Origin of the sequence: Kitasatospora sp. SolWspMP-SS2h (assembly GCF_003259315.1) — a bacterium.
GTDB lineage: Bacteria > Actinomycetota > Actinomycetes > Streptomycetales > Streptomycetaceae > Kitasatospora > Kitasatospora fiedleri.
Genome location: NZ_QLLT01000020.1, coordinates 1 through 56,950 on the forward strand (window position 1 = coordinate 1; position 56,950 = coordinate 56,950).

Annotated in this window: 47 protein-coding genes, 2 tRNA genes and 1 riboswitch (1 of these 50 cut by a window edge); of the genes, 14 read left to right on the forward strand and 35 right to left on the reverse strand. The window is 74.5% G+C overall.

The window, feature by feature from the left end; all coding sequences use genetic code 11:
• Positions 1–71 precede the first annotated feature (71 nt).
• Positions 72–1,472, reverse strand: a complete 1,401-nt coding sequence (locus tag K353_RS23845) for a cystathionine beta-synthase (RefSeq protein ID WP_111555604.1) — start codon at positions 1,470–1,472, stop codon at positions 72–74.
• A gap of 221 nt (positions 1,473–1,693) precedes the next feature.
• Here K353_RS23845 and K353_RS23850 point away from each other — a divergent pair, with 221 nt between their 5' ends.
• The 3 genes from K353_RS23850 (at position 1,694) to K353_RS23860 (ending at position 5,289) form a co-directional block, all read left to right on the forward strand.
• Entirely contained in the window at positions 1,694–2,794 is a 1,101-nt protein-coding gene (locus K353_RS23850) for an SGNH/GDSL hydrolase family protein (protein ID WP_111555605.1), read from the forward strand.
• Positions 2,795–2,851: 57 nt separating this feature from the next.
• Positions 2,852–4,072 carry an acetyl-CoA C-acetyltransferase gene (locus tag K353_RS23855; RefSeq protein WP_111555606.1) on the forward strand — a complete coding sequence of 407 codons (1,221 nt, stop codon included), beginning with the start codon at positions 2,852–2,854 and terminating at the stop codon, positions 4,070–4,072.
• A 278-nt stretch (positions 4,073–4,350) separates the two neighbouring features.
• Positions 4,351–5,289 (forward strand): hypothetical protein, encoded by a 939-nt coding sequence (locus K353_RS23860; protein ID WP_111555607.1) that lies wholly within the window; start codon positions 4,351–4,353, stop codon positions 5,287–5,289.
• A 107-nt stretch (positions 5,290–5,396) separates the two neighbouring features.
• Here the strand turns inward: K353_RS23860 and K353_RS37280 are convergent, their stop codons facing one another.
• Entirely contained in the window at positions 5,397–5,825 is a 429-nt protein-coding gene (locus K353_RS37280; RefSeq protein ID WP_370447644.1) for a hypothetical protein, read from the reverse strand.
• A gap of 108 nt (positions 5,826–5,933) precedes the next feature.
• Entirely contained in the window at positions 5,934–6,815 is an 882-nt protein-coding gene (locus tag K353_RS23870) for a Bax inhibitor-1/YccA family protein (RefSeq protein ID WP_111555608.1), read from the reverse strand.
• Positions 6,816–6,984: 169 nt separating this feature from the next.
• Here K353_RS23870 and K353_RS23875 point away from each other — a divergent pair, with 169 nt between their 5' ends.
• Positions 6,985–7,512 (forward strand): peptidylprolyl isomerase, encoded by a 528-nt coding sequence (locus tag K353_RS23875; RefSeq protein WP_111555609.1) that lies wholly within the window; start codon positions 6,985–6,987, stop codon positions 7,510–7,512.
• Between the two features lie 61 nt (positions 7,513–7,573).
• On the opposite strand, the gene K353_RS23880 is transcribed toward K353_RS23875, so the two are convergent.
• Both K353_RS23880 and K353_RS23885 read right to left on the reverse strand, forming a co-directional pair.
• On the reverse strand, positions 7,574–10,138 hold the full coding sequence (locus tag K353_RS23880) for an ABC transporter permease (RefSeq protein ID WP_111555610.1): 2,565 nt from the start codon (positions 10,136–10,138) through the stop codon (positions 7,574–7,576).
• A gap of 73 nt (positions 10,139–10,211) precedes the next feature.
• Positions 10,212–10,985 carry an ABC transporter ATP-binding protein gene (locus K353_RS23885; protein WP_111555611.1) on the reverse strand — a complete coding sequence of 258 codons (774 nt, stop codon included), beginning with the start codon at positions 10,983–10,985 and terminating at the stop codon, positions 10,212–10,214.
• Positions 10,986–11,334: 349 nt separating this feature from the next.
• Between K353_RS23885 and K353_RS23890 the strand changes: the two genes are divergently transcribed.
• Positions 11,335–11,416 (forward strand) — tRNA-Leu (locus tag K353_RS23890).
• Between the two features lie 251 nt (positions 11,417–11,667).
• On the opposite strand, the gene K353_RS23895 is transcribed toward K353_RS23890, so the two are convergent.
• The 7 genes from K353_RS23895 to K353_RS23925 all read right to left on the reverse strand — a co-directional run bounded on the left by K353_RS23895 (position 11,668) and on the right by K353_RS23925 (position 19,703).
• Entirely contained in the window at positions 11,668–13,035 is a 1,368-nt protein-coding gene (locus K353_RS23895; RefSeq protein WP_100836592.1) for an NAD(P)/FAD-dependent oxidoreductase, read from the reverse strand.
• 470 nt (positions 13,036–13,505) lie between these two features.
• Complete coding sequence (locus K353_RS23900) at positions 13,506–14,441, reverse strand: Ppx/GppA phosphatase family protein (protein ID WP_111555612.1); 936 nt, start codon at positions 14,439–14,441, stop codon at positions 13,506–13,508.
• The gene (locus K353_RS23905) at positions 14,438–15,103 is read right to left on the reverse strand and encodes a DUF501 domain-containing protein (RefSeq protein WP_111555613.1); all 666 of its coding nucleotides are present in this window, start codon (positions 15,101–15,103) and stop codon (positions 14,438–14,440) included. The genes K353_RS23900 and K353_RS23905 overlap by 4 nt, the downstream gene beginning before the upstream one ends.
• Positions 15,104–15,180: 77 nt before the next feature.
• Complete coding sequence (locus K353_RS23910) at positions 15,181–15,627, reverse strand: septum formation initiator family protein (protein ID WP_233533790.1); 447 nt, start codon at positions 15,625–15,627, stop codon at positions 15,181–15,183.
• 97 nt (positions 15,628–15,724) lie between these two features.
• On the reverse strand, positions 15,725–17,005 hold the full coding sequence (gene eno, locus K353_RS23915) for a phosphopyruvate hydratase (RefSeq protein WP_111555615.1): 1,281 nt from the start codon (positions 17,003–17,005) through the stop codon (positions 15,725–15,727).
• 326 nt (positions 17,006–17,331) lie between these two features.
• Positions 17,332–18,024, reverse strand: a complete 693-nt coding sequence (locus tag K353_RS36945; protein WP_111555616.1) for a transglycosylase family protein — start codon at positions 18,022–18,024, stop codon at positions 17,332–17,334.
• 3 nt (positions 18,025–18,027) lie between these two features.
• Positions 18,028–18,226: riboswitch (cyclic di-AMP (ydaO/yuaA leader) on the reverse strand.
• Positions 18,227–18,458: 232 nt separating this feature from the next.
• A complete protein-coding gene (locus tag K353_RS23925; RefSeq protein ID WP_111555617.1) occupies positions 18,459–19,703 on the reverse strand; it encodes a cytochrome P450 in 1,245 nt (414 codons plus the stop codon).
• Positions 19,704–19,857: 154 nt separating this feature from the next.
• On the opposite strand from K353_RS23925, the gene K353_RS23930 reads away from it, so the two are divergent.
• A complete protein-coding gene (locus K353_RS23930; RefSeq protein ID WP_111555618.1) occupies positions 19,858–20,277 on the forward strand; it encodes an SDR family NAD(P)-dependent oxidoreductase in 420 nt (139 codons plus the stop codon).
• A 13-nt stretch (positions 20,278–20,290) separates the two neighbouring features.
• On the opposite strand, the gene K353_RS23935 is transcribed toward K353_RS23930, so the two are convergent.
• From K353_RS23935 to mfd, 4 genes are all read right to left on the reverse strand, one after another.
• Positions 20,291–21,286 carry a MazG family protein gene (locus K353_RS23935; protein WP_111555619.1) on the reverse strand — a complete coding sequence of 332 codons (996 nt, stop codon included), beginning with the start codon at positions 21,284–21,286 and terminating at the stop codon, positions 20,291–20,293.
• Between the two features lie 57 nt (positions 21,287–21,343).
• Positions 21,344–21,700 (reverse strand): hypothetical protein, encoded by a 357-nt coding sequence (locus tag K353_RS23940; protein WP_111555620.1) that lies wholly within the window; start codon positions 21,698–21,700, stop codon positions 21,344–21,346.
• Between the two features lie 191 nt (positions 21,701–21,891).
• Entirely contained in the window at positions 21,892–22,515 is a 624-nt protein-coding gene (locus K353_RS23945) for a SurA N-terminal domain-containing protein (protein ID WP_111555621.1), read from the reverse strand.
• Between the two features lie 203 nt (positions 22,516–22,718).
• Positions 22,719–26,327 (reverse strand): transcription-repair coupling factor, encoded by a 3,609-nt coding sequence (mfd, locus tag K353_RS23950; protein WP_111555622.1) that lies wholly within the window; start codon positions 26,325–26,327, stop codon positions 22,719–22,721.
• A 541-nt stretch (positions 26,328–26,868) separates the two neighbouring features.
• Between mfd and K353_RS23955 the strand changes: the two genes are divergently transcribed.
• Positions 26,869–28,176: a nucleotide sugar dehydrogenase gene (locus K353_RS23955; RefSeq protein WP_111555623.1), complete on the forward strand. Its 1,308-nt coding sequence runs from the start codon at positions 26,869–26,871 to the stop codon at positions 28,174–28,176.
• Between the two features lie 12 nt (positions 28,177–28,188).
• Here K353_RS23955 and K353_RS23960 read toward each other — a convergent pair whose 3' ends face one another.
• The 7 genes from K353_RS23960 to K353_RS23995 all read right to left on the reverse strand — a co-directional run bounded on the left by K353_RS23960 (position 28,189) and on the right by K353_RS23995 (position 37,909).
• Positions 28,189–29,496 carry a hypothetical protein gene (locus K353_RS23960; protein ID WP_111555624.1) on the reverse strand — a complete coding sequence of 436 codons (1,308 nt, stop codon included), beginning with the start codon at positions 29,494–29,496 and terminating at the stop codon, positions 28,189–28,191.
• A gap of 160 nt (positions 29,497–29,656) precedes the next feature.
• Positions 29,657–32,086, reverse strand: coding sequence for an SUKH-4 family immunity protein (locus K353_RS36030; protein ID WP_233533791.1), 2,430 nt, complete (start codon positions 32,084–32,086; stop codon positions 29,657–29,659).
• Positions 32,087–32,114: 28 nt separating this feature from the next.
• Positions 32,115–33,116 carry an SMI1/KNR4 family protein gene (locus K353_RS23975; RefSeq protein ID WP_111555626.1) on the reverse strand — a complete coding sequence of 334 codons (1,002 nt, stop codon included), beginning with the start codon at positions 33,114–33,116 and terminating at the stop codon, positions 32,115–32,117.
• Between the two features lie 121 nt (positions 33,117–33,237).
• Positions 33,238–34,344: a DegT/DnrJ/EryC1/StrS aminotransferase family protein gene (locus tag K353_RS23980; protein WP_111555627.1), complete on the reverse strand. Its 1,107-nt coding sequence runs from the start codon at positions 34,342–34,344 to the stop codon at positions 33,238–33,240.
• A 114-nt stretch (positions 34,345–34,458) separates the two neighbouring features.
• Positions 34,459–35,592, reverse strand: coding sequence for a DegT/DnrJ/EryC1/StrS aminotransferase family protein (locus K353_RS23985; RefSeq protein WP_111555628.1), 1,134 nt, complete (start codon positions 35,590–35,592; stop codon positions 34,459–34,461).
• Between the two features lie 137 nt (positions 35,593–35,729).
• On the reverse strand, positions 35,730–36,710 hold the full coding sequence (locus tag K353_RS23990; RefSeq protein WP_111555629.1) for an NAD-dependent epimerase/dehydratase family protein: 981 nt from the start codon (positions 36,708–36,710) through the stop codon (positions 35,730–35,732).
• Positions 36,707–37,909: a Gfo/Idh/MocA family protein gene (locus tag K353_RS23995; protein ID WP_233533792.1), complete on the reverse strand. Its 1,203-nt coding sequence runs from the start codon at positions 37,907–37,909 to the stop codon at positions 36,707–36,709. The genes K353_RS23990 and K353_RS23995 overlap by 4 nt, the downstream gene beginning before the upstream one ends.
• Before the next feature lie 308 nt (positions 37,910–38,217).
• On the opposite strand from K353_RS23995, the gene K353_RS24000 reads away from it, so the two are divergent.
• Complete coding sequence (locus K353_RS24000) at positions 38,218–38,673, forward strand: YwqJ-related putative deaminase (protein ID WP_111555630.1); 456 nt, start codon at positions 38,218–38,220, stop codon at positions 38,671–38,673.
• 104 nt (positions 38,674–38,777) lie between these two features.
• Positions 38,778–39,236, forward strand: a complete 459-nt coding sequence (locus K353_RS24005; protein ID WP_233533793.1) for an SUKH-3 domain-containing protein — start codon at positions 38,778–38,780, stop codon at positions 39,234–39,236.
• 103 nt (positions 39,237–39,339) lie between these two features.
• Here the strand turns inward: K353_RS24005 and K353_RS24010 are convergent, their stop codons facing one another.
• The gene (locus K353_RS24010; protein WP_111555631.1) at positions 39,340–40,608 is read right to left on the reverse strand and encodes a sensor histidine kinase; all 1,269 of its coding nucleotides are present in this window, start codon (positions 40,606–40,608) and stop codon (positions 39,340–39,342) included.
• Between the two features lie 214 nt (positions 40,609–40,822).
• Here K353_RS24010 and ppc point away from each other — a divergent pair, with 214 nt between their 5' ends.
• On the forward strand, positions 40,823–43,618 hold the full coding sequence (ppc, locus tag K353_RS24015; protein WP_199528227.1) for a phosphoenolpyruvate carboxylase: 2,796 nt from the start codon (positions 40,823–40,825) through the stop codon (positions 43,616–43,618).
• Positions 43,619–43,699: 81 nt separating this feature from the next.
• On the opposite strand, the gene K353_RS34500 is transcribed toward ppc, so the two are convergent.
• The 6 genes from K353_RS34500 to K353_RS24045 all read right to left on the reverse strand — a co-directional run bounded on the left by K353_RS34500 (position 43,700) and on the right by K353_RS24045 (position 48,430).
• Complete coding sequence (locus tag K353_RS34500) at positions 43,700–43,957, reverse strand: hypothetical protein (RefSeq protein WP_233533794.1); 258 nt, start codon at positions 43,955–43,957, stop codon at positions 43,700–43,702.
• 166 nt (positions 43,958–44,123) lie between these two features.
• Complete coding sequence (pth, locus tag K353_RS24025; RefSeq protein ID WP_111555633.1) at positions 44,124–44,699, reverse strand: aminoacyl-tRNA hydrolase; 576 nt, start codon at positions 44,697–44,699, stop codon at positions 44,124–44,126.
• 109 nt (positions 44,700–44,808) lie between these two features.
• Positions 44,809–45,417 carry a 50S ribosomal protein L25/general stress protein Ctc gene (locus K353_RS24030; RefSeq protein ID WP_111555634.1) on the reverse strand — a complete coding sequence of 203 codons (609 nt, stop codon included), beginning with the start codon at positions 45,415–45,417 and terminating at the stop codon, positions 44,809–44,811.
• A 247-nt stretch (positions 45,418–45,664) separates the two neighbouring features.
• A complete protein-coding gene (locus tag K353_RS24035; RefSeq protein WP_111555635.1) occupies positions 45,665–46,645 on the reverse strand; it encodes a ribose-phosphate diphosphokinase in 981 nt (326 codons plus the stop codon).
• Between the two features lie 154 nt (positions 46,646–46,799).
• Positions 46,800–48,245, reverse strand: coding sequence for a bifunctional UDP-N-acetylglucosamine diphosphorylase/glucosamine-1-phosphate N-acetyltransferase GlmU (gene glmU / locus K353_RS24040; protein ID WP_111555636.1), 1,446 nt, complete (start codon positions 48,243–48,245; stop codon positions 46,800–46,802).
• Positions 48,246–48,359: 114 nt separating this feature from the next.
• Positions 48,360–48,430, reverse strand: a tRNA-Gln gene (locus tag K353_RS24045).
• A 305-nt stretch (positions 48,431–48,735) separates the two neighbouring features.
• Here K353_RS24045 and K353_RS24055 point away from each other — a divergent pair.
• Genes K353_RS24055 through K353_RS24065 form a run of 3 tightly spaced genes read left to right on the forward strand, consistent with a single transcriptional unit; the run spans position 48,736 to position 51,386 of the window.
• Positions 48,736–49,767, forward strand: coding sequence for a fatty acid desaturase (locus tag K353_RS24055; protein WP_233533795.1), 1,032 nt, complete (start codon positions 48,736–48,738; stop codon positions 49,765–49,767).
• Positions 49,768–49,793: 26 nt separating this feature from the next.
• Positions 49,794–50,477, forward strand: a complete 684-nt coding sequence (locus tag K353_RS24060; RefSeq protein WP_111555637.1) for a TetR/AcrR family transcriptional regulator — start codon at positions 49,794–49,796, stop codon at positions 50,475–50,477.
• A 57-nt stretch (positions 50,478–50,534) separates the two neighbouring features.
• The gene (locus K353_RS24065) at positions 50,535–51,386 is read left to right on the forward strand and encodes a DMT family transporter (RefSeq protein WP_111555638.1); all 852 of its coding nucleotides are present in this window, start codon (positions 50,535–50,537) and stop codon (positions 51,384–51,386) included.
• A 23-nt stretch (positions 51,387–51,409) separates the two neighbouring features.
• Here the strand turns inward: K353_RS24065 and K353_RS24070 are convergent, their stop codons facing one another.
• Positions 51,410–52,207 (reverse strand): methyltransferase domain-containing protein, encoded by a 798-nt coding sequence (locus tag K353_RS24070; RefSeq protein ID WP_111555639.1) that lies wholly within the window; start codon positions 52,205–52,207, stop codon positions 51,410–51,412.
• A gap of 118 nt (positions 52,208–52,325) precedes the next feature.
• On the opposite strand from K353_RS24070, the gene K353_RS24075 reads away from it, so the two are divergent.
• Positions 52,326–52,820, forward strand: coding sequence for a MarR family winged helix-turn-helix transcriptional regulator (locus K353_RS24075; protein ID WP_100836624.1), 495 nt, complete (start codon positions 52,326–52,328; stop codon positions 52,818–52,820).
• Positions 52,821–52,852: 32 nt separating this feature from the next.
• Here the strand turns inward: K353_RS24075 and K353_RS24080 are convergent, their stop codons facing one another.
• From K353_RS24080 to K353_RS24095, 4 genes are all read right to left on the reverse strand, one after another.
• A complete protein-coding gene (locus K353_RS24080; protein WP_111555640.1) occupies positions 52,853–54,385 on the reverse strand; it encodes a nucleoside-diphosphate sugar epimerase/dehydratase in 1,533 nt (510 codons plus the stop codon).
• 58 nt (positions 54,386–54,443) lie between these two features.
• A complete protein-coding gene (locus tag K353_RS24085) occupies positions 54,444–55,388 on the reverse strand; it encodes a response regulator transcription factor (RefSeq protein WP_111555641.1) in 945 nt (314 codons plus the stop codon).
• Positions 55,389–55,531: 143 nt separating this feature from the next.
• Positions 55,532–56,512, reverse strand: coding sequence for a UDP-glucose 4-epimerase GalE (gene galE / locus K353_RS24090; RefSeq protein ID WP_111555642.1), 981 nt, complete (start codon positions 56,510–56,512; stop codon positions 55,532–55,534).
• A 111-nt stretch (positions 56,513–56,623) separates the two neighbouring features.
• Positions 56,624–56,950 carry the final stretch of a LuxR C-terminal-related transcriptional regulator gene (locus K353_RS24095; RefSeq protein ID WP_111555643.1) on the reverse strand. It continues 333 nt past the right edge of the window, so only the last 327 of its 660 coding nucleotides appear in the window; its start codon lies beyond the right edge, outside the window — the gene reads right to left on this strand; its stop codon occupies positions 56,624–56,626.

The window sequence follows — 56,950 nt, forward strand, 5'->3', positions numbered from 1 at the left end:
GGCCCGGGCGGTCAGTGGCCGGCCCGGGCGGTCAGTGGCCGGCCCGGGCGGTCAGTGGCCGGCCCGGGCGGTCAGTGGCCGGCCCGGGCGGTCAGGAAGGACAGCAGGTCCTGGCGGGTCACGATGCCCTGCGGCTTGCCCTCGACCAGCACCACCACCGCGTCGGCCTTCTCCAGCACCGCCATCAGGTTGGTCACCGACTCGCCGGAGCCGACCACCGGCAGCGGCTTCGACATCACCCCGTCGAGCGTGTCGGTCAGCTGGATCCGCCCGCTGAACAGGCCGTCCAGCAGCTCCCGCTCGACCACCGAGCCGATCACCTCGCCGGCCATGATGTCCGGATGCCCGGCGCCCGGGGAGACCACCGGCATCTGCGAGACGCCGAAGTCCCGCAGCACCCGGACCGCCTCGGCGACCGTCTCGTTGGGGTGCATGTGCACGAACTGCGGGATGCCCTCGTGCTCGACGGCGTCCTTGCGGCCCAGCACCTCGCCGATGTGCGCCTCGTCGGTGGCGGTCGGCAGGAAGCCGTAGTCCGCCATCCAGTCGTCGTTGAAGATCTTCGACAGGTAGCCGCGGCCGCCGTCCGGCAGCAGCACCACCACCACGTCCTCCGGCCCCAGCTCCCGGGCCACCTCCAGCGCCGCCACCACGGCCATCCCGCAGGAGCCGCCGACCAGCAGGCCCTCCTCCTTGGCGAGGCGGCGGGTCATCTGGAACGAGTCCTTGTCGGAGACCGCGACGATCCGGTCCGCGACCTGCCGGTCGTAGGCGGTCGGCCAGAAGTCCTCGCCGACGCCCTCCACCAGGTACGGCCGCCCGGTGCCGCCCGAGTAGACCGAGCCCTCCGGGTCCGCGCCGACCACCTGCACCTTCCCGCCGGAGACCTCCTTGAGGTAGTTGCCGGTGCCGGAGATCGTCCCGCCGGTGCCGACGCCCGCCACGAAGTGGGTGATCCGCCCCTCGGTCTGCTCCCACAGCTCCGGGCCGGTGGAGTGGTAGTGCGAGGCCGGGTTCTCCGGGTTGGAGTACTGGTCCGGCTTCCACGCGTTCGGGGTCTCCCGGACCAGCCGGTCCGAGACGTTGTAGTACGAGTCCGGGTGCTCCGGGGCGACCGCGGTGGGACAGACCACCACCTCGGCGCCGTACGCCCGCAGGGTGTTGATCTTGTCCGTCGACACCTTGTCCGGGCAGACGAAGATGCAGCGGTAGCCCTTCTGCTGGGCCACGATCGCCAGCCCCACCCCGGTGTTGCCGCTGGTGGGCTCGACGATGGTGCCGCCGGGCTTGAGCGCGCCGGAGGCCTCCGCCGCCTCGATCATCCGCACGGCGATCCGGTCCTTCACCGAACCGCCCGGATTGAAGTACTCGACCTTCGCCAGCACGGTGGCGCTGATCCCCTCGGCGACCTTGTTGAGCTTCACCAACGGGGTGTCGCCGACCAGCTCGATGATCGAATTGTGGTACCGCACGGGGGTCCTCCCGGTCCGTGGCATCACTGTTCTGCCGAAACCCCCAGCCTAGGCCCCCCTCCACGCCCCGACCGCCCCGCGCGGCCCCCGCCGCCGGGGCCGCCCGCGGTGCGGCGCGGTCCGGCGGGCGGGTGGTTCTGCGGGGGCGGGCCGGTACGGCGGCGCGGTCGGGGGGTATCCAGGGTGGTAGCGGTTGTGCGGAGCGGAGAGGGGGTGGGCCCATGGCCGGCTCGCAGGCGTCGAGGGCCCGGGTGGCGCGGCGGATCGCCACGGCGGCGGCGTACGGGGGCGGGGGGCTGGGGCTGCTGGGGGTGGGGCTGGCCGGGGTGCTGCTGACCGAGAGCCGGATGGCGGTCCGGGCGATCGGGGTGCTGGACGGGGAGCCGCCGTTCGCGGACGGGATGTACGGCGAGGGTTTCACCGATCCGCAGGACGTCCGCCCGCCGCTGGTGCTGGCGTTCCTGGGCGACTCGACGGCGGCGGGGCTGGGGGTGCAGCGTTCGCAGGAGACGCCGGGGGCGCTGCTGGCCTCGGGGCTGGCCTCGGTCGCGGAGCGCCGGGTGCGGCTGGTGAACGTGGCGAAGTCGGGGGCGCGCTCGTCGGACCTGGCCCGGCAGCTGGAGGCGGCGCTGGCGCAGCGGCCGGACGTCGCGGTGGTGATGATCGGCGCGAACGACGTGACCCGGCACGCCCCGGCGGCCCGCAGCGTGCGCGAGCTGGGCGAGGCGGTGGGCGTGCTGGTCTCGGCGGGGTGCCGGGTGGTGGTGGGCACCTGTCCGGACCTGGGCACCATCAAGCCGGTCCGGCCGCCGCTGCGCTGGGTGGCGCGGCGGGTGAGCCGGCAGCTCGCGGCGGCGCAGACCATCGCGGTGGTGGGGGCGGGCGGGCGGACGGTCTCGCTGGGTTCGCTGCTGGGTCCGGAGTTCGCGTCCCGGCCGGAGCTGTTCGCCGCGGACCGCTACCACCCGTCCGCGCAGGGTTACGCGACGGCGGCGATGGCGCTGCTGCCCTCGCTCTGCGCGGCGCTGGGGCTGTGGCCGCAGGAGTCGCCGGAGGCGGGCGGCGTGGTGGAGCCGCAGGCGGTGCTGCCGGTGGCGGTGGCGGCCGCGGCGGCGGCGGGGCGTTCGGGCACCGAGGTGACGGCGGCGGGTCCGGTGAACGGCACCTGGCGGTGGGCGACCTTGAAGCAGCGGTTCCGGTTGGCCCTGCCCGGCGGGGAGGAGGCCGCGCCCGCGCGGGTGGCGGGCGGCCGTCCGTCGCGGGCGATCGCGTCGGCGAACTCACATCCGGAGGCGGATGACGCCGGAGCTACCAAGCGGTAACTTTCCCGGGGAGATCCACCGGATCGCGTCCCGAGGTCACTCAGCGAGGAGCCCGCCATGCCCGAAGCCGTCATCGTCAGCGCCGCCCGTTCGCCGATCGGCCGGGCGTTCAAGGGTGCGCTGAAGGACGTCCGCCCGGACGACCTGACCGCGCAGGTCATCGGCGCCGCGCTCGCGAAGGTCCCGCAGCTGGACCCGCGGCAGATCGACGACCTGATGCTGGGCTGCGGCCTGCCGGGCGGCGAGCAGGGCCACAACCTGGCCCGGATCGTGGCCGTCCAGATGGGCATGGACTACCTGCCGGGCGCGACGGTCACCCGCTACTGCTCGTCCTCGCTCCAGACCACCCGGATGGCGCTGCACGCGATCAGGGCGGGCGAGGGCGACGTCTTCGTCTCGGCGGGCGTGGAGACCGTCTCGCGCTCGGTCAACGGCACCTCGGACGGCATGCCGGGCACCATGAACCCGCTGTTCGACGAGGCGCAGGCGCGCACGAAGCACCGCGCCGAGACCGGCGGCGGCGAGTGGCACGACCCGCGCGAGGACGGCCTGCTGCCGGACGCGTACATCGCGATGGGCCAGACCGCGGAGAACCTGGCCGCGCTGAAGGGGATCACCCGGGCCGAGCAGGACGAGTTCGGCGTGCGGTCGCAGAACCTGGCCGAGGCGGCGATCGAGGCCGGCTTCTGGCAGCGCGAGATCACCCCGGTGACGCTGCCGGACGGCACCGTGGTGAGCGCGGACGACGGCCCGCGCGCGGGCGTGACGCTGGAGGGCGTGTCCGGCCTGAAGCCGGTGTTCCGCCCCGACGGCACCGTGACGGCCGGTAACTGCTGCCCGCTGAACGACGGCGCGGCGGCGCTGGTGGTCATGTCGGACACCAAGGCCCGCGAGCTGGGCATCACGCCGCTGGCCCGGGTGGTGTCCACCGGCGTCTCCGGCCTCTCCCCCGAGATCATGGGCTACGGCCCGGTGGAGGCCTCCAAGCAGGCGCTGCGGCGGGCCGGGCTGTCGATCGGCGACATCGACCTGGTGGAGATCAACGAGGCGTTCGCCGCCCAGGTCATCCCGTCCTACCGGGACCTGGGCGTGGACCTGGACCGGCTGAACGTGAACGGCGGCGCGATCGCGGTCGGCCACCCCTTCGGCATGACCGGCGCCCGGATCACCACCACGCTGATCAACTCCCTCCAGTGGCACGACAAGCAGTTCGGCCTGGAGACCATGTGCGTGGGCGGCGGGCAGGGCATGGCGATGGTCATCGAGCGCCTGAGCTGAGCGCCGTGACGCGCGTCTCACCCGTCTGGAGTGACGCAGCGTGATTGAGGGCCGGATCACACCCGAGGTGCGATCCGGCCCGTTCTCCATCCTTCCGGGACCGGATTGTCGACGCACCGGATTGGATCAACTCCGCAGCGTAGAAAGGTATTACCTAACAATTTGAGGACAAGTAGGAAAGTCCCCGACAAATCCGACATCAGCCACTGCAGTAACGGCCGCCGATACGGCAGTGTGGAGGCGTAACCCCGTTCCGCTCCTCGTTGGGAGTACGTTCCGTGAGCGCCGTCTTCCTCTCCCTGCTGCTGGCACTGATCGCCCTGACCACCGCCGTCCTGCTCCACCTCCGCGCACTGGCAAGGAAGTTGGCAGACCGGCAGCCGAACCCGCAGTGGGACGAGGCACTGATACGCCGCGCCGTCGCCGAAGCCCTGGCCGCCGACCGGGAGCGGGAGATCACCGAGGCCCGGGCGTTCTGGGCCGAGCAGGAGGCCCGCGCCGCCGAGGACTCCCCGCTGTTCGACACCCCGTTCACCACCATCGGCGAGGACTGGCCGATCTTCTTCCCGCGCCCGACCGGGCCGCAGGAGGCCGCCGACAACGGCGTGATGGACCCGGAGTTCGGCGACGCGCTGCGGCACGCGCTGGAGGACCTGATCAAGGACGCCCCGGCGGACGGCGGCCCGGCCGGCGGCACCCGCGCCCCGCACCCGGCGCACCCCGCGCCCCCGGCGCACCCCGCGCAGGGCGGCGGCTTCCCGGCCCCCGGTGACAACGGCGACGTGCAGGCCCGCCGGGAGGCCGACCTGCTGGCCACCGGCCTGGAGGCCGGACTGCTGGACGCCGAGGGAGAGCCCGCGGCCGCGCCCGACCCGCGCCGGCACCCCTCGCACCCGGACTTCATCCCCAGCCCGACCCCGTCCCGCGAGTGGACCGACGACCGGCTGGCCGCGCTCGCCGAGGAGCGGATCGCGCTGACCGACGTCCGCCCCGGCCCGCTCGGCACCCTGGACGTGTACGCCTTCGCCGACGGCACCACGCTCTGCGTCGCCCCCGGCGACCGGGAGGCCGCCTACCGGCTGATCGACGCCGTCCGGGCCGGGGAGGACGTCCGGCTGCTCGGCGGGTCCCGGTTCTCCGGCTCGTACTCGCTGACCTTCTCCACCGACGACGAGACGGTCTACGTGCTCGCCGACCGGGTGGTCGCCTCGATCTGACCGCCCGCCCGCGCCCGCGACGGGGCGCCGACCGCCCGGCAAGGGGTTGCCCGGGCCGGCTCGGCGCCCCGTCGGCGTTCCGGCGCTCGGACGGCCCTGACGGGGCGTCAGGCGGTGAGCCGGTCGGTCCGCTCGACCTCGGCGAGCGCGGCGGCCAGCGCGGCCGGCGCGTCCGGGTGGCCGGCGCCCGCGGCGAGCGCCAGGTCGTGCCCGGTGACCGCGAGTTGGTCGCCCACCGCGAACGCCCCGCAGTCGGGCACCGCCAGCGCGGGCAGGCCCTCCAGCGCCCGGGCCCGGTCGGCCAGCCGGCCGGCCAGGTCGAGCGCGGCGGCGGCCCGGGACGGGTGCCCGGGGACGACGGCCAGCAGGCGGCTCTGCGGCATCGCCCGGAAGCGGTCGGCGAGCCGGTCGACGGCGGCGGTCAGCTGCGCGGCGCCGGCGGCGGGATCCTCGGTGGGAAGGCCCTCGGCGGGGTGGCCCTCGGCGGGCGGGTGCTCGGCGGGGAACTGCTGGGCGGCGGGGAGGTGCTCGGACATGCCCCCGAGCGTAGGCCCTCGCCCGGGCGTGCGGCGGGCCCCGGAGGATCGTTCCTCCGGGGCCCGCCGCGGTCCGCGCCGGACGGCGCGGCCGGTCGTGCGGCGCGGTCAGTCGTCGCCGCGCAGGATGGCGATCAGGCGCAGCATCTCCAGGTAGATCCACACCAGCGACAGCGTCAGGCCGAAGGCGGCCCGCCAGGCCTCCTTCTCGGGGGCGCCCTGCCGGATGCCCTCCTCGATCTCGGCGTAGTCGAGGGTGAGGAAGAACGCGCCGAGCGCGATGCCGATCAGGCCGACCACGATGCCCAGCGGGCCCGAGCGCAGGCCGAAGTCGGCGCCGAAGAGCATCGCGACCAGGTTGACCAGCATCAGGAGCAGGAAGCCCATGGCGATCGTGAGACCGATCCGGGTGTACCGGGGGGTGACCCGGATCCGGCCGCTCCGGTAGGCGATCAGCGTGGCCGCGAACACCGCGGCGGTGCCCAGCACGGCCTGGATGGCGATGCCCTGGAAGAGCGTCTCGAAGGCCTTGCTGAGCGCGCCCAGGAAGAAGCCCTCCAGCGCCGCGTAGGCCAGGATCAGGCCGGGGTTGACGCTGCGCTTGAAGCTCACCACCAGGCCGATGACCATGGCGACCAGGGCGGCGCCGATCGCCGGGGCGAAGTTGTCCACCGGCACGGTGAACCAGGCCACCGCGCCGAACGCGACCAGGGTGAGCAGCGTCATGGCCGTCCGGGCCACCACGTCGTCCATCGTCATCCGGCCGGTCCGGGCCGGACCGGCGGACGGCGCGCCGTACATCGCGGCGAGCTGTTCGTCCGTCAGCGGCGGCTGCCCGGCGGCCTGCGGGCCGCCGTACGGGCCGCCCGCGTACGGGGACCCGTAGGCCGACTGCCCGGGCTGGGCGGCCGGCTGCGTGCCGAACCCCGCGTACTGGTTGTCGCGGGTGAAGGACCCCTCCCGCGAGAAGACCGGGTTCCTGCTTCTCATCACATTCCCTCCGGGGCGGCACGGCACCACCCACACAGAGCACAAGAGTAATGGTTTGGCAAAGTATTCCGCGTCGGTCGTGAGGATGATCCGTGTCGGCTGCGCGGGGGGCCACCGAGGGGGCAGGGTGGGTGGCGCAACTGACGCATACCCAGAAAGGCGGCCCCCGATGGCCGAGGAGCTGTACGCCACGCTGAAGACCAACAAGGGCGACATCGTGGTCCGGCTGCTGCCGAACCACGCGCCCAAGACGGTCAAGAACTTCGTGGAGCTGGCGACGGGTGAGCGCCAGTGGATCGACCCGAACACCGGGCAGCCGAGCAACGCCCCGCTGTACGACGGCACGGTCTTCCACCGGGTCATCGAGGGCTTCATGATCCAGGGCGGCGACCCGCTGGGCAACGGCACCGGCGGCCCGGGCTACGAGTTCGCCGACGAGTTCCACCCGGACCTGGCCTTCACCAAGCCGTACCTGCTGGCGATGGCCAACGCGGGTCCGGGGACCAACGGTTCGCAGTTCTTCGTCACGGTCGGCGCGACCACCTGGCTGACCGGCAAGCACACCATCTTCGGCGAGGTCGCGGACGAGGCCAGCCGGAAGGTCGTCGACGCGATCGCCACCACCGCGACCAACCCGCGCAACGACCGCCCGGTGCAGGACGTGGTGATCGAGAAGGTCGCGATCGAGACCCGCTGACCGGTCCGGCGGCCGGAAGCCGCCCGCCCCGCGACCGGGACGGGCGGCTTCCGGCGTCGGGTCAGTCGGTCTTGATGCTGGTCAGGATGTCCATCCGGGCGGCCCGGCGGGCCGGCCAGAGGGCGGCGACCATGCCGACCAGGGCGGCGAGGGCGAGGAAGAGCAGCACGCTGCCGTACGGGATCACGGTGGTCAGTCCCTTCAGTTCGGAGGCCAGGGTCCGGGTCGCGGCCCAGGCGAGGAAGCAGCCGAGCAGGACGCCCACGAAGGCGCCGAAGACCGAGATCACCACGGACTCCAGGCGGATCATCCGCTTGATGCCGCGCCGCTCCAGGCCGATCGCCCGCAGCATGCCGATCTCGCGCTTGCGCTCGAACACCGACATGGCGAGCGTGTTGACCACGCCGAGGACGGCGACGACCACCGCCATGCCGAGCAGGCCGTACATCAGGTTGAGCATGGTCGAGATGATCCGGCTGAACTCGTCGACCATGTCCTTCATGGTCCGGACCTCCATCACCGGGTTGCGGCCGGTGGCGTCCTTGATCGACTGCTTCAGCGCGTCGGTCGGGCCGTCGACGCCCTTCACCAGGATCTGCTGGACCAGCGGGTCGGGGTCGTAGCGCTCGACCAGCTGGTTGGGGGCCAGCACCGGGGAGACCCCGTCGTTGCGCTCGAAGATGCCGCCGACGGTGAGCGTCACGGCCTGGCCCTCCGGGGCGGTGGCCGACAGGGTGGAGCCGACCGCGAGGTGGTGGGTGGCGGCGAACTCGTCGTTGACCAGCACCTGGCCCTGCTTGAGCGCCCCGGTGGAGCCGGAGGCCATGGTCAGGCTGACCAACTGGTCGAAGGCGTCGGCGTCGTAGCCCTCGATCGCCTTGGCCTGGTCGGAGCCGTCCAGCCGCCACCAGACGTTGTCGACCCGGCTGACCGCCCGGACGCCCTTCGCCCCGGCCACCAGCCCAGTCAGCTCGGGGGACAGCTGGCGGCCGTTGGCCATGGCGACCACGTAGTCGGCCCTCATCGACCCGGCGACCATCGAGGTGACGGCGCTGGTGACCGAGTTGCCGATCACGGTCAGCGCGGTGACCAGGGTCAGGCCGATGGTCAGCGCGGCCGCGGTGCTGGCGGTGCGCCGCGGGTTGCGCACCGCGTTCAGCCGGGCCAGCTTGCCGGGGGTGCCGAACAGCCGGGCCAGCACCGGGCCGACCAGCGCGATCACCGGCCGCGACAGCAGCGGCAGCAGCACGAACACGCCGATCAGGGTGACCGGGGCGCCGAGCTCCAGCAGGTGCTGGGCGCCCGAGCCGCTGCCGTTCGCACCGGCCAGGATCAGGCCCAGCCCGGCGCCGGCCAGCAGCACCCCGATCGTGTTGCGGATCAGCAGGCCGCGCTGGGTGCCGGGCTGCTCGCCGCTGCTCATCGCCGCCACCGGGGGGATGCGGGAGGCCCGGACGGCCGGCAGCAGCGCCGACAGCACGGTGACCACCACGCCGACCACCAGGGTGGCGACCACCGTCGCCGGGGCGACCACCAGCGAGCCGGTGGGCATGCCCTCGTCGAAGGCGTGCAGCAGGGACTGCAGGCCCGCGCCGATGCCGATGCCCGCGAGCAGGCCGCCGGCCGAGGCGGCCAGGCCGATCGCCAGCGCCTCCACCAGCACCGACCTGGTGACCTGGCCGCGGCTGGCGCCGACCGCCCGCAGCAGCGCCAGCTCCCGGAGACGCTGGGCGATCAGCATGGTGAAGGTGTTGACGATGATGAAGACGCCGACGAACAGCGAGATGCCCGCGAACACCAGCAGCATGGTCTTGGTGTTGCTGACCGAGTCGGCGACCATCCGGGTCTGCTCGTCCTTGAGCTCCTGGCCGGTCCGCAGCTCGACGCCGTCGGTGCCGGTCTCCGCCCGGGCCCGCTCCAGCAGCGCCTGCTCGGAGGTGCCGGCCCCGGCGGTGAGCACCACCGAGCTGAACCGGCCCGGCTCCAGCAGCTCCCGCTGGGCGGTGGCGGTGTCCATCAGCACCAGGGTGCCGCCGGAGGTGACCTGCGGGTCGTCGGTGGTGAAGACGCCGGTCAGCACGGCGTCCCGGGCGGCGCCGTTGCCGGCCACCCGGACGGTGTCGCCGAGGTGGTAGCCGGCCTTGTCGGCGGCCTGCCGGTTCAGCGCGATCTCGCCCTCGGCGCGCGGGCCGCGGCCCTCGGCCATCGGGTAGCGGGTGTCCGCGCCGGAGGCGTCCGGGACGAAGTTGGCGCCGCGGGCGCCCCAGACCTGGCCGACCAGGTCGCCCTTCTTGTCGGCGACGCCGGTGAAGCCGGAGACCACGCCGCGGGCCCGCTCGGCGCCGGGCAGCGCGGCCAGCTGCCGGACGGTGTCCTGGGTCAGCGAGTTCCGCTCCGGCCGCGGGGCGTCGCCGTCGGCGGGGCCGCCGTCGTCCGCGCCGGTGGCGGAGACCAGCACCGAGACGTCCGAGAAGCTGGTGGAGTAGCTGTTGCGCATGGCCTGGCCCATGGTGTCGGAGAAGACCAGGGTGCCGGCCACGAAGGCGGTGCCCAGCAGCACGGCCAGTACCGTCATCAGGAGTCGGCCCTTGTGGGCCAGCACGTTGCGCAGTGCGGTGCGATACATGGGGGTCAGTCCTGGGGAGAGGGGTGCGGTCGGTTCGACGGGGGCTGACGCGGCGGACGCGGCTGACGCGGGGTCAGCTGGTGCGGCCCTTGGCGTCGAAGCGGCGCATCCGGTCCAGGACGGTGTCGGCCGTCGGCCCGAACAGCTCGTCGACGATCCGGCCGTCGGCCAGGAACACCACCCGGTCCGCGTACGAGGCGGCCACCGGGTCGTGCGTCACCATCACCACGGTCTGGCCGAGTTCGCGCACCGAGTTGCGCAGGAAGGAGAGGATCTCCGCGCCGGAGCGGGAGTCCAGGTTGCCGGTGGGCTCGTCGGCGAAGACGATCTCCGGCTTGGAGGCCAGCGCCCGGGCGCACGCCACCCGCTGCTGCTGGCCGCCGGAGAGCTGGGCCGGGCGGTGCGAGAGCCGGCCGGACAGGCCGACCGTCTCCACCACCCGGTCCAGCCAGGCCCGGTCGACCTTGCGGCCCGCGATGTCCATCGGCAGCGTGATGTTCTCCAGCGCGGTCAGCGTGGGCAGCAGGTTGAACGCCTGGAAGACGAAGCCGATCTTGTCCCGGCGGAGCTTGGTCAGCTGCTTGTCCCGCAGCCCGACCAGCTCGGTCTCGCCGATCGTGGCCGACCCCGAGGTGACCTCGTCCAGCCCCGCCATGCAGTGCATCAGCGTCGACTTGCCGGAGCCGGACGGCCCCATGATCGCGGTGAACTCGCCCCGCCCGAAGGAGACCGAGACGTCGTCCAGTGCCACGACGCGGGTCTCGCCCTCGCCGTAGACCTTGTTCAGACCGGTGGCGCGGGCCGCCGCCAGGCCGGTGTGGGCTGCGTACGCGGTCGAGGTGCTCACGGTGGGGACTCCTGTCCGGAGGGTCGGGGTTCGTCACGGCGCGACCGGACGGGAAGGCTCTCCGACCGCTACCCCATCCTCACCGCCGCCCGGGCCCGCCCACGTCGCTCCGTCGAACGGTTGCCCCACCGCCGCCAGGCGTACGGCCCCTCCCGCCGTCTCCTCCTGCGGGATGACCCCTCCCCCGGACTCCGCCCGGGGCCCGGGTGGCCGAGAACAGCCGAAGCGTGGCCGAAACGGCGGACGCTTCGTCAGATGGCATGGAAGCATGACAACTTCCGTCCCGGGAAATATGCGAAACACTCGCCCGGCCGACTAGGCTCAGTGACTGAGTTCGCCGCGCTCCCAGGCCCAGATGGTGGAACGCAGACACGGGCAGCTTAAAACTGCTTGGCCGTGAGGCCGTGCCGGTTCGAGTCCGGCTCTGGGCACTCTCCTGCCCACCCTCGGTGACCTGGGGTGATGGCCCGGTCACGGGCCCCCGGGCCGGGGTGGCGGCCCGGCCACGGGCCCCGGAACGCCCGAAGGCCCCCACCCGGTGGAGGGTGGGGGCCTTCGCGTCACCGATGTGCTTACTCCGCCCGGTGGCGGGGCCGGCTGAGCACCACGGAGGTCGTGGTCCGGCGGCGCTGCCGGGCGGAGGGCCTCCGACTCGAACCCGACCTGTGTCGGGTCTGGTCGCTTACTTGCTCGCGGCGAGCTCCTTGGCGGGCTCGGCCGCGGCGGCGGGCTTCGGCGCGGGGGCGGTCGCCTCCTGGAAGGCGTCGAAGGGCTTCTCCATCTCGGAGAGGCCGACCGTCTCGCGCTTGAGGAACATCGCCAGGGTCCAGTCGGTGAAGACCCGGATCTTGCGGTTCATGGTCGGGACCATCGCGCCGTGGTAGCCGCGGTGGAACCACCAGGCCAGGCGGCCCTTGAGCTTGACCTTGCCGAACAGGATCGCCACGCCCTTGTGCAGGCCGAGGCCGGCCACCGCGCCGAGGTTCTTGTGCTTGTACTCGGCCTGCGGGAAGCCGCGCATGCCCGCGATGACGTTGTCGCCGAGGACGGCGGCCTGGCGGACCGCGTGCTGCGCGTTCGGCGGGCACCAGGCGCCCTCACCGGCGGCCAGGTCGGGGACCTGCGCGTTGTCGCCGGCCGCCCAGACGTAGTCGAAGCCCTGGACCTGGAGGGTCGCCGCGGTGTCCACGTGGCCGCGCGGGCCGAGCGGGAGGCCGAAGCGGTTGACGACCGGGTTGGGCTTGACGCCGGCGGTCCACACGATGGTGGAGGCGTCGAACTCCATGCCGTTCTTCAGCACCACGTGCTGGTCGACGCAGGAGTCCATCGAGGTCTCGATGTAGACCTCGATGTTGCGCTCCTCCAGCCGGCCCTTGGTCCACAGACCCAGGTCGGGGCCCATCTCGGGGAGGATGCGGTTGGCCGCCTCCACCACGACGAAGCGCATGTCGTCCCGGCTGACGGTCTTGTAGATCTTGGCGGCGTCGCGCGCCATGTCCTCGATCTCGGCGACGGTCTCGATGCCGGCGAAGCCACCGCCGATGACCACGAAGGTCAGGGCCTTGCGCCGGACGTCCTCGTCCGTGGTGGACTCGGCCTTGTCGAGCTGCGCCATGACGTGGTTGCGGAGGCTGATCGCCTCCTCGACCGTCTTCATGCCGATGCCGTGCTCCGCCAGGCCCGGGATCGGGAAGGTCCGGGAGACCGAGCCGGTCGCGACGACCAGGTACTCGAAGGGCAGTTCGTAGGAGTCGCCCGCCGCGGGCTGGATGGTGGCGACCTTGCGGGCGTGGTCCACCTCGGTCACGTGACCGGTGAGCACCTCCGCCTTCTTGAGGGCGCTGCGCAGCGGCGCGACGAGGTTGCGGGGCGCGACGTTGCCGCCGGCCGCCTCGGGAAGGAAGGGCAGGTACGTCATGTACGACCGCGGGTCGACGACCGTGACGGTCGCTTCGCCGTAGCGCATCTTTTTGAGGATGCGCATCGCGGCATACAGGCCGACGTAACCACCGCCGACAATGAGGATGCGAGGACGCTCCGTGGTGCTCATATCCGAAAGTATCCACCCCCGCCTGACGGAGCATTCGTGAGGCCCGTCACAAGCTCCTGGACACCTCGTGCTACACTACGCGCCCGCATTTCGACCCCCGGCGGGCCGTTCCGGGCCCGCCGACCGCCCTCCGCGACCGGCCCGGCACTCAGTGCCGCGCTGAGCAGCAACGATCCCCGTGCCGTGCGGGTTCCCGAGCGGGGTTTCGATTTCTCCGGGATGAACGGCAGGTTGCCTGCGATCCCATGCGCGAGCCGCCGACGGCGCCTTCGGTCCCACATTTCGGACGGAGCGGACAGCCAGGTGCGACGAAAGGCTGGATTGCCATGTGAAGAAATTCACGAAGCTTCTCCGGGCGACACGCCGCGGGCCCCCCGGGAACCCCCCGGAGGGCCCCGGGCGGGGCCCGGAAGGCCCTTGCGGGGGCCGGCCGGGACCGCCCCCGGGTGTCATGGCGGGGTCGGGCGGGGTCAGGCGATCGACCAGGCGATCCCGTCGAGGATGTCGTGCTCGGAGACCAGCAGTTCGGCGGCCCCGGTGCGCTCCATGATCTCCAGCAGGACCAGCGCGCCCGCCGCGATCACGTCCACCCGGCCGGGGTGCATGACCGGGACGGCGGCCCGCTCGGCGTGCGAGGAGTGCAGCAGCCACCGGGCGGTCTCCCGCACCCGGGCGACGTCCAGCACCGCGTGGTGGATCCGCTCGGAGTCGTAGCCGGGCAGTTCCAGGGCGATCCCGGCCACGGTGGTGACGGTGCCGGCCAGGCCGACCAGGGTGGCGCCGGAGTCCAGCGGGACGGCCTCGGCGACGGTGTCCAGCGCGGCCCGGATGTCGGCCCGGGCGGCCTCGATCTGCGCCTCGGTGGGCCGCCCGCCCGCGAAGTGACGCTCCGTCATCCGGACGCAGCCGATGTCCGTCGAGTACCCGGCCCGCACGTCCTGCTCGCCGAGCACGAACTCGGTGGAGCCGCCGCCCAGGTCGAACACCAGGTAGGGCGGGCGGTGCGGGCCGCCGAGCAGTTCGCGGGTGGCGCCGGTGAAGGAGAGCCGGGCCTCCTCGTCGCCGCTGACCACGCTCGGCTCGACGCCCAGGATCTCCTTGACCCCGGCGGTGAACTCGGCGGCGTTCTCGGCGTCCCGGGAGGCGGAGGTGGCGACCATCCGGACCCGCTCCGGGGCGACCCCGTGCGCGGCGATGACCTCGGCGTACTCGCGGCAGGCGGCGAAGGTGCGGGCCAGCGCCTCGGGGTGCAGCCGGCCGGTGCGGTCGACGTCCTGGCCGAGCCGGACGATCAGCATCCGCCGGTCCAGGTCGGTGATCGCGCCGGTCTCCGGGTCGAGGTCGGCGATCAGCAGGCGGATCGAGTTGGTGCCGCAGTCGATCGCGGCGACCCGGGTCGGGCTCACGACTCGTCCTCCGGCCCGGCCCCGGCGGCCTTGCGGGCGGCCCGCTCGGCACTCAGTGCCTCCTTGGCGGCGATCACCGCGTCGTGGTCCTGGTCCCCGGCCCTGGCCCGGTTGCGGGCGACCCGCTCGCCGGCCGCCTCGACCTCGGCGTCGCTGACGCACGGGCCCTTGGCCCACCACGGCTCCAGCATCCCGATCGCCTCGTCGCCGAGCGGGTTGACGCCCTCCCCGGCGGCCAGCGAGTGCCCGACCAGCACGTGCAGGCACTTGACCCGGTCGGGCATGCCGCCGGCGCTGGGGAAGCCCTCCAGCACCTCGACGGCGTCCCGGCGGGCGATGTAGTCCTCGTGCGCCGCGCGGTAGGCGGCGGCCAGCTCCGGGTCCTCGGCGAGCCGGGCGGTCTGCTCCTTCATCACGCCGTCCGCCTCCAGGGTGCCGATCAGCGAGGCGGCCCGGGGGCAGGTCAGGTAGTAGAACGTCGGGAACGGCGTGCCGTCGGGCAGCCGGGGCGCGGTCTCCACCACGTCCGGGTTGCCGCACGGGCAGCGGTGGGCGACGCCGCGCAGCCCGCGCGGGACCCGGCCGAGCTGGGCGGCGATGGCGGCGACGTCGCGGTCGGACACCTCGGGGGCGTCGGACGCGGGAGGGTTCTGGTTGCTCATCAGGTCAGGAGTCTGTTCGTCCGAGGGGGCGGGGTGGGCAGGGGGCGGCAAGGGGTGACGAGGGGCGGGCGGGGGCTTCAGGGGGCCGGCCGCGGTGCGGGCGCCGCGTCGGCGGCGTCGGCGGCGTCCACCGAGTCCCAGAGCGCGGCGTACCAGGGTTTGACGGCCTTCGGCCGGCCGGCCGCGGCGTCCGTCGAGGAGGGCTTGGCGCCGGGCGCGGGCGGCGGGGAGACCGAGACGAACGGGGTCTCGCCGGGCAGCGCGTAGTGCAGCCGCTCGCGGGCCTGCGCCTTGACGTACTCCGGGTCCTGCCAGCGGGCCTTCTCCCGGCGCAGCTCGTCGACCTGCCGGCGGGCGTGCTCGGCCTTGGCCCGCTGGTCGGCGATCTCGCCGCGCTGGGCGATGTACTGCCGGGCGGGGTAGGCCAGTATCGCCACCAGCGAGCAGAGCACGAGCACCAGCACGGTGGCCCGGCTGGTGAAGCGCGGTCGCGCCGCCAACCCGGGAATCCTCCACTTGGCCATCTGCTCACCCCTCCTGCGCATGCCGGTGCCCCGGCCCCCACCCTACGCGGTGGGAGCCGGGGCACCGGTCACAACAGGCGTCCGCCCGTCGCGGGGTTCAGCCCTTGAAGCGCGGGAAGGAGGAGCGGCCCGCGTACTCGGCGGCGTCGTCGAGGATCTCCTCGATGCGCAGCAGCTGGTTGTACTTGGCGACGCGCTCGGAGCGGGCCGGGGCGCCGGTCTTGATCTGGCCGCAGTTGGTGGCGACGGCGAGGTCGGCGATGGTGACGTCCTCGGTCTCGCCGGAGCGGTGCGACATCATGCAGCGGTAGCCGTTGCGCTGGGCCAGCTCGACGGCGTCCAGGGTCTCGGTGAGCGAGCCGATCTGGTTGACCTTGACCAGCAGGGCGTTGGCGGTGCCGGTCTCGATGCCCTTGCGCAGGCGCTCCGGGTTGGTGACGAACAGGTCGTCGCCGACCAGCTGGACCTTGTCGCCCAGCGCGTCGGTGATGGCCTTCCAGCCGTCCCAGTCCGACTCGTCCAGCGGGTCCTCGATGGAGACCAGCGGGTAGTCGGCGACCAGCTCGGCGTAGTACGAGATCAGGTCGGCGGCGGAGAGCGCCTTGCCCTCGAACTGGTAGGCGCCGTCCTTGTAGAACTCGGAGGCGGCGACGTCCAGGGCGAGCGCGACGTCCTTGCCCGGGGTGTAGCCGGCCTTCTTGATGGCCTCGGTGATGAGGTCGAGGGCCTCGCGGTTGGAGTCCAGGTTCGGGGCGAAGCCGCCCTCGTCGCCCAGGCCGGTGGAGAGCCCGCGCTCCTTCAGCACGCCCTTGAGGGTGTGGTAGACCTCGACGCCCCAGCGGACGGCCTCGGAGAAGGACTCCGCGCCGATCGGGGCGATCATGAACTCCTGGATGTCGACGTTGGAGTCCGCGTGCGAGCCGCCGTTGAGGATGTTCATCATCGGGACGGGCAGCACGTGGGCGTTCGGGCCGCCCAGGTAGCGGAACAGCGGCAGGTCGCTGGCCTCGGAGGCGGCGTGCGCCACGGCGAGCGAGACGCCGAGGATGGCGTTGGCGCCGAGCGAGGACTTGTCCGGGGTGGCGTCCAGGTCGAGCATGGCCTGGTCGATCAGGCGCTGCTCGGTGGCGTCGTAGCCGACCAGCTCGGGGCCGATCTGCTCGATCACGGCGAGGACGGCCTTCTCGACGCCCTTGCCGAAGTAGCGGTTCTTGTCGCCGTCGCGGAGCTCCAGCGCCTCGAAGGCACCGGTGGAGGCACCCGACGGGACGGCCGCGCGACCGGTGCTGCCGTCGTCGAGACCGACCTCGACCTCGACCGTGGGGTTGCCGCGGGAGTCGAGGATCTCACGGGCTACGACGACATCAATGGACGGCACGAGGCATCTCCTAGCGGAAGCGGATGTGTGGTCGTTACGACCAGAGCCTAGCCGCACAGCGCGCCGCGGCCACGCCCGGCCGGGCCCCGTCTCACGCTGTGGCCCGGCTACTCGCCGGTAGTTCACCTGTTTGACGGCCGGTCCGCCGCTCCCGGTGGCGCGAACTGCTCGGCGCGCGCCGGGAGCGGACGGGGCGTCAGGGGACGCGGCCCCCGTCGGGGCGGCGGCGGGACCTCGTCAGGTCCGCGGGCCTCGCGTCCCGGATGCCGGACCGGGTGCCGGACCGGATGCCGAGCCGGGTGCCGGGTCCGGCGCGGGCCCCGGCGTCAGAGGGCGAGCACCTGTCCGGGCAGGATCAGGTCGGGGTCGGCGCCGATCAGCTGCCGGTTCGCCCGGTAGATCCACTCCCAGCCGCCGGCCACGTGCTGCGCGGCGGCGATGGCGGAGAGCGTGTCGCCGCCCTGGACGGTGTAGCCGCCGGCGGCGCCCTGCGGGGCCGGCTGGGGGGCCTGGGGCGCGTCCTGGGGGTCGGCGGCGGTCTCGGCCGGCCGCTTCGACGGCGCGTCCTGCGGCTGCCGGGGGGCGGCCGGGCGCTCCTCGGAGCGCGAGGCGGTGTCGGCGGACACCTCGGCGGGCGCGCCGCCCTTGACCAGTCCGGCCCGCTTGGAGCAGACCGGCCAGGCGCCGGGGCCCTGGGAGGCGAGCACCCGCTCGGCCACCGCGATCTGCTGGGAGCGGCTGGCCTGGTCGGCGCGGGCCGCGTACTGGCCGCCGCCGTAGGCGCGCCAGGTGGAGGAGGTGAACTGCAGGCCGCCGAAGAACCCGTTCCCGGTGTTGATGCCCCAGTTCCCGCCGCTCTCGCACTGGGCCACGCGGTCCCAGGTGTCGACGGGTGCCGCGACCGCCCCGGTGGCGGCCAACAGGGGGAGTGCCAGGCCGACCGAGGCCACGCCGGCGGCGGCGATGACCTTCTCGGCCTTGGTACTACGGGGGTGACGAGCAGTGTGGGTGAACAGCACGGGACATCCTCTCCGCACGCCTGCGAGGTGAGCTGTCGGGTTCGGACCGGGAGGCTGGCCCGGCCGCCGGACGGTCCGGGCGCGCTTGCGCCCGTTGCTCGGCGGCTTCACCCCAAGCCGTTGGGACTACGGCGTTCACACTGGTTCCCCCACTCCTGTCCGGTACCTGGTCGGTGGCCCGAGGACGCGGCGGACAGGACTCGGCGTGCCGCGATCGGGGCCCGCAGCTGCGGGCATGTCGGAGAGTAAGCAAAGCTGACGAGCAATCACAAGCTCATATCACCATGATCACGCCGAAATCACGGAAATTCTCCATTCGTCGGCGAACGATCCAGGTATGTCCGGATTCGTCCCGGACGGGAGTGCGACGCGCGCGCCCGCCCCGGCGCGTCGCCGGCCGGGCGCGGCGGCGTGTCGCGGGCGCTGAAACGGCGTCAGCGGGGCGTGAAGGAGACCGGGAGGTCGCGCAGGCCGCGCATGATCAGCCCGCCCCGCCAGCGCAGCTCGGCCGGATCGGCGGCCAGCCGGACGTCCGGGAGCCTGGTCAGCAGGCTGCCGATCGCGCGCTGCCCCTCAAGCCGGGCCAGCGGGGCGCCGATGCAGTAGTGGATGCCGTGGCCGAAACCCAGGTGCGGATTGTCCTGCCGGGCCAGGTCGAGGGTGTTCTCGGCGGCGAACCGGGCCGGGTCGCGGTCCGCCGCGGCCAGCACCACCAGCACCGGGTCGCCGACCGGGACGTCCACCCCGCCGATGGTCAGCGGCGCGGTGGCGAAGCGCCAGGTCGCCAGCTCCACCGGGCCGTCGTAGCGCAGGAGTTCCTCGATCCCGGTGGCCAGCAGGCCGGACTCGCCGCGGGCCAGCGAGTCCTGCAGCAGGGTGAGCTGGCCGGGGTCGCGCAGCAGCGCGTGCATCCCGTTGCCGATGAGGTTGATGGTGGTCTCGAAGCCGGCGAACAGCAGGATGAAGGCCATCGCCGCGGCCTCGTTCTCGGTCAGGTGCTCGCCGTGGTCACCGGCCCGGATCAGGCCGGAGATCAGGTCGTCGCCGAGGTCGGCCCGCTTGCGGTGGATCAGGTCGGCCAGGTAGCCGCGGATCTGCTTGACCGCGCGGCCCACCCCTCCCCTCTTGCCGCCGGTATGCCGGATCATCATGCCGGCCCAGTCTCGCAGGTCGTCCTGGTCCTCCTCGGGGACGCCGAGCAGGTCGCAGATCGCGTAGATGGGGAGCGGGAAGGCGAACTCGTGGATCAGGTCGGCCTCGCCGCGGGCCGCGAAGGAGTCGATCAGCCGGTCGGTGAGCTGCTGCACCCGCGGCTCGAACGCGGCCACCCGGCGTGGGGTGAACGCCTTGGAGACCAGCCGGCGCAGCCGGGTGTGGTCGGGCGGGTCGATGTTCAGCAGGTGGGTCATCAGGTCGGCCTGCCGTTCGCCGGGGATGCCGACCCGGCCGCTGCGGTGGGCCTGTTCGCTGTGGTGCGCCGGGTTCTTGGAGAGCCGGGCGTCCGCCAGCGCCTGCCGGGCGTCCGCGTAGCGGGTGACCAGCCAGGCGTCGACCCCGCTCGGCAGGGTGGTGCGGTGCACCGGCGCGTGCTCCCGCAGCCAGGCGTACGCCGGGTAGGGGTCGGCCGCGAACTCCCAGGTGAAGAGTTGCGGGTGGGCGGCGTGGGGCTGATCTGGCATGTCTTGACCGTATCCGGAAGCGCCACCGCGTGAGTCTGGTCACCTGGTGGGTATTCCCTGTTGCGGAGCGTCGGGGCGAGCCTACGATCCTCCGATAACCACAGTGGGCGGCGTGCGGGCCGGCCACGGGTTCGCTCGGAAAGGGGAGCTGACCATGCGAGTAGCCGGTGCAGTGGTGGTCATCGCGGTGCTCGACGGAGGCTCGGGGGCCGACCTGGCCCGCAGGTTCTCCGCCGCCGGCGCCGCCGGTCTGCTCATCGCCGATCTGCGCCCCGGCGTCGCCGAGGACCTGGCCGCCGAACTCGACCGCCCCGGCTGCCCGGTGGTCGGCGTCTCCGGCGACGTCCACCGCCCGGCGGACATCGCCGCGCTGGTCGACACCGCCGTCAAGCACCTGGGCCCGATCGACCTGTTCGCGGTGGCCGGGCCGGACGGCGAGCGGATCGTCCAGCTCGCCGAACTGCCCCTCCACCTCGACCCGCTGGCCGAACTGCTCGCCCTGGTCGGCGAGGCCATCGGCGAGGTGATCCCGGCCCAGCGCCGGCCCGTCGCGGACGTCCCGCTGGCCGGCTAGCCCGCCCCCCTCGTCACTTCTCGGGCAGGCCCTCGGCGGAGCGGACCGCCGCGCGGTAGCGGCGGGCCGCCGCCCGCAGCGCCGCGTCCACGTCCACCCCCCGGTCGTAGCCGCGCTGCGCGACCGCCAGCAGCAGCTCGCCCGCCGACTCCGCGGTCAGCTCGGCCGGCAGCTCGTACGGCGCGTCCGGCACGGCGGTGAAGTGCGCCCGGCGCACCCGGGACACCAGCTTCGCCGCGTACGCCAGCGCGGGCAGGCCCGCCGGGACGCCGTCCAGCACCGACTCGCGCTGCTTCTCGGCCGCCTTCAGCTGCTCCCAGTTGGCCTCGGTCTCGGCGGAGCCGGACACGCTCACGTCGCCGAACACGTGCGGGTGGCGGTACATCAGCTTCTCGACGAGGTCGCCCGCGACGTCGTCGATCGAGAACGGGTCCTCGGCGTCCTCCTCGGCGATCCGGGCGTGGAAGAACACCTGGAGCAGCACGTCGCCGAGTTCCTCGCGCAGGGTCTCCCGGTCGCCCTCCTCGATCGCCTCGACCAGCTCGAACGCCTCCTCCACCAGGTACTTCACCAGGCTCCGGTGGGTCTGCTCGGCGTCCCACGGGCAGCCGCCGGGCGAGCGCAGCCGGTCCATCACGGAGGCCAGGTCCAGCAGCCGGGCGCCCGGCAGGTCGTACGAGCCCGGCAGCAGTTCGATCTCCGGGTGCTCGCCGGCCTCCTCCACCGCGATCCGGGCCAGCGCGTCCGTCAGCCCCGGGTCGCCGTCCGGGCTCTCCAGCCAGAGCGCCGGGGCCTCGGCCAGCAGCCGCCGGGCCAGCGCCGGGGCCGGGGGCCGCTCGATCACCTCCGGCTCGACGCCCGCCGCCCGCAGCGCGGCCAGCTGCGGGTGGTCCGCGACCCCGGCCAGCACCTTCGGCGCGGACCGGAGCGCCTCCCAGGCGGGCCAGGACAGCAGGCCGGGGGCGACGCGGTGGGTGGTGGTCAGCAGGATCAGCTTCGGAGTCTCCACGGGGTCGAACCTACCGGGAGGCGCCGGCCGCGCGGGACGTGCCCGCCCGGCGCGGGGTCAGTGCCGGCGGCGGGCCCTGGAGAGCAGCACCAGCAGGCCGGCCAGGGCGCAGCCGAGGGCGGCCAGGCCGATCAGCGGGAGGGCGCCGGCGCTGCCGGTCCCGGGGAGGCGGCTGCCCTCCGGCGCGCCCGGGGCCGGGGCCGGGTCGGCGGCCGCCACCGGCCGGGCGGCGGTCGCCGGGCCCGGGTGGGCCGGCCGGACCGCCGCCGCCCGGACCACCGCCGGGCGCGGCCCGGGCGGCACGGCGGACGCGGCGGGGGACGCGGCGAGCGGCAGGAGCAGTCCGGCGGCGGCGGGCAGGACCGCGCACAGCGCGCGCAGCCTCCTCGACAGGGGGGAACGGCGCTGGAGCACGGACGGACCTCGCAACCGGTGCGACGGAGGGGCAGGGCTGCCCCACAGCCTCACCGGCCCGGCCGGGCCCGCCCGGGGGACACGGCGGTGGCGCGGGGCCGCTCACCCGTCCGGCGCAGGCCGGGCCGGAGCGGAACGGGCCGGTGTGCCGGGCCGGTGTGCCGGGCCGGTGTGCCGTACCGGCGCTGCGGTCAGAGCGTCCGGACGGTCTTCGGCAGCCAGTCCTCGGTGCTGTCGGTGAGGCCGATCCGGGCGGTGTCCCAGCTGCCGTAGCGCGGATTGACCTCGATGTGCAGGGCGGTGCCGGCGTCGACCAGCGCCTTGCGGATCGCGGCGTCGCCCTCGGCGCCGTTCGGGTCCTGGCCGCCGGCCAGCTTCATCAGGCCGATCTGCTGGCGGTAGAAGCCGTCGACGTCGCCGGTCGGGACGCCCTGCTTGGCGCGCAGCAGTTCGGCGAGCTTTTCCTCGCTGCCGACGGTCCGGGCGTCCGCGGTCCGGGCCCGGTCCACCTCGCTCTGGCTGACGTCGAGCCGGCGGTCCGCCAGGGCCCGGGCGACCACCTTGCCGAGCACCAGGTCGGAGACCGCGTGCCGGGCCAGGCCGGGCTGCTCCTCGGTGGCGGCCCCGTCCTGCGCGGCGCCGTCCCGGACGGCGGCGACCCGGGCCTCGACCTGGGCGATGCTGATCCGGTCGCCGCCGACCACGGCGGCGGCCCCCTGGTGCGCCGGTGCCCCGCCGCAGGCGGTGAGCGCGGCGGCGGCGACCGCGACGCCGAGGGCGGCCCGCAGTCGGCGGGGGGAGCTGGTGCGGATCACTGGGGCCTCCTGGGCGGTGGAGCGCGGTCCGGTGGTGCTCTGCGTACGTGGCTGGGACGAACACTATTGAGCCCCGCCCCCGGGTGCCAGACCCCCGCGCCCGCCGGGCGCGGCGCCCGCCCGCGCCCGGTGCGGGACGGGGGCGCCGGGGACGCCGTCCGGCCGTGCTCCGGCGCCCCCGCGGGCGCTGCGCGGTCGCCGCGTCAGCGCTTGAGGTCCTCGAACATGGTGCTCAGGAACTCGGCGCACCAGGAGAGCAGCTCCCGTCCGACCAGCGGCTTGCCGCCGATCCGGCCGCCGCTGCCGGGGCGCGGCACCAGCAGCTGCCGGGCGGCGGACTTGGTCTGGGTGCGCGGGTAGAGCCGGTTGAGCCGCAGTTGCTGGGACTCCCGCAGGTCGACCGGGCCGAAGCGGACGAAGGTGCCCTGGAGGGTGATGTCGCCGATGCCGCAGCGCCGGGCGAACAGCCGCAGTCCGGCCACCAGCAGCAGGTTCTCCACCGGTTCGGGCAGCTTGCCGTAGCGGTCGGTCAGCTCCTCGCGGACCTGCGCGATGTCGTCCTCCGAGTTGACCGCCGCGATCGAGCGGTACGCCTGGAGGCGCAGCCGCTCCCCCGGCGCGTAGTCGTGCGGGACGTGCGCGTCCACCGGGAGTTCGATCTTCACCTCCAGCGGCTCCTCCTCCGGCTCGCCGCCGCCCGCCTCCAGCGCGTCGCGGAACTCGGCCACCGCCTCGCCGACCATCCGCATGTAGAGGTCGAAGCCGACGCCCGCGATGTGTCCGGACTGCTCGCCGCCGAGCAGGTTGCCCGCGCCGCGGATCTCCAGGTCCTTCATCGCGACGTACATGCCCGCGCCCATCTCGGTGTGCTGGGCGATGGTGGCGAGGCGCTCGTGCGCGGTCTCGGTGAGCGGCTTCTCCGGCGGGTACAGCATGTAGGCGTAGCCGCGCTCGCGGCCGCGGCCGACCCGGCCGCGCAGCTGGTGCAGCTGGGAGAGGCCGAAGGTGTCGCCGCGCTCCACGATCAGGGTGTTGGCGTTGGAGATGTCGATGCCGGACTCCACGATGGTGGTGGAGACCAGGACGTCGAACTCCTTCTCCCAGAAGTCGACGACGACCTTCTCCAGCTGGGTCTCCCCCATCTGCCCGTGCGCGGTGGCCACCCGGGCCTCCGGCACCAGGTCCTTCAGCCGGGCCGCCGCCTTGTCGATCGACTCGACCCGGTTGTGGATGTAGAACACCTGGCCCTCGCGCAGGAGTTCGCGCCGGACCGCGGCGGCGATCTGCTTCTCGTCGTACGGGCCGACGAAGGTCAGCACCGGGTGCCGCTCCTCCGGCGGGGTGGTGATGGTGGACATCTCGCGGATGCCGGTGACCGCCATCTCCAGGGTGCGCGGGATCGGGGTCGCGGACATGGTCAGCACGTCGACGTTGGCCCGCAGCTTCTTCAGCTGCTCCTTGTGCTCGACGCCGAAGCGCTGCTCCTCGTCGACGATGACCAGGCCCAGGTCCTTGAACCTGGTCTCCGAGGAGAACAGCCGGTGGGTACCGATCACCACGTCCACCGAGCCCTCGAACAGGCCCTCCAGCACGGCCTTCGCCTCGGTGTCGGTCTGGAACCGGGAGAGCGCCTTCACGGTGACCGGGAAGTTGGCGTACCGCTCGGCGAAGGTCGAGAAGTGCTGCTGCACCAGCAGCGTGGTCGGCACCAGCACGGCGACCTGCTTGCCGTCCTGGACGGCCTTGAAGGCCGCCCGCACGGCGATCTCGGTCTTGCCGTAGCCGACGTCGCCGCAGATCAGCCGGTCCATCGGGACGGACTTCTCCATGTCGGCCTTGACCTCGCCGATGGTGGTCAGCTGGTCGGGCGTCTCCGCGTACGGGAAGGCGTCCTCCAGTTCGCGCTGCCAGGGGGTGTCCGGGCCGAAGGCGTGGCCGGGGGCCGCCATCCGGGCCGAGTACAGCTTGATCAGGTCGGCGGCGATCTCCTTGACGGCCTTCTTGGCCCGCTGCTTGGTCTTCGCCCAGTCCGCGCCGCCCAGGCGGTGCAGCGTCGGGGCCTCGCCGCCGACGTACTTGGTGACCTGGTCGAGCTGGTCGGTCGGCACGAACAGCCGGTCGCCGGGGTGGCCGCGCTTGGCGGGCGCGTACTCCAGCACCAGGTACTCGCGGGTCGCGCCCTGGACGGTGCGCTGCACCATCTCCACGTACCGGCCGACGCCGTGCTGCTCGTGCACCACGTAGTCGCCGGCCGCCAGCGCCAGCGGGTCGATCGCGTTGCGGCGGCGGGACGGCATCCGGCGCATGTCCTTGGTGGAGGACCGCTGGCCGGAGAGGTCGGTCTCGGTGATGACGGTGAGCTTCAGCTCCTCGTCGACGAAGCCGTGCTCGATCGAGCCGCAGGAGACGTACACCACGTCCCGGGTGGGGGCCTCGGCGAGGTCGGCGACCAGGCGGGCCGCGATGCCCTCGTTGCCGAGCACCTCGGCCAGCCGGGAGGCCGGGCCGTGGCCCTCGGTGACCATCACCACCCGCCAGTCGTCGGCGAGGCGGTCCTTGGCGTCGGCGATCGCCCGCGCGGTGTCGCCGCGGTACGCCTCGACGGCGTGCATGCCCAGGGTGAGGGTGTCCGCGTCGAATTCGAGCATGTCGGAGACCGTGGAGTCGCTGGTCGCGAACGGGCTGACCGACCACCACGGCAGGCCGATCCCGGCGGCGTGCTCGCGGACGTCCGCCAGCGACCACAGCGAGGCGGCCGAGACGTCGATCGCCTCCAGGTCGATCGGGCGGTCGGCGCCCGCCGCGGCGGCCACCCAGGACGCGGCCAGGAACTCCTGGCTGGTGGCGACCAGGTCGGCGGCCCGGGTGCGGACCCGCTCCGGGTCGCAGACCACGGCGATCGAGCCGGCCGGCAGCACGTCCAGCAGCAGCTCCATGTCGTCCACCAGCACCGGGGCCAGCGACTCCATGCCCTCGACCGCGATACCCTGCGCGATCTTGTCCAGGATCTCGCCCAGCTCGGGGTGGGCGGCGGCCAGGGCGGCGGCCCTCGCGCGCACCTGGTCGGTCAGCAGCAGCTCCCGACAGGGCGGCGCCCACAGGCCGTGCTCGGCGACCTCCAGGGACCGCTGGTCGGCGACCTTGAAGTAGCGGATCTCCTCGACGTCGTCGCCCCAGAACTCCACCCGCAGCGGGTGCTCCTCGGTCGGCGGGAAGACGTCCAGGATGCCGCCGCGCACCGCGAACTCGCCGCGCTTCTCGACCAGTTCGACCCGGGCGTAGGCGGCGGCCGCCAGCCCGCGGGCCACCTCGTCCAGGTCGTGCTGCTCGCCGCGCCGCAGCGCCACCGGCTCCAGCTCGGCCAGCCCCTTGACCTGCGGCTGGAGCACGCTGCGCACCGGCGCCACCACCACCTGCACCGGCCCGGCCGCCGGGTCGTCGGCGCGCGGGTGGACGATCCGGCGCAGCACGGCGAGGCGGCGGCCGACGGTGTCCGAGCGCGGGGAGAGCCGCTCGTGCGGCAGCGTCTCCCAGGCCGGGAAGTCGGCGACCGCGTCGGGCGGCAGCAGCGAGCGCAGCGAGGCCGCGAGGTCCTCGGCCTCCCGGCCGGTGGCGGTCACGGCCAGCACCGGTCGGCCGCTCGCGCCGGCGCGGGCGGCCAGCGACCGGGCCAGCGCCGCGATCGCGAACGGCCGGGCGGCGGGCGGCCCGACCAGGTCGAGGTGCTGCCGGTGCCCCGTGGCCGCCGCCTCGATCGCCTCGGCGAGGGCGGCGTCCCGTACGACGACATCCAGCAGTCCGGACAGGCTCATACGTCAGTTTCTCCACGACGGGGAGTGGCCCGGCACAGGGGACGGCCGGGCAGCGCGACAGGCCCGGAACGCGGTGCGCCCGGGGGGTGTCCAGCCTACGCCGCGCCGCCGCCGCGCACGCGGCGCGGCGTCCCGACGGCGGCGCCGGGGCGACTCACCGGTATCCGGTCCGGCTCGTCCAGAGATCATGCGGCCGACACACTGCTGTCACTGTGCGTCCATGGTCACCGCGCACCATGGATGTCAGCGCAGGCCGCATCCAACCGTGGGGGATGGCTGTGGAAGCGCGATCGCACCTCGATGGGGGTCGGGAGTGCGAAGGCCGGGCGGCCCTGGGTGGGGGCGCCCGTGCCACTCACGCCGAGGACCGCGGCGCCCGCTCCCGGGCGGCGCCGCGGGTCTCGGCGTCCTGGCGTTCCGGGCCCCGCGCGCCCCGCCCGCACCACTTCCGGCGAAGCCGCCCGCGCGAGGCGCGGCGCTCCGTACCCTCGTGTGAAGAAGGTGTGGGGACGCCGGTCATTTCCAGGGGGTTTGCTTCGTCATGCGCGTGGTCATCGCAGGTCAGGGCTATGTCGGACTCCCACTCGCGGTGCGCGCCGCCGAGGTGGGCCACCGGGTCGTCGGGTACGACGTGGACGAACGCCGGATCAAGCGGCTCGCGGTCGGCGAGTCGTACGTCGAGGACATCCCCGGGGAGCGGCTGCGCCCGCTGCTCGACTCCGGGGCGTACCTGCCCACCGCCGCGCCCGCCGACGTCGCGGACTTCGACGTCGCGGTGATCACCGTGCCGACGCCGCTGCGCGACGGCGTCCCCGACCTGTCGTACATCGAGTCCTCGGCGAGGCTGCTGGGGCGGCACCTGCGGCCCGGGGCGACGGTGGTGCTGGAGTCCACCACCTACCCCGGCACCACGGAGGAGCTGCTCGCCCCGCTGCTGGAGGCCGGCTCCGGGCTGCGGGCCGGGGCCGACTTCCACCTCGGCTACAGCCCGGAGCGGATCGACCCGGGCAACCCGGTGTGGAAGCTGGAGAACACCCCCAAGGTGGTCTCCGGCACCACCCCCGAGGGCCTGGCCGCCGTCGCCGCCTTCTACGGGCAGCTGGTCGAGCGGACCGTGCCGGTCTCCTCCTGCAAGGAGGCCGAGCTCACCAAGCTGCTGGAGAACACCTTCCGGCACGTGAACATCGCGCTGGTCAACGAGCTGGCGATGTTCGCCCACGACCTCGGCATCGACGTCTGGGAGGCCATCGACGCGGCCTCCACCAAGCCCTTCGGCTTCCTGCGCTTCACCCCGGGCCCGGGGGTCGGCGGGCACTGCCTGCCGATCGACCCCTCGTACCTGTCCTGGCGGGTCGAGCGCGCCCTCGGCCAGTCCTTCCGGTTCGTGGAGCTCGCCAACGACGTCAACAGCCACATGCCCGACTACGTGGTGCGGCGGCTCACCGAGGCGCTCAACCAGCGCCGCCGCAGCGTGAACGGCTCGCGGGTGCTGATCCTGGGCCTCGCCTACAAGGCCAACACCGGCGACGCCCGGGAGACCCCGGCGGCCCGGATCGTCGACCTGCTCACCCGGCAGGGCGCCGAGGTCCGGGCCGCCGACCCGCACGTCGTCGCGGGCGTCCACGTCGCCGAGCCGCACGTCCCCGGCCAGCGCACCCCCGCCCACGAGGGCGGCCCGCTGGCCGCCGTCCACCGCGTCGAGGCCACCCCCGAGGAGCTGGCCGCCGCCGACGCCGTCCTGCTGCTCGCCGACCACGACGAGTTCGACTACGCGGCCGTCACCGCCCACGCCCGCTACGTCCTCGACTGCCGCCGCCGCCTGACGGGGGCGGCGGTCGAGGTGCTGTAGCCGGCGCCCGGCTCAGCCCCGGCGCTGGATGCGGTTGCGGTCGGGGCGGGTGTCGTGGTCGATGCCGTCGTCGACGATGACGATCTTGGGGACGATGCGCCGCTCGGCGGCGGCCTCGGGCGCGGCCCCCGGCTGGTCGGGCGCGGTGGCGGGCTGGTCGGGCGCGGTGGCGGGCTGCTCGGGCGCGGCCGCGGGCTGCTCGGGCGCGGTGGCGGGCTTCGGCGGGACCGGGTCCTTGGCGAAGCTCGCGGGCTTGGCCGGCGGGGCCGGGATCTCGGCGGGGACCGTCGGGGTGTAGGGCTTGCGGGGGTCGTCCTGCCGGGGCTTGGCCGCGGTCTTGACCGGGCCCAGGACGGTGGTGGGCTGGTCGGCCGCCGGGGCCTTGGTGAGGTCGGCCTTCTTGGCCGCGACGGCCTCCGCCGCGTCCTCCGGGTCCTCGATCGCGCCGACGGCGGCGCCGGTGAGGGAGGCGAGGGTGCCCTTGATGTGGTCGAGGTGGGTCTGGACCTTGTCGAGGCGCTTGGTGAAGTCGGCCTGCTCGCGCTCGCTGGCGGCCTTGATCCGGGCGGCCTTCTCCCGCGCGGCGCCGAGCGCGGCGTCCGCCTTGGCCTGGGCCTCGGTGTCGAGGCGGCGGGCCTCCGCCAGCATCGCCTCGCGGTGCTGCTCGGCCTCCTTGACCCGGGCGTCGGCCGCGGCGGTGACCTTGGCCACGGCGGCGTCGGCGGCGGCCTCGGCGGCGGTGAAGTCCTCGTCGGCCTTGCGGCGGCGCTCGGCGAGGGTGGCCTCGGACTGCTCGGAGGCGTTCGCGGCGGCGACCCGGACCCGGGCGGCGTGGCCGGTCGCGGCGTGCACCAGGGCGCGGGCCTCGGCGTCCGCCTCGGCCCGGATCCGCTCGGCCTCGGCGCGGCTGCGCTCGTCGGTGCGGCGGACGAACCGGTCGGTCTCCTCGCGCAGCTTGGCGGCGTACTCCTCGGCCGCCCTGGCGGCGGCCTCACCGGTCTCGTGGGCGGCGTCCCGGGCGTCCTCGCCGGCCCGCTCGGCCTTGGCGTGGATGGCGTCGGCCTCGTTGAGGGCGATGCCGAGCAGGGCCGCGGCCTGGTCGCTGAGCTCCCCGAAGTCGGGGTCGGGGGCCTCCTCGGCGGCCTGCTGGATGTCGGCCAGGCGCTTCTCCATCTCGCGCAGCCCGCCGCCCAGGACGCTGAGCCGCTCCCACGCCTCGTCTCGGGCACGGCTGAGCGCGGTGACCGCCGCGTCGACCTGGTCGGGCGCGTAGCCGCGCCTGGACGGGGTGAAGCCGTACTGGGACACGGCGTCGCTCATTTCGGCTGTTCTCCTCGTGCTCGCGGGCTGCGCGGCCCCGCCGGGTGCGTGGTTCTGGTGGGGCGGGCGAACCGTCCCATTGACCTATTTTGCGCAGATACGAACGCAAACCAAACAGGGACCACCGCGCGGCCGGGCGAACCGGCCGCGCGGGGCGGGGTCAGAGCAGGCCGTCCCAGAGCTGTTCCACCAGGACCGCCCACCAGCTCTCGGGGGTGTGCACGGCGGCCGGGTCGACCGCCAGCAGCTGGGCCTGGAAGTCGGTGGTCCAGCGACCGGCCTGCTCGGGGTTGAGGCCGTGGCGCAGGTGCCACATCCGGGCCAGCGCGGCCAGGCAGGCCGCGAACTCGGGAACCCCGGAGTTGACGAAGCGCGGCGGCTCGGCCGGGTTCTCGACGTCGACGGCGACCACCGCGGCGGTCCCGTACTGGACGCACAGCTGGCGGCCGTAGTCGTTGCCGAGCACCAGGTAGCCGCCGAAGTCCGGGCCCGGCGGCAGGCCGCGCTCGGCGGCGAGCTCGGCCAGCGTCGGGATGGGGCGGCCCTCCTGGGCCTGGGCCCAGAAGAACGGCGTGAACTCGCGGGGCAGGCCGACCCACATCAGGATCTGGGCGACCTGCTCCGGCACCCCCTGGCGGGCCACCGCGCGCTGCTCGAACCGGAACATCGACGGGCCGAACATCGCGCCGAACTCCGCCGCGAGCTGCTGCGGCGGCGGGGGCGGCAGCTGCGGGACGGCGCCGGGCGCGGGCAGCGGCGCCCGGACGGTGCGCGGGCGGTGCGGGGCGGACACCAGCTGGTGCAGCTGCTCGACGTGCTCCTGCAGCACGTTCATCCCGGCCTGCCGGGCGGCGGCGTCGCGGCCGTACGGGGCGGTGTGGCTGATCCGGGCGTTCGGCCAGGACGCCCGCACCATCCGGGAGCAGTAGCCGCTGGGCAGGTCGCACAGCTCCAGCTCGGTGTGCACCTCCAGCACCTGGTCGGCGGGCACGCCGAGGCGGCGCAGCTCCTGGAGGGCCCGCCACTCCGGGTGCGGGGTGCCCAGCTCGGAGGTCATCACCAGGCTGAGCTCGGAGCCGTCGGGGGCCCGGTAGTTGACCACGGCGGTGGTGCCGGGGCCGACCGTGGGCAGGCCGGACGGCGGCGGCACCGGCCCGGCCGGGGGCGGCGCCTGGCCGGGCGCGCCGGGCGCGCCCGGCGGGAGGCCGTGGCCCTGCGGGCCGCCCGGGAACGGCGGCGGGGGCGCCTGGAACGGCGGCGGGGGCGCCTGGAACGGCGGCTGCTGCGGCGCGCCGGGGAACGGCGGGGTCACGCCCGGCGGCAGCTCGATCGCCGGGGCCAGCTGGGTGGCCTGGTGGGCGACTGCGGCGGCCTCCGGCGCGGGAGCGGCGGGAGCCCCGGGCACGGCGTGGGCGGTGGGCCCGGCCGGGGGCGCGCCCTCGGCGCGCAGCCCGTCGGGGGCGGGCGGTGGCGGGGCGCCCGCGCCGCCGCGGCCGCCGGGGCCGCCGGGGTGCCGGGCGGGGCCGCCGGCGGCGGACAGCAGGTCGCTGGGCGGGGGCGGCGGGGGTGCGCCGGGGCCGCCGCGGCCACCGGGGCGCGGGGCGGGCCCGCCGGTGGACGGCAGCAGCTCGTTCGGCGGGGGCGGCGGCGGGGCGCCGGGGCCGCCGCGGCCCAGCTGGACGCCGGGGCCGGGCAGCGGGGCGCCGGGGCCGGGAGCGCCGGGCAGGCCCATCAGGCCGGGCGGGCCGTCGGTGGCGAGCACGGTGGCCGCGTGGTCGACCGGGCTCGCGGAGGGCGCGGGAGCACCGGGCACGGGCGGGACGGGAGCACCGGGCGGCGGCGGCACGGGCGTGCCGGGTGCCGGGGTGCCCGGGCCGCCGGCCGGGTACGGCGGGGCGGCGGGCGGGACGGGCGCGCCGGGGCCGGGGTACGGCGGCGTCGCCCCGGGCGGGACGGGCACGCCGGGCGCCGTGCCCGGGAAGGCCCGGCCGGGGGCGAGCACGGTGGCGGCCTCGGAACCGGGCGGCGGCGGGACGGGCGTGCCGGGCACGGGGGTGGGCGTGCCGGTGAAGTAGCTGGGGCCCTCCTCGCCGGGTTCCGGCAGCGACGCGGCCTGCGGCACGGGCGGCGGGAGGGGCCGGGGCGCGGGCGCGGCGGCCTGCGGCGGGATCGCCGGCGCGGCGGGTGCGGGCGCGGCCAGCCGGTCGGCCTCGGCGGCGATAGCGGCGGCCCCGGCCTCCTGGAGCCACTGCGGGGGGCTGAGCAGGAAGGAGGTGGCCTCGACCGCGCCGCGCACCGGCTTGGCGGCCCCGGCCGGGTTGGGCTCGGCGCCGGTGCCGTACAGCTCCTCGTACTGCCGGACCACCTCGTTGACCGGCAGCGGCGGCCAGAGCGTGCTGGCGCCGCTGTCGCGGGCGATCACCAGGCGCAGCGAGGTGCCGGGGCCCCCGCCGTGCTCGCTGCCGTCGACGGCCCAGCAGACGTAGCCGAGGTCGAACTCGCGGACCTTCACCTCGCGGTGCCGCGAGCGCGGCACCCCGGCGTTGATCCAGTCCTCGGCGGTCTCCTGCGCCTGCGCGTACGTGGTCACCACGTCTCGTCCCACCCCTGTCGTTCGGTCAGTTCACCGGGACGGCGCGCACGAAGCCGCCGTCCACCATGAGTTCGGCGACGGTCTCCAGCTCCGCGGGCCCGCCGGCGAGGCGCAGCAGGAACGCGTCGAAGCTGTCGCCGCAGGGCAGCAGGAGGCGCTGCACGCGCTGCTCGACGGGCTCGTCGGAGCCGTCGTCGCGGGCGTCGTCGTAGGGCAGGAAGCCGACCGAGCCGGTGCCCTCGCCGCGGACCCTGACGGTCAGCAGGCCGCCCTGGAGGTAGGCGACGGCGAGGTGGTCCTTGGTGAGGTGGTCGCGCAGGCACTTGTTGGCGTACACCAGGTCGTGGGTGCCGTACTCCTCGCTGAGGGTGAGGAACGGCTGGTCGACCAGCAGGCCGAGGTCGACGTCGAGGGCGACGCCGACCGGGCCGCGGCCGCCGGTGAGCTTGAGGAAGTCCCGGTAGGCGGGCGGCAGCGGGTGGCCGAGGCGCTGCTCGGCGCGCTGGACGAGGTCCTCGGTGACGGCGACCGGGTCGCCGCCGTCCTTGGCGAGCGAGAAGTGCGCGGGGCGGTGGTCCTGGAGCGGGCGGGTGCCGCGGCGGGTGTGGTCGGCGGTGGAGCGGGCCAGGCCGCCGTGGTGCCGCAGCAGGGCCTTGACCTCGACCGGGACGAGCTCCATCCGCCGCCAGCCCGCGGGGGCGCGGCCGACGACGTGGTGCCAGGTCCAGCCGGGCGGGGTGGCGACGGCGCTGTCCAGGTCGGCCCAGAGCTCGTGGCCCCGGGTGTAGAGCGCGGCGTTGGCCGACACGTAGTCGGTCAGGCGCAGTTCGTCGACGCCGAAGCCCTCCGGCGGGTCGGCGACCTCGGCGGCGGCGGCCGCGTACGGCGAGAAGTCCGGGTGGCCGTTCTCGTCGACGCGCACGCCCCGGGGGTGCCGCTCGGCCCGGACCGGGTCCGGGAACTGCACCACCTGGCCCGCGTACGCCGCGTTGGGCACGGCGGCGGTGCCGGGCCGACCTGTCGTCATCTGTGGTCCCCCACTGGCAGAAGCCGATGTCCTCGGGGACCAGCGTAGGGCAACGGCCGTCCGCGTTCAGGGGCGCGGTGGTACCCGGCCGGGTGCCGTCCGGCCGGGTGCCCGCCGGGGGTCAGCGGCGGCGCAGCGCGGCGGCCAGCGTCTCGGCGACCCGGGTCTGCTGGACCTCGGTGAGCTGCGGGAACAGCGGCAGGGTGAGCAGTTGCCCGGCGGCCCGCTCGGTGACCGGGAAGGCGCCTTCCGGATGGCCGAGGTGGCGGAACGCGGGCTGGAGGTGGACCGGGACGGGGTAGTGCACGCCGGCGCCGATCCCGGCCTCCTGGAGGGCGGCCAGCACTCCGTCCCGGTCGCGCTCGACCCGCACCGCGTACAGGTGCCAGACGTGCGCGTTGCCGGGCAGGGTGCGCGGCAGGGTGATCCCGTCCAGGCCGCCGAGCAGCTTGTCGTAGCGTTCGGCGGCGGCCCGGCGGGCCTCGTTCCAGGCGGGCAGGCGGCGGAGCTTGGCGCGCAGCACCACGGCCTGCAGGGTGTCCATCCGGGAGTTGAAGCCGAACCGCTCGTGGACGTACTTGCGGTCCGAGCCGTGGTCGCCGAGCAGCCGCACCGCGCGGGCGAGTTCGGCGTCGTCGGTGACCACCGCGCCCGCGTCGCCGTACGCGCCGAGGTTCTTGCCCGGGTAGAAGCTGGTGGCTGAGATCCGCCCCCAGCTGCCGGCGGGCCGCCCGTGCCGGGTGGCGCCCTGCGACTGGGCGCCGTCCTCGACCACCGGCCGGCCGTCGGCCGCCGCCAGCAGCGCCTCCATCGGGGCGAGTTGGCCGTTCAGGTGGACGGGCAGCAGGGCGACGGCGCCTGCCGCCCGGGCGGCGGCCTGCTCGACGTCGATCAGCAGGTGCTCCTCGTCCACGTCCACCAGGACCGGCCGCAGCCCGGCCCGGACCACCGCCTCGGCGCTCGCCACGAAGGTGTTGGCGGGCAGCACCACCCCGCCGCCGGGCTCCAGCTCCAGTGCGCGCAGCGCCAGTTCGATCGCGTCGGTGCCGTTCGCCGTCCCCACCGCGTGCGCCGTGCCGCAGAACGCCGCGTACTCCCGCTCGAACGCGGCGACGTCGGGGCCCTTGATGTAGGCGCCGCTCGCCAGTACCGCATCGAAGCCCGCGCGGACCTCGTCGGCGATCTCGGCGTGCGCGGCGTGCAGGTCGACCAGGGGGATGTCGGTCACGGTGGGAGCCTCTCGTGGGCGGAACCGGGGGCGCGGGGAGCCGCGCGGATCGGAGGTCGGACGGCGGGAGGATCGCGGCGGGGGGAGGACGCTGCGCGTGCGGGCACCCCCGCGTCAACGGCCCAGGGCCGCCTTGAGGGCCGAGACGACGTGCTGGACCTGCCCGTGGCCGAGCGAGTGGTAGAGCGGCAGGATCAGCGACCGCGCGGTGATCAGCTCCGTCGCGGGCAGCGGCACCCGCGCCGTCCCCTTGTACGGGGCCTCCAGGTGCGCCGCCATGATGCCGCGCCGCGCCGAGACGCCGTCGGCGGCGAGCCGGGTCAGCACCTCGCCCCGGTCGGGGGCGTCCTCGGGGAGCAGCAGCCAGAGCGACTGGAAGTTCGCGGTGCCGTGCGCCGGGTCGGCGACCGTCCGGGCGGCCAGTTCGGGGCCGAGCAGCTCGCGGTAGTGGTCGGCGAGCTCGCGCCGCCGGGCGACCATCGCGGGGAGCTTGCCGAGCTGGACCAGGCCGATCGCGGCCTGGACGTCGGTCATCCGGTGGTTGAAGCCGATCTCGTCGTAGGTCTCCACCACGCCCGCGCCGCCCGCCCCGGCGTGCCGGTCGGCGGCCGAGACGCTCATCCCGTGCTCGCGCAGCCGCCGCAGCCGGGCGGCGAGTTCGCCGTCCTGGAGGGTGAGCATGCCGCCCTCACCGGTGGTGAGCAGCTTGCGCGGGTGGAAGGAGTAGGCGGAGATCGCGGCGCCCGCACCGGCCGGGCGGCCCCGATAGACGGAGCCGGCGGCGCACGCGGCGTCCTCGACTACGGCGATGCCGCGCGGTTCGACCAGAGCGCGGATCGCGTCCAGGTCGACGGGGACACCGCCCTGGTCGACGGCGATCACGGCCCGGGTGCGCGCGGTGAGCAGCGGCGCGACGGTGGCGGGGGTGAGGTTGGCGGTGGCCGGGTCGACGTCGGCGAAGACCGGTACGGCCCCGACGTAGGTGACGGCGTTGGCGGTGGCGACGAACGACAGCGAGGGGACGACGACCTCGTCGCCGGGGCCGACCCCGGCGCCGATCATCGCCAGGTGCAGGGCGGTGGTGCAGTTGGACACCGCGACGGCGTGCGGCGCGCCGGTGTGCTCGGCGAACGCCTTCTCGAACGCGGCCACCCGGGGGCCCTGCGCGACCCATCCGGAGCGGACGGCCTCGGCGGCGGCCTCGGCCTCCTCCTCGCCGAGCCACGGGATCATGACGGGGATGGTCATCGGGTGCTCCTCCTCGGTTCACGCACCGCCGGGTCGCGCCCCGGTGCGACGGGCCCGCCCGGCGCGGTCCTGCTGACGGGAGCCCCCCGGTCCGCGCGGTTGCGCGCGGACCGGGGGGCGCGTCCGGGCTCGGGCGGCTACTGCTCGCGCCACCAGGCGACGAGCGCGCGCAGCCCGTCGGTGAGGCCGAGTTCGGGCTTCCAGCCGAGGTCGCGCTCGGCGGCGGAGATGTCGGCGAGGCGCCGGACCACGCCGCCGGCGGTGTCCCGGGCGGGGCCGTGCTCGACCTCCAGGCCGGAGTCCATGGCGGCGAGCAGGGCGTCGGCCAGGCCGCGCAGCGAGACCTCGGTGCCGGAGGCGATGTTGTAGACCCGGTCGGTGACCGGGGCGGCGGCGGCCAGCAGGTTGGCCCGGGCGATGTCCTCGGTGTAGACGAAGTCCATCGTCTGGGCGCCGTCGCCGAAGATCAGCGGGGGCCGTCCGGCGGCGATCCGCTCCATCCAGCGGATGAACACCTCGGTGTAGCGGCCGTGCACGTCCATCCGGGGGCCGTACACGTTGAAGTACCGCAGCGCGACGTAGTCGAGGCCGTGCATGGCGTGGAAGCTGCGCAGCAGGCCCTCGTTGAAGACCTTGGCGGCGCCGTACAGGGTGTCGTTGTGGTACGGGTGCTGGGTCTCGGGCGTCGGGAAGGTGTCGGCGAGGCCGTACACCGAGGCGGTGGAGGAGGCGATCACCTTGCGGACGCCGGTCTCGGCGGCGGCCTCGACCACGTCGAAGGTGCCGTCGACCATCACCTCCAGGGCGAGCCGGGGTTCGGCGGCGCACTGGGTGATCCGGATCGCGGCGAGGTGGAACAGCGCGTCGGTGCCGGGCGCGAGCAGTTCGCGCAGCAGGGCGCGGTCGCGGATGTCGCCGTCGACGACCCGCAGCTGGCCGGGGGCGGCGAGTTCCCGGGCGCGGGCCAGGTTGGCCGTCCGGCCGCGGACGAAGTTGTCGAGCACGACGACCTCGCGGGCGCCGGCCTCGACCAGCTGGTCGACGACGGTGGAGCCGATGGTGCCGGCGCCGCCGGTGACCAGGCAGCGGGAGCCTTCGAGCGGGACGGCGGCGTTCATCGGGCGGCGGCCTTCTGCTGGGCGGAGAGCTGGCGGGTGAGCAGCGCGGCGGCGTCGGCCCCGCTGCCGGCGGCGGGGCCGTCGGCGGAGGCGTCCACCGGGACGGTCGCGCCGCCGAGTTCGAGGCTGCGGGAGGCGGCGTGCAGCAGGCGCAGCACGCGCAGTCCGGCCCGGCCGTCGGTGAGCGGGGCGCGGCCCTCGGTGATGGCGGCGGCGAACTCGGCCATCACGTTGCGCAGCGCCTCCTGTTCGACCAGGGCGGGGGCGACCACGTCGCCGACCCGGTAGGAGATCAGGGCGCGGTGCCGGATGGCGTCGGTGAGTTCGTCGGGCGGGGTGAGGTCGACGCCGCGGTCGTGGATCGCGAGCCTGGCCTGCGGGTTGAGGTCGTCCCAGACCAGGGTGCGGCGGGAGCCGCCGATCAGCGTGGTGCGGACCTTGGTCGGGGAGAGCCAGTTGACGTGGCAGTGGGCGAGCGCGCCGTTGGACAGCCGCAGCGTCAGGTAGGCGACGCAGGCCCGGCCGGCGCCGATCGGGTCGGCGGCCTGGGCGCTGACGCCGACGGGTTCGACGCCCGGCGGCAGGACGAAGTCGAGGATGGACAGGTCGTGCGGGGCGAGGTCCCACAGCACGTCGACGTCGGGCTGGACCAGGCCGAGGTTGATCCGCACCGAGTCGAAGAACTGGACGTCGCCGATCTCGCCGCCGTGCACGAGTTCGCGGATGCGGCGCACCACCGGCGTGTAGCAGAAGGTGTGGTCGCACATCAGGACCAGGCCGCGCTCCTCGGCGAGGGCGACCAGGTCGGCGGCCTCCTCGACGGTGGTGGTGATCGGCTTCTCCACCAGGACGTGCTTGCCGGCCTCCAGCGCGGCCCGGGCCAGCCGGTGGTGGGCGCCGGCCGGGGTGGCGATGGCCACCGCCCGGACCCGCTCGTCGGCGAGCACCTGCTCGTACGAGGTGGTGGCGGCGACCGTCGAGTACTCGCCCAGGACCTTGCGGGAGCGCTGTTCGTCCAGGTCGCACAGCCAGTGCAGCCGCAGGGCGGCGGTCTGCTGGGCGTTGCGGACCAGGTTCGGGCCCCAGTAGCCGGCGCCGACCACGGCCAGGCCGATCCGCCGGTCGGGCCGCTGTTCGGTGCTGCCCGGTGTGGGCACGTGTTCCCCGGGCGCCTCGTGCGCCACGACGTTCGACCCCATCGCAAGACCCCCCTTGCCGCCGCGTCGCTCGAACCGTACCGGCCCGGCCCGGCCCGCCGGGGCACAATCGGCAAAACCGCCGCGGGCCGCCCGGGGCGCGGGGGGCGGTGGTTCGGCCCTCCGTACACCTCCGCGCGCCCCGTGTCCGCACCCCGGCGCGGCGCGCGCCGCATCGGTTTGGCAGGCTGGATGCTCTGGGGTGAGGATTCACTGTCCGCGGGTCCCGCTACCGTGCGTGATCCACCGTCCGTCAGCAGACCCCCGGCAGCGGAGAACTGCCGTGCGCCGCACAACGCCGAGGAGCAGTCATGGACCAGTCGGGCCCGCCGCCCGTGTTGCGCCACCAGCGCGACAGCCTGCTGCCCGCGGTGGCGGCCGCGCTGTCGCTGCGCGGCGGCACGGTGCACACGCTGGCCGGGGAGAAGTCGGAGCCGGCGCCGATACTGCACCCGCTGGTCGGCGCGTTCCTGGCGGCGCTGCCGGTGGAGAAGCGCGAGCGCTTCGTCGGCCGCTGCCCGGAGGCGGCGCTGCTGTCCCAGTACCTGGGGCAGGTCGACGCGTCCCGTTCGAAGCGGGCCGCGCGCAAGCCGATGACGGTGCAGGAGGCCCGCAAGGCGCTCAAGGGGGCCCGGATGACCACGCTGCGCATCCGCGAGGAGGGCGATCCGGCGCACGGCACGCACGCGCCGCCGTGCCGCTCCTGCGCCCCGCTGCTGGAGCACCTGAACGTGGCCAGCGTCGAGGTGGGCCCGCCCGGCCGCTGAGCGCCCGTTCCCGAACTCCCCCGTTCCCGACCCCCGTCCCCGAACTCCCGGAGCACGCCCTGAACGCCGGCCCCGTCCGCACCCAGCCCCGCTTCCCGGCCGACGTGGCCGCCGCGCTCAAGCAGGCCGGCTGGCACCCCGGCCGCTGGGAGATCCGGCAGGCCGAGCTGTGGGCCGACGCCCTGGTCGCGTACGGCGGTCCGCTGGAGCCGCAGCACGCGGTGTTCCCGGCCGCGATCGAGGCGTGGGCCGAGTTCGGCGGCCTGGCCTTCGACGTCCCGGGGGCGGGCGCCACCCTGGCCCGCACCCCGTTCCTGCTCGACCCGCGCTGCGGCCTGCACGCCCCGCGCACCCTCGCCGACCTCGGCCGGGCCCTGGACACCCGGCTGGCCCCGCTCGGCGAGGAGCTGTACGGGCAGGCCCTGCTGGCCGTCGACGAACAGGGCCGGGTCTACAGCCTCGACCACACCGGCGAGTGGTTCCTCGGCGACAGCGTCGACCGGGCGATCGGCACCCTGGTCCTCGGCCGCGCCCCGCACCGGCTGCGCACCGCCCAGGACTGACCGCGCCGGGACTGACCGCGCCAGGACTGACCGCGCCGGGCCGCCCGCGGGCGGCCCGTCCGACGGCGGCCCGCCGAGCAGCGGCCCGCCGAGCAGCGCCCCGTCAGCCCGCCGGCCCGGCCGAGCGCCGCAGCCGCGAGGGCAGCACCGCCTCCACCCGGAACCCGCCGCCGTCCTCCGGCCCGGCGTGGAAGCCGCCGCCGAGCGCCACCACCCGCTCGCGCATCCCGACCAGCCCGTTGCCGCCGCTGGGCAGCGCCACCGGCGCCGCCGTGCCCGGGCAGTCGTTCACCACCGACACCCGCACCCCGTTCGGCACGTACGCCAGCAGCACCGCGACCCGCGCCCCGCCCGCGTACTTGTGCGCGTTGGTCAGGCCCTCCTGCACCACCCGGTACGCGGTCTGCTCGGCCTCGGCGACGTACGCCCGGGGCTCGCCGCTGACCGCCAGCGACACCGCCATGCCCGCCACCCGGGACTGCTCGACCAGCTCCGGCAGTTCGCCCAGCCCGCCGACCGGGGCCTCGACCTGCTCCTGCGGCTCGGTCATCCGCAGCACGCCCAGGATCTCCCGCAGTTCGTCCAGCGCCTGCCGGCCGGTCTCGCCGATCAGCTTCGCCGACTGCCGGGCCTTCGCCGGGTCCTTGGGGACGATCCGCTCCACCGCGGCGGCGTGCACCACCATCAGGCTGACCCGGTGCGCGACCACGTCGTGCATCTCCCGGGCGATCCGGGTGCGCTCCTCGGCCCGGGCCCGCCAGGCCCGCTCCCGGGCCTGCTCGGCCAGCAGGGTCAGCTCGGTCTCCAGGCCCTGGGCCCGGTCCTTGAGCGACTCCACCAGCCGCCGCCGCGCCCCCACGTACAGGCCGGTCACCATCGGGGCGACCGCCATGCCGACCGCGACGAACGCCGAGATCACCACGAACACCCAGGTCGGCGGCAGCGGTTCGGCGGGCGGCGCCTTGCTGGGCGCCGTGGTGGCGAACAGCACCATGCCGAAGGTCTCCACCATCGCGACCGCCGACAGCACCACCACCCGGGCCCGCCGCGAGGGCCACTCCCAGGTCGCCGCCAGCGTGTACAGCGACACCGCCAGCAGCACCACGCCGAAGAACCCCGGCACGAACACCAGCGCCACCACCACCGGCACCACCGGCCACCGGCGCCGCACCACCAGCGACGCCCCGGCGAGCGCCCCCAGCACCACGCACACCACCGTCGCGGGCGGTCCCCAGCCCAGCCGGTCCCGGACCAGCCCGTACGCCCCCGCGGCGCACTCCACCGCCGACACCGCGGCCAGTGCCAGGTCCAGCGCCGCGCCGCGCCTCCGCTTCCACCACCACAGGCCGTCCCCCGCCGGCTTCTCACTCATGACCGACACGATACGCAGTGGGGGTCGCCGGCCGGGGGCGCGCACCCGGCGCCGGCCGGCCCCGCCCGACCTGTCCGCCATCCGGCCACCTCTCCGTCCTGGCACCCCGTGCCACCTATGCTGTTGCCCGTCGGACAGCGCGGTCCGCACCCGTCACCCGCACCGCGGTGATGTCAGAGCCGTTGCCGAACCCCACCACCACAGGGAGACAGCCGTGACCGCTCCGGTCCCCACTCAGGCGGACAGCCCGTCCGCGATCGCCGACGCGGACAACGCCGCGCTGCGGGCGGACATCCGCCGCCTCGGCGACCTGCTCGGCGAGACCCTGGTGCGCCAGGAGGGCCCCGAACTGCTGGGCCTGGTCGAGCAGGTGCGCCTGCTGAGCCGCACCGACGGCGAGGCGACCGCGCAGCTGCTGGCGGAGATCGACCTGGACACCGCCGCGAAGCTGGTGCGCGCCTTCTCGACCTACTTCCACCTGGCCAACGTCACCGAACAGGTGCACCGCGGCCGGGAGTTCGCCTCGCGCCGGGCCCGCGAGGGCTCGCTGCTGTCGCAGACCGCCGACCAGCTGAAGGAGGCGGACCCCAAGCACCTGGCGGACACCCTGGCCAACCTCGCGGTGCGCCCGGTGTTCACCGCGCACCCCACCGAGGCGGCCCGCCGCTCGGTGCTGAACAAGCTGCGCCGGGTCGGCGAGCTGCTGGAACGCATCCACCGCGAGCAGGACGCCACCGGCCGGATCGACAGCGCCCGGCAGACCTCGGCCCGCCGCCAGGCCGACCGCCGGCTGGCCGAGGTGATCGACCTGCTCTGGCAGACCGACGAGCTGCGGATCGCCCGCCCGGAGCCCACCGACGAGGCCCGCAACGCCGTCTACTACCTGGACGAGCTGTACCGCGACGCCGTCCCGGAGGTACTGGAGGAGCTGCACGAGGAGCTCGCCCGGGTCGGCCTGACGCTGCCCGAGGGCGTGCGCCCGCTGACCTTCGGCACCTGGATCGGCGGCGACCGCGACGGCAACCCGAACGTCACCCCGCGGGTCACCTGGGACGTGCTCAACCTCCAGCACGAGTACGGCATCAAGGACGCCCTGGCGGCCGTCGACGACCTGCGCGCCTCGCTCTCCACCTCGGTCCGGCTGGCCGGGGCCTCCGAGGAGCTGCTGGCCTCGCTGGACGCCGACCTGGCGCACCTGCCGGAGCTGAGCCCGCGCTACAAGCGGATGAACGCCGAGGAGCCGTACCGGCTCAAGGCCACCTGCATCCGGATCAAGCTGGAGAACACCCGCGACCGCCTCGCCGCGGGCACCGCGCCCACCCCGGGCCGGGACTACGTCGGCACCCGCGACCTGCTGGCCGACCTGCGCCTGATCCAGGACTCGCTGCGCGCCCACCGCGGCGGCCTGATCGCCGACGGCCGCCTGGCCCGGGCGATCCGCACCATCGAGGCGTTCGGCCTCCAGCTGGCCACCATGGACGTGCGCGAGCACGCCGAGGCGCACCACCACGCGCTGGGCCAGCTGTTCGACCGGCTCGGCGAGGAGGCGTGGCGCTACACCGACATGCCGCGCGAGTACCGCCAGCGCCTGCTCTCCAAGGAGATGCGCTCGCGCCGCCCGCTGGCCCCCACCCCGGCCCCGCTGGACGCCGCGGGCGCCAAGACGCTGGGCGTGTTCACCACCATCCGGGAGGGCTTCGAGCGGTTCGGCGACGAGATCGTCGAGTCGTACATCATCTCGATGTGCCAGGGCGCGGACGACGTGTTCGCGGCGGCGGTGCTGGCCCGCGAGGCCGGCCTGATCGACCTGCACGCGGGCATCGCCAAGATCGGCATCGTGCCGCTGCTGGAGACCACCGACGAGCTCCAGGAGGCCGACCGCATCCTGGACGAGATGCTCTCCGACCCGTCGTACCGGCTGCTGGTGTCGCTGCGCGGCGACATCCAGGAGGTCATGCTCGGCTACTCGGACTCCTCGAAGTTCGGCGGCATCACCACCTCGCAGTGGGAGATCCACCGGGCCCAGCGCCGGCTGCGCGACGTCGCGCACCGCTACGGCATCCGGCTGCGGCTGTTCCACGGCCGCGGCGGCACCGTCGGCCGCGGCGGCGGCCCCTCGCACGAGGCGATCCTGGCCCAGCCGTGGGGCACCCTGGAGGGCGAGATCAAGGTCACCGAGCAGGGCGAGGTGATCTCCGACAAGTACCTGCTGCCCTCGCTGGCCCGGGAGAACCTGGAGCTGACCCTCTCCGCCACGCTGGCCGCGTCCGCGCTGCACACCGCGCCCCGGCAGGCCCCGGAGGAGCTGGCCCGCTGGGACGCCGCGATGGACCAGGTCTCGGCCGCCGCGCACACCGCGTACCGGGCGCTGGTCGAGCAGGAGGACCTGCCGAAGTACTTCTTCGCGGCGACGCCGGTCGACCAGCTGGCCTCGCTGCACCTGGGCTCCCGCCCGTCCCGCCGCCCCGACAGCGGCGCGGGCCTGGACGGCCTGCGGGCCATCCCGTGGGTGTTCGGCTGGACGCAGTCCCGGCAGATCGTCCCCGGCTGGTACGGCGTGGGCTCCGGCCTGGCGGCGGCCCGCGAGGCCGGGCTGACGGACGTGCTGGACGAGATGCACGGCAACTGGCACTTCTTCCGGAACTTCCTGTCCAACGTCGCCATGACGCTGGCCAAGACGGACCTGCGGATCGCCCGCCACTACGTCGAGCAGCTGGTCCCGGCCGAGCTGCACCACGTCTTCGACCAGATCGTCGCCGAGCACGACCTCACCCTGCGCGAGGTGCTGCGGCTGACCGGCGAGTCGGAGCTGCTGGAGCACAACGAGGTCCTCAAGCAGACCTTCACCGTGCGCGACGCCTACCTCGACCCGATCTCCTACCTCCAGGTCGCGCTGCTGCGCCGGCAGCGCGAGGAGGTCGCGGCCGGCCGGCCGGAGGACCCGCTGCGCGCCCGCGCGCTGCTGCTCACCGTGAACGGCATCGCGGCGGGCCTGCGCAACACCGGCTGACCCGCGCACCGCGCACCGCGGCGGCCCGCCCCCTCGTCCACCGAGGGGGCGGGCCGCCGCCGTTCGCGCGTCCTCCGTCGTTCAGGCCCGCTTGCGCTTGCGCAGCCAGGCCGCCGCGCCGCCGGCCACCACCACCAGGCCGCCGCCGACCGCGTACCCGCCGGCCGAGCCGACCGAGCCGGTGGGCGGGGCGATCCGGGCCGCGGCGGGCTCCGGGACGGAGGTGGGTTCGGCGGCCGCGGCGGGCCCGGCGACCCATCCCCCGGCGGCCAGGCACAGGACGGTGCCTCCGACGACCTTGCCCACGCGCTTCGACCGGATCACGGTCCATACCCCCATAGACGGCACTTCAATCCTTGCGGCACCGGTTTCGACGGTATCCGATCCCCGGGCGTTTCTGACCCCAGGTCAGCTTCCAACGGGGAAGCGTTGCATGAACGTTGTGTACGGAGGGTGGTCGAACCCCGGTCCGCGCCTGCACCGAGTGCCAACCCGGCGGCGGGGGTCAGGAGTTGTAGTTCTGCTGGGCCCGCTCCAGGCCGTCGGCGAGCAGCGCCTCGACGGCGTCGGCGGCCCGGTCGACGAACCAGTCGAGGTCCTTGCGCTCGGCGGCCGAGAAGTCCTTGAGCACGAAGTCGGCCACCTCCATCCGGCCGGGCGGGCGGCCGATCCCGCAGCGGACCCGGTGGTAGTCGGGGCCGAGCGACTTGGTGAGCGACTTGAGGCCGTTGTGGCCGTTGTCGCCGCCGCCGGTCTTCAGCCGCAGCGCCGCGTAGTCGAGGTCGAGCTCGTCGTGGACGGCGACGATCGCCGGGGTCGGGACCTTGTAGAAGTCGCGCAGCGCGGTGACCGGCCCGCCCGAGAGGTTCATGAAGCTCATCGGCTCGGCCAGCACGACCCGCCGGCCGGACAGCCGCCCCTCGGCGACCTGGGCCCGGCTCTTGTGGGCCTTGAACTTCGCGCCCATCCGCCGGGCCAGCAGCTCGACCACCATGAAGCCGATGTTGTGCCGGTTGCGGGCGTACTCCTTGCCGGGGTTGCCGAGGCCCACCACCAGCCAGGGGCCGTCGTACTCGCTCATGCCGCTCCTCACGCGGGTGTTCTCCGTACCGTCACATCATCCCGGACACGCCGCTGCCCCGGCCGTCCGCGCGCGGGGCGGGACGGCCGGGGCAGCGAGGGCGCGGTGATCAGGCCTCGACGGCCTCGTCGGCGGCGGCGGCCTCGGTCTCGGCCTCCTCCTCCTCGGTGGCCTCGGGGGCCTGGGCGCCGATGACCTGGAGCACGACGGCGTCGGCCTCGACGGCCAGGGTCACGCCGGAGGGCAGGGTGATGTCGCCGGCGGTGACGGCGGCGCCGGCCTCCAGGCCCTCGATCGAGACGGTGACCGACTCGGGCAGGTGGGTGGCCTCGGCCTCGATCGGGAGGGCGTTCAGCACGTTCTCGATCAGGTTGCCGCCGGGGGCCAGCTCGCCCTCGGTGTGGACCGGGATCTCGACGGTGACCTTCTCGCCGCGCTTGACCAGCAGCAGGTCGACGTGCTCGATGGTGCGCTTGATGGCCTCGCGCTGGACGGCCTTCGGCAGCACGAACTCGTCCTTGCCCTCGATCGGGACGACCAGCAGGGCGTTCGGGGTCTTGAGGGCCATCATCAGGTCGTGGCCGGGCAGGTTCAGGTGCACCGGGGTGAGGCCGTGGCCGTACACGACACCGGGGACGAGGCCGGCGCGGCGGGCGCGACGGGCGGCACCCTTGCCGAACTCGGTGCGGGCTTCGGCGGCAAGGCGGATCTCGGACACGGCTGCACTCCTCGTGAAGCGAAGGGGTGCAGGAACGACAGAACCGCCGGGCCACACCCTCAAGTACTTGGGGGAAGCTCGGCGGTTCGATCAAAGCGCATCGACCACGCGCGTCGATCACGGAGCCCCGAATCCGGGCATCCCTCGCCGAGCAGTCTGCCCAGACTAACCGGGTGGTGGGGCGGACGTGAAATCGGCCCCCGGCTCCGTGCTGGAGCCGGGGGCCGACCGGGGTCCCGACGAGGGGTCAGTGCACGCCCTCGAAGAGGCTGGTGACCGAGCCGTCCTCGAACACCTCGCGCACCGCGGCGGCGATCGACGGGGCGATCGACAGCGTGGTGATCTTGTCCAGCTGGAGCTGGGCGGGGGTCGGCAGGGTGTTGGTGAACACGAACTCGCTGACCCGGGAGTTCTTCAGCCGGTCCGCGGCCGGGCCGGAGAGCACGCCGTGGGTGGCGGCCACCAGGACGTCGGCGGCACCGGCGTCGAACAGCGCGTCGGCGGCGGCGCAGATGGTGCCGGCGGTGTCGATCATGTCGTCGACCAGGACGCAGACCCGGTCCCTGACGTCGCCGACCACCTCGGCGGACAGGATGGTGTTGGCCTGCGACATGTCGCGGCGCTTGTGGATGATCGCCAGCGGGGCGCCGAGGCGGTCGCACCACTGGTCGGCGACCTTCACCCGGCCGGCGTCCGGGGAGACGACGGTCAGCTTGGAGCGGTCCGGGACGCGGTCGCCCACGTAGTCGGCGAGCATCGGCAGCGCGAACAGGTGGTCCACCGGGCCGTCGAAGAAGCCCTGGATCTGCGCGGTGTGCAGGTCCACGGCCATCAGCCGGTCGGCGCCGGCCTGGCGCAGCAGGTCGGCGACCAGGCGGGCCGAGATGGGCTCGCGGCCGAGGTGCTTCTTGTCCTGCCGGGCGTAGCCGTAGAAGGGGAGGATGGCGGTGATGCTGCGGGCCGACGCGCGCTTGAGCGCGTCGATCATGATCAGCTGCTCCATGATCCACTGGTTGATCGGAGCCGTGTGGCTCTGGATCACGAAGCAGTCCGCACCGCGGGCGGACTCCAGGAAGCGGACGTAGATCTCGCCGTTGGCGAAGTCCAGGGCCTTGGTCGGGACGAGTTCGGTGCCCAGTTCGCGGGCGACCTCCTCGGCAAGTTCGTGGTGGGCACGGCCGGAAAAGAGTTTCAGCTTCTTCTCACCGGAGGTCGTGATCCCGCTCACTGCACCGTCTCCTCGTGTATTGCCACTCTGGGTGAGTACGCCGAGGCACGGCCGGACTGGCCCGATGGCGCACGTATGTACATCAGGTTACGCGCCCCGCGGAAGGTCCGGCGGCCGGGGACCACTCCTCAAGATCCCCGGCCGTCCCGTCCGGCTACTGCGCCCCACCGGCCTCCGCCGCCGCGCGGGCCGAAGCCGAACCGGGCCGCTTCCGCTCAACCCAGCCCGCGATGTTGCGCTGCTGGGCCCGCGCGACGCCCAGCGAACCGGCCGGGACGTCGTTGGTGATCACCGATCCGGCGGCCGTGTAGGCGCCGTCACCGACCGTCACCGGAGCGATGAACATGTTGTCGGAACCCGTGCGGCAGTGGGCCCCGATCACCGTCCGGTGCTTGTTCACGCCGTCGTAGTTGACTGTGACGGACGCCGCACCGACGTTGGTGCCCTCGCCGATCGTCGCGTCCCCGATGTACGACAGGTGCGGGACCTTCGCCCCCTCGCCGAGCTCCGAGTTCTTGATCTCGACGTAGGTGCCGGCCTTCGCCCCCCGGGCCAGCCTGGTGCCCGGCCGCAGGTACGCGTACGGGCCCACCGCGGCCTCCGGGCCGATCTCGGCCCGGTCGGCCGTGGTGTTGCTCACCCGGGCGCCCGCGCCGACCGCGGTGTCGGTCAGCGTGGTGTTCGGGCCGACCTCGCAGCCCTCGCCCAGGTGGCTGGCGCCGTGCAGCTGGGTGTTCGGGTGCACCAGCGCGTCCGGCTCGTAGGTGACCTGGACGTCGAACCAGGTGGAGGCCGGGTCGACCACGGTGACGCCGGCCCGCATGGCGTTCTCCAGCAGGCGGTCGTTGAGCAGCCGGCGGGCCGCGGCGAGCTGCACCCGGTCGTTGATCCCGACGATCTCCCGGTGGTCGGCGGCGACCACCGCGCCCACCCGGTGGCCCTCCCGGCGGAGGATCTCCAGGGTGTCGGTCAGGTACTCCTCGCCCTGCGCGTTGTCGGTGCCGACCAGCGACAGGGCGAGCGCCAGCAGCTTGGCGTCGAAGGCGAACACCCCGGAGTTGATCTCGTCGACGGCCAACTGCTCGGCGGTGGCGTCCTTGTGCTCGACGATCGCGGCGACCGCGCCGTCCGGGCCGCGCAGGATCCGGCCGTAGCCGGTGGCGTCGGGGACGCGGGCGGTCAGCACGGTGACGCCGTTGCCCTGCTCGGCGTGGGCGGCGGCCAGCGCCGCCAGGGTGGCGCCGGTCAGCAGCGGGGCGTCGCCGGTGGTGACCAGCACGGTGCCGTCCAGCTGCACGCCGTCGGCGGCGAGCGCCTCCAGCGCGGTGCGCACCGCGTGGCCGGTGCCGTTCTGCTCGGTCTGGACGACCGGGCGGGCGGCCGGGTGGCGCTCGGCCAGGTGGGCCTGGACCAGCTCGCGCAGGTGGCCGATCACCACGACCAGCTGACCGGGCGTCAACTCCTCTGCGGCACTGACCGCGTGGCCCACCAGGGAGCGCCCGCAGATCTCGTGCAGCACCTTCGGCAGCGCCCTGGACTTCATTCGGGTACCGCCCCCGGCGGCGAGCACGATGACGGCGGCGGGCTGGTTGGCACTCACGCGGGGAGACTCCTCGGTCGATGCGGATTGAGGGCGCACCGAACAATACCGAGAGAAAAGGAAGGCAAACCGTCCGAAACGGTCGGACCGGGACGGCGCCCGGCCGGGAAGGGGCTCCGCCGCTAGGATTCGAACCCAGACAAAGGCCTCCAAAGGGCCCTGTGCTGCCATTACACCACGGCGGAACGGGCGCGACGCGCGCCCAGCACAGCCTACGGGTTGACGGCCCGTAGCTCCACCACCTTCCCCGAAGGCGGCCCGGCCCGCGCCCCCGACCGCGCAGGTCGCGCCCCGTCGACGGGCGGCCGACGGGCGGCCGGCGGACCGCCGACGCGCTACCGACGCGCTACCGACGGGCCGGAATCCGGCGGGCGAACAGGGCGACACGTGCGCGCGGGGCCCTTCCGTTTTCCCGGGCCCGGTACCTACGATGCCGTAAGTTACGGTCACGTAGGTACCCCTCCGGTCCCCTCTCCCCCAGGGAAGCGCCATGACCATCCAGGCCGGGCAGGCGCCGCCGAGCGCCGCCGAGGACGCGCGGCGAACCGCCACCGCGTCGTCCGTCACCGCGTCGTCCGCCACCGCGTTGTCCGCCACCGCGTTGTCCGCCACCGCGTTGTCCGCCACCAGGGGCGGCGAGAAGCAGGGCGCGCTGGAGCGCGCCACCCTGGTCCTGTTCATCGCGGTGCCCTTCCTGGCCCTGCTGGCCGCCGTCCCGGCGGCCTGGGGCTGGGGGCTGTCCTGGCTGGACGCCGGGATCGCCGTCGCCATGTACTTCCTGACCTGCCACGGCATCACCGTCGGCTACCACCGCTACTTCACCCACGGCGCGTTCAAGGCCAACCGCCCGCTGCGGCTCGGCCTGGCCGTGCTCGGCTCGCTGGCCGTCGAGGGCCCGCTGGTGCGCTGGGTCGCCGACCACCGCAAGCACCACCGCTACTCCGACAAGGACGGCGACCCGCACTCGCCGTGGCGCTACGGCGAGAGCGTGCCCGCGCTGCTCAAGGGCCTGTGGTGGGCGCACATGGGCTGGATGTTCGACGAGGAGCAGACCTCGCAGCTCACCTACGCGCCCGACCTGGTCCGCGACCCGGCCATAAGGCGCATCTCCCGGCTGTTCTGGCTGTGGACGCTGCTCTCGCTCGGCCTGCCCGCGCTGGTCGGCGGCCTGGCCACCTGGAGCTGGCAGGGCGCGCTGACCGCCTTCTTCTGGGGCTCGCTGGTCCGGGTCGCGCTGCTGCACCACGTCACCTGGTCGATCAACTCGATCTGCCACGCGGTGGGCGCCCGCCCGTTCAAGTCCCGCGACCGGTCCGGCAACGTGTGGTGGCTGGCCGTGCTCTCCTGCGGCGAGTCCTGGCACAACCTGCACCACGCCGACCCCACCTCGGCCCGGCACGGCGTGCTCCGCGGCCAGGTCGACTCCTCGGCCCGGGTCATCCGCTGGTTCGAACAGGCGGGCTGGGCGCACGACGTCCGCTGGCCCGGCGCGGAGCGGATCGCCGCCCGCCGCGCCGCATGAGTCAGCGCCTACAGCATGATGGAGGGGTGAACGGGACCAACGGAGACAGCGCCGGCCATCGGCAGCCCTCGCGCCGCAGCGGGGGCAGGGGCGCCGGCCGGGTGCGGATGACCGGCAAGCAGCGCCGCGAGCAGCTGCTGGAGATCGGCCGGACGGTCTTCGCCGAACGCGGCTACGACGGCACCTCGGTCGAGGAGATCGCCGAGCGCGCCGGGGTCTCCAAGCCCGTCGTGTACGAGCACTTCGGCGGCAAGGAGGGCCTGTACGCGGTGGTGGTCGACCGCGAGATGCAGCTGCTGCTCGACATGGTCACCGGCGCGCTGACCGGCGGGCACTCCCGCGAGCTGCTGGAGCAGGCCGCGTTCGCGCTGATGGACTACATCGACACCTCCACCGACGGTTTCAAGATACTGGTCCGGGACTCGCCGGTGGCCCAGTCCACCGGCTCCTTCGCCTCGCTGATCGGCGACATCGCCACCCAGGTCGAGGACATCCTCGGCCTGGAGTTCAAGTCCCGGGGCTTCGACGCCAGGCTGGCGCCGATGTACTCGCAGATGCTGGTCGGCATGGTGGCGCTGACCGGCCAGTGGTGGCTGGAAGTGCGCAAGCCCGCCAAGGCGGAGGTCGCCGCCCACCTGGTCAACCTCGCCTGGCACGGCCTGGAGGGCCTGGAGCGGCACCCCAAGCTGGTCGGCGACCGCAAGAACTGACCGGCCCGGCCCCGCCACCGGGGACGCCGGGCCGACACGCACGACAGGGGCGGTCCCGTGGCGGTCTTCCTGCTGGCCCTCGGCGCGGCCTGCCTGCTGGGCGCCGGATTCGTCCTGCAGCAGCACGCCGCCCAGCGCGCGCCCAGCGGGGACCTGCTGCGCTGGCGGCTGCTGCTCGACCTGGTGCGGATGCCCGACTGGTTGCTCGGCATCGCCTTCATGATCGGCGGCCAGGTGCTCTCCGCGCTCGCCCTCAGCCAGGGCGAAGTCACCCTGGTGGAACCGCTGCTGGCCACCAACCTGGTCTGGGCGATGCTGCTGGCCCGCCGGATCACCGGCACCCGGCTGGGCCGCTCCGGCTGGGCCGGCGTCGCCCTGATCGCCCTCGGCGTCACCGCGTTCATCGCCGCCGGGCAGCCCCGGGGCGGCGGCCCGGCGGCCGGGCCGCTGCGCCACTGGCTGGTGATCGGCACCGTCTCCGGCCTGGCCCTGCTGCTGGTCGCGGTGGCCCGCCGGCTGCCGCTGTTCGAGGAGGCCACCCTGCTGGCGCTGGCCGCCGGGCTGCTCTACGGCCTCCAGGACGCGCTCACCCGCGCCACCTTCGACCGGATCGACCAGGACGGGGCGGCGGCCGCGCTGGCGTCCTGGCCGCCGTACACCGTGCTGGGCCTGGGCGTGGTCGGGCTGCTGCTGGTGCAGTCCGCGTTCGAGGCCGCCCCGCTGCGGATGTCGCTGCCCGCGCTGACCGCCGCCCAGCCGCTGGCCGGGATCGCCTGCGCGGTCGGCTTCCTCGGCGACCGGCTCCGGCTCACCCCCGGGGCGCTGGCCTGGCAGAGCGCCGGGCTGGCCGCGGTGGTGGTCGGCGTGGTGGTGCTGGGCCGGCACCCGGCGCTGCCCGGCGCGAAGTGACCCGGCGGCCGTCCGGAGGCTCCTCAGCGCTTGACGGCCACCGCGAAGACCCGGCGGAACGGGAACAGGGTGCCGTGCTCGGTCGCCGGGTACGCCGCGCGCAGCAGCGCGCCGTACCCGGCCAGGAACTCGGCCCGCTCGGCCGGCTCCGGCAGCCGGTCCAGCACCGGGCGCAGCGCGGAGCCCTTGACCCACTCCAGGACCGGGTCGGGGCCCTGGAGCACCATCGTGTACGTGCTCTCCCAGACGTCCGCGGCGCAGCCCGCGGCCAGCAGCGTCCGGGCGTAGCGGTCCGGCGCGTGGCAGGAGGCGTCGGGGCGGACGGTGGCCAGGCGGTCGCGCCAGCGCGGGCTGCGGCGCAGCTCGGCGAGCAGGGTGTGGCTGGGGGCGGCGAAGTTGCCGGGCAGCTGGAAGGCGATCACCCCGCCGGGGCGCAGCGCGGCCGCCCAGCGGGGCAGCAGGGCGAGGTGGTCGGCGGTGTCGGTGTCCATCCAGTGCAGGGCGGCGTTGGAGGCGATCAGGTCGGGCCGTTCGGGGGCCGGGTCGTAGCCGGTGACGTCCTGTTCGCGGTACTCGGCGGTGGGCTCGCCGTCGGCGCCGCGGGCACGGGCCAGCAGGTCGGGCGAGGTGTCGAGGCCGAGCAGCCGGGCGTCGGGCCAGCGGCGGCGCAGGGCGGCGGTGGAGTTGCCGGGGCCGCAGCCGAGGTCCAGCACGGTGGGGCGGGGCGGCAGGTCGGGGACCCGGGCGAGCAGGTCGTCGAACGGGCGGTTGCGCAGGTCGGCGTAGTGCAGGTACTGGTCGGCGTCCCAGTGGGCGGGCATGGCGCGGCTCCGGAAAGTATCTCGACGTCAAGATATCTCTGTCACGCCGAGATTTCCTTTGTTATCTCTTGATGTCAAGAGACTTCACATCGACACACCCCCCGATACACTGATCGTCATGGAGGACGAGGTCGACCGCCTGGTCGCAGCATGGCGCCGAGAGCGCCCCGACCTCGACGTGGAACCGCTTGAGGTCCTCAGTCGGGTGAGCCGCCTCGCCCGCCACCTGGACCGCGCCCGCCGCACCGCCTTCGCCGAGCACGGCCTCGAACCCTGGGAGTTCGACGTCCTCACCGCCCTGCGCCGGGCCGGCTCCCCCTACCAGCTCTCCCCCGGCCAGCTACTCACCCAGACCCTGGTCACCTCCGGCACCATGACCAACCGGATCGACCGCCTCACCGCCAAGGGCCTGGTCGTCCGCCTCCCCGACCCCGACGACCGCCGCGGCGTCCTGGTCCGCCTCACCGGGGCCGGCCGCGACCAGGCCGACCAGGCCCTGGCCGGCCTCCTCGCCCACGAGCGCGAGATCCTCTCCCAGCTCGCCCCCGCCCAGCAGACCGAACTCGCCGCCCTGCTGCGCGACCTGGTCGCCCCCTTCGACCGCAGCAGCTGAGCCCGGCCCCCGGCGGGGCCGGTGCCGCGGGCTCAGAAGCCGTCCGGGTACGGGGTGGCGAGCGCCGGGGTCCGGGCGGGGGCGGTCTGGTAGCCGGGGAGCAGGGCCGCCAGGCGGTCGCGGACTTCGGGGTCGTCGTTGGTGGTGGCCGCCGCGTAGAGGCCGGTGAGGCCGCCGGCCAGGTCCTCGGGGGCGGCGGCGTGGTCGGCGGCGGTGGCGAAGATCCGGGGGTGGGCGGTGGGCAGGCGCTCCTCGGCGTCGGAGAACAGGGCCTCGTTGAGCTTCTCGCCGGCCCGCAGGCCGGTGTAGCGGATCTCGACCTCGTCCGCGCCGAGTTGGACCTGTTCGGCGAAGTTGTGGACCAGGTCGACGATCCGGACCGGCTCGCCCATGTCGAGCACGAAGACCTCGCCGCCCTCCGCCATCCGCCCGGCCTCCAGGACCAGGCCGACCGCCTCCTCGATGGTCATGAAGAAGCGGGTGACGTCGGGGTGGGTGACCGTCACCGGGCCGCCGCTGCGCAGCTGTTCCTCCAGGACGGACAGCAGCGAGCCGCGCGAGCCGAGCACGTTGCCGAAGCGGACGGCCGCGAAGACGCCGGTGCCGAGGTTGCGGGCGTCGCGGGCGTTGGCCTGGACGATGAGTTCGGCCAGCCGCTTGCTCGCGCCCAGCACCGAGGTCGGGTCGGCCGCCTTGTCGGTGGAGATCAGCACGAACCGCTCGACGCCGGTGGCCAGCGCGGCCTCGACCAGGTGGTCGGTGCCCAGGACGTTGGACTTGACGGCCTCGCTGGGGTGGCGCTCCAGCAGCGGCAGGTGCTTGTGCGCGGCGGCGTGGAAGACCACGTCGGGGCGCAGGTCGCGGAAGATCTGCTGGATCCGGGGGCGGTCCCGGATGTCGGCGATGACCGGCGAGTCGTCGGTGAGCAGCGCCTCGCCCCAGATGTCGAGCTGGAGGCGGTGCAGGTTGGACTCGTCGTGGTCGAGCATGTAGAGCGCGGCCGGCCCGAACGCCTGGACCTGGCGGCACAGTTCGCTGCCGATCGAGCCGCCGGCGCCGGTCACCAGGACCCGGCGGCCCTCGATCACGGTGCGGACGTCCGGCGAGACCACGTGCACCTCGTGCCGCCCGATCAGCCGGTTGACGTCCAGGGTGCGCATGTCGGAGCCGACCACCTCGCGGCGCAGCGCGGCCAGGAAGGACGGCAGGTAGCGGACGGCCGCGCCGGCGGCGGCCGCGGCGGTGGCCAGGGTCCGCACCCGCTGGTGCGGCAGGCCCGGGATGGCGAGGACGACGACCTGGGCGCGGTGGCGCAGCGCCAGGTCGGTGAGGTCGGCGAGCGGGCCCAGGACGGGGCTGCCGGAGACGTCCCGGCCGGCCTTGGCCGGGTCGTCGTCCAGGACGCCGACCGGGTCGAGGCCGAACTCCGGGGTCCGGCCCAGGTCGCGGACCAGGGCGGTGCCGGCGGAACCGGCCCCGACCACCAGGGTGCGCAGGCCGGTGGAGCCGTCCGGTGGGCGGGTACGGGCCCCGTGCGGGCGTGCGGCAGTGCGGTGCGGCAACATCTGACCTCCGGTTTCCCTGGATCACGGAGTGGAGCGTGCGGGGGAGGCGGGGGCTCGTTCAGCCCGCGCCGGGGCCTGTGGCGGCCGCGACGGTCGGCGGGGGGACGGGGACGGGCGGTTCGGAGGGCGCGATCCCGGCCCGGCGGGCGACCGCGACCGCCGCGAGCGTGGAGTGCACCCCCAGCTTGCCCAGGACGTTCTGCATGTGGGTGCGGACGGTGTGCGGGGAGAGGAACAGCCGCTCGGCGACGGCCTGCCGGCCCAGCCCGGCGACCATGCAGCGCAGCACCTCCTCCTCGCGGGGGGTGAGCGCGGCGACCAGCCGCTCGCTCTCCGAGCGGTCGCGGCGGGCCGAGGTCAGTTCGCGGACCACGCCGGTGAGCAGCGCGGGCGGCAGGTGCGTCTCGTCGCGGCGCACGCCGCGCACCACGGTCATCAGCGCGCTGAGCGAACTCTCGCGCGCCACCCAGCCGTTGGCCCCGGCCTGGAGGGCCCGGGCGGCCCGCTGCGGGTCGTCCGCGGCGGCCAGCAGGACGGCCCGCACCTCCGGGTGGGCCCGCCGGACGCGGGCGACCAGCGCGATCCCGTCGGTCAGCGGCCGGGCCTCGCCGGGCCGGGCGGCGGGGAGCTGCGGCGGTGCCAACTGGACGGCGGCAGACCGCCGTTGAGGATGGTGCGACTGTCGCGGCCCGGCCGGGGTGCGCCGGGGCACGGGCGGCCCGGGCGCGGCGGCCGGCACGCGGGGCGGCGGGACGGCCGGCGGGTGCGGCGGCGGCGGCCCGGCCGAGGTACGGGGCGGTGGCGGGACGGCGCCCAGGTCGACGTCGACCAGCACCACGTCGTACGGGCGGTGTTCGGCCACCGCCCGCTCCAGCGCCCGTTCGGCCGCCGCCGCGCTGCCCGCCGCCCCGACGTCCACGTCGGGTTCGGCGGCCAGTGCCGTGGCGAGCGCCTCGGCGAAGATCCGGTGGCCGTCGACCACCAGGACGCGCATACGCCCCATCGTCCTTGCCCCCCTGCTCGTGGCCCGACCCCCACCGGTGCCGCACTCAGCCTACGGGCGTGCGCCGCCGCGGCGTGGGGGTTTGGTGAAGTTCCTGTACACAGGGTCTCCGGGGGCGGGAGCCGGGCCGGGGAGCGGGCTGGTCAGGCGCGGTGGGCGAGGGTGAACTCCCAGGCGTCGGCGACGATCCGGTCGAGGTCGGGGCGCTTCGGGGTCCAGCCGAGCGCCTCGCGGGCGCGGTCGGCGGCGGCGACCAGGACCGCCGGGTCGCCCGGGCGGCGGTCGGCGATCCGGACCGGGATCTCCCGGCCGGTGACGCGCTTGACGGACTCGATCACCTCGCGCACCGAGAAGCCGGTGCCGTTGCCCAGGTTGCACACCAGGTGCTCGCCGGGCCTGGCGGCGTCCAGCGCCAGCAGGTGCGCCTCGGCCAGGTCGGCGATGTGGATGTAGTCCCGGATGCAGGTGCCGTCCGGGGTCGGGTAGTCCTCGCCGAAGACCGCGATGTCCGGGCGCTGGCCGAGCGCCGCCTGGAACACCAGCGGGATCAGGTGCGACTCCGGCTCGTGCCGCTCCCCGTAACGCCCGTACGCCCCGGCCACGTTGAAGTAGCGCAGGCTCACCGCGGCCAGGCCGTGCGCGGTCGCCTCGGAGGTGATCAGGTGGTCCACCGCCAGCTTGGTGGCCCCGTAGGTGTTGGTGGGCGCCGTCCGCGCGCTCTCCTTGATCGGCACCTCCTCGGGCTCCCCGTACACCGCGGCGGTGGAGGAGAACACCAGCGTGCCCACCCCGGCCTTGCGCATCGCCGCCACCAGCTCCAGCGAACCGGCCACGTTGTTGCGCCAGTACTTCTCCGGGTCCGCCACCGACTCGCCGACCTGGGAGGAGGCCGCGAAGTGCAGCACGCCGTCGAAGGAGGAGTCCAGCACCCCGGCCGCCTCCTGGATCCGGCCCCGCACGAACTCCGCCCCGTCCGGCACCCCTTCCGCGAACCCGGTCGACAGGTCGTCCAGCACCGTCACCCGGTGGCCCGCCTCCAGCAGGTGCGCCGCCACCACGCTCCCCACGTAACCGGCTCCGCCCGTGACCAGGTACTTGCCCATGTTCTCCGACCTCCGCGACATTTCGGGTGTTCCTCGACCGGAGCATAGGGCACCCGGCTGAACCGCCCGTCCGGGCCGGCCGGGCGTTCGTCCCGCCCCCGCGCCGAGCCGGTCAGTGAACTCGCGCGCAGGTCAGGCCAGTTGGTCCAGCAGCCCGGTCCGGGCCGCCAGCGCGGCCGCCTCCAGCCGGGACCGCGCGCCCAGTTTGGTCAGCACCCGCTGGACGTGCGTGCGGGCGGTGGACGGGGCGATCCGCATCGCCGCGGCGATCGCCGCCGTGTCCTCGCCGTCCGCGATCCGGGCCAGCACCTGCACCTCCCGCCGGGTCAGCAGCCGCAGCAGCCGCAGCGCCTCGTCGTCCGGCTCGGCCGCCGGCCACAGCAGGTGCTCGAACGCCGCCCGCAGCACGTCGACCCCGACCGCCGCCTCCCCCGCCCGCACCCGGACGATCGCCCGGTC

Bases quoted from the DNA above. Each gene is read 5' to 3' on its own strand.
- K353_RS34500 (WP_233533794.1), bottom strand. From the start codon at position 43,957: ATGGGGGTATGGACCGTGATCCGGTCGAAGCGCGTGGGCAAGGTCGTC.
- pth (WP_111555633.1), bottom strand. From the start codon at position 44,699: ATGAGCGAGTACGACGGCCCCTGGCTGGTGGTGGGCCTCGGCAACCCC.
- K353_RS23930 (WP_111555618.1), top strand. From the start codon at position 19,858: ATGCGAGTAGCCGGTGCAGTGGTGGTCATCGCGGTGCTCGACGGAGGC.
- K353_RS23850 (WP_111555605.1), top strand. From the start codon at position 1,694: ATGGCCGGCTCGCAGGCGTCGAGGGCCCGGGTGGCGCGGCGGATCGCC.
- K353_RS24010 (WP_111555631.1), bottom strand. From the start codon at position 40,608: ATGAGTGAGAAGCCGGCGGGGGACGGCCTGTGGTGGTGGAAGCGGAGG.
- mfd (WP_111555622.1), bottom strand. From the start codon at position 26,327: ATGAGCCTGTCCGGACTGCTGGATGTCGTCGTACGGGACGCCGCCCTC.
- K353_RS23905 (WP_111555613.1), bottom strand. From the start codon at position 15,103: ATGAGCAACCAGAACCCTCCCGCGTCCGACGCCCCCGAGGTGTCCGAC.
- K353_RS24080 (WP_111555640.1), bottom strand. From the start codon at position 54,385: ATGTTGCCGCACCGCACTGCCGCACGCCCGCACGGGGCCCGTACCCGC.
- K353_RS23880 (WP_111555610.1), bottom strand. From the start codon at position 10,138: ATGTATCGCACCGCACTGCGCAACGTGCTGGCCCACAAGGGCCGACTC.
- K353_RS23955 (WP_111555623.1), top strand. From the start codon at position 26,869: ATGCGCGTGGTCATCGCAGGTCAGGGCTATGTCGGACTCCCACTCGCG.
- K353_RS23895 (WP_100836592.1), bottom strand. From the start codon at position 13,035: ATGAGCACCACGGAGCGTCCTCGCATCCTCATTGTCGGCGGTGGTTAC.
- K353_RS23925 (WP_111555617.1), bottom strand. From the start codon at position 19,703: ATGCCAGATCAGCCCCACGCCGCCCACCCGCAACTCTTCACCTGGGAG.
- K353_RS23855 (WP_111555606.1), top strand. From the start codon at position 2,852: ATGCCCGAAGCCGTCATCGTCAGCGCCGCCCGTTCGCCGATCGGCCGG.
- K353_RS24055 (WP_233533795.1), top strand. From the start codon at position 48,736: ATGACCATCCAGGCCGGGCAGGCGCCGCCGAGCGCCGCCGAGGACGCG.
- K353_RS23870 (WP_111555608.1), bottom strand. From the start codon at position 6,815: ATGAGAAGCAGGAACCCGGTCTTCTCGCGGGAGGGGTCCTTCACCCGC.
- K353_RS23995 (WP_233533792.1), bottom strand. From the start codon at position 37,909: ATGGGGTCGAACGTCGTGGCGCACGAGGCGCCCGGGGAACACGTGCCC.
- galE (WP_111555642.1), bottom strand. From the start codon at position 56,512: ATGTCGCGGAGGTCGGAGAACATGGGCAAGTACCTGGTCACGGGCGGA.
- K353_RS24075 (WP_100836624.1), top strand. From the start codon at position 52,326: ATGGAGGACGAGGTCGACCGCCTGGTCGCAGCATGGCGCCGAGAGCGC.
- K353_RS37280 (WP_370447644.1), bottom strand. From the start codon at position 5,825: ATGTCCGAGCACCTCCCCGCCGCCCAGCAGTTCCCCGCCGAGCACCCG.
- K353_RS23975 (WP_111555626.1), bottom strand. From the start codon at position 33,116: ATGACGACAGGTCGGCCCGGCACCGCCGCCGTGCCCAACGCGGCGTAC.
- K353_RS24070 (WP_111555639.1), bottom strand. From the start codon at position 52,207: ATGCCCGCCCACTGGGACGCCGACCAGTACCTGCACTACGCCGACCTG.
- K353_RS23985 (WP_111555628.1), bottom strand. From the start codon at position 35,592: ATGACCATCCCCGTCATGATCCCGTGGCTCGGCGAGGAGGAGGCCGAG.
- K353_RS23875 (WP_111555609.1), top strand. From the start codon at position 6,985: ATGGCCGAGGAGCTGTACGCCACGCTGAAGACCAACAAGGGCGACATC.
- K353_RS23960 (WP_111555624.1), bottom strand. From the start codon at position 29,496: ATGAGCGACGCCGTGTCCCAGTACGGCTTCACCCCGTCCAGGCGCGGC.
- K353_RS24085 (WP_111555641.1), bottom strand. From the start codon at position 55,388: ATGGGGCGTATGCGCGTCCTGGTGGTCGACGGCCACCGGATCTTCGCC.
- K353_RS24000 (WP_111555630.1), top strand. From the start codon at position 38,218: ATGGACCAGTCGGGCCCGCCGCCCGTGTTGCGCCACCAGCGCGACAGC.
- K353_RS23990 (WP_111555629.1), bottom strand. From the start codon at position 36,710: ATGAACGCCGCCGTCCCGCTCGAAGGCTCCCGCTGCCTGGTCACCGGC.
- K353_RS23910 (WP_233533790.1), bottom strand. From the start codon at position 15,627: ATGGCCAAGTGGAGGATTCCCGGGTTGGCGGCGCGACCGCGCTTCACC.